This window comes from Alcanivorax sp. UBA3183, from assembly GCF_002364155.1.
GTDB classification, from domain to species: domain Bacteria; phylum Pseudomonadota; class Gammaproteobacteria; order Pseudomonadales; family Alcanivoracaceae; genus Alcanivorax; species Alcanivorax jadensis.
The window spans coordinates 6,212-60,669 of sequence record NZ_DEXN01000047.1 but is presented as its reverse complement, the minus strand read 5'-3'; the positions used below and the strand labels follow the sequence as shown (position 1 = coordinate 60,669).

Annotated in this window: 59 protein-coding genes, 1 tRNA gene and 1 riboswitch (1 of these 61 cut by a window edge); of the genes, 25 read left to right on the top strand and 35 right to left on the bottom strand. The window is 58.9% G+C overall.

Annotation, left to right across the window (positions count from 1 at the left end):
* Positions 1–265 carry the start of a M14 family zinc carboxypeptidase gene (locus B3Q33_RS14810; protein ID WP_272974403.1) on the bottom strand. 782 nt of this gene lie to the left of the window's left edge, so only the first 265 of its 1,047 coding nucleotides appear in the window; its start codon is at positions 263–265; its stop codon lies beyond the left edge, outside the window.
* Positions 266–727: 462 nt separating this feature from the next.
* Here B3Q33_RS14810 and B3Q33_RS14805 point away from each other — a divergent pair, with 462 nt between their 5' ends.
* Complete coding sequence (locus tag B3Q33_RS14805) at positions 728–1,450, top strand: YiiX/YebB-like N1pC/P60 family cysteine hydrolase (protein WP_084573501.1); 723 nt, start codon at positions 728–730, stop codon at positions 1,448–1,450.
* Here the strand turns inward: B3Q33_RS14805 and B3Q33_RS14800 are convergent.
* Positions 1,350–1,811 carry a methyltransferase family protein gene (locus B3Q33_RS14800; RefSeq protein WP_035249223.1) on the bottom strand — a complete coding sequence of 154 codons (462 nt, stop codon included), beginning with the start codon at positions 1,809–1,811 and terminating at the stop codon, positions 1,350–1,352. The genes B3Q33_RS14805 and B3Q33_RS14800 overlap by 101 nt on opposite strands.
* A gap of 323 nt (positions 1,812–2,134) precedes the next feature.
* Here B3Q33_RS14800 and B3Q33_RS14795 point away from each other — a divergent pair, with 323 nt between their 5' ends.
* Positions 2,135–3,601 (top strand): PhoH family protein, encoded by a 1,467-nt coding sequence (locus B3Q33_RS14795; RefSeq protein ID WP_035249221.1) that lies wholly within the window; start codon positions 2,135–2,137, stop codon positions 3,599–3,601.
* A 143-nt stretch (positions 3,602–3,744) separates the two neighbouring features.
* Here B3Q33_RS14795 and B3Q33_RS14790 read toward each other — a convergent pair whose 3' ends face one another.
* Entirely contained in the window at positions 3,745–4,749 is a 1,005-nt protein-coding gene (locus B3Q33_RS14790) for a hypothetical protein (RefSeq protein WP_272974384.1), read from the bottom strand.
* Between the two features lie 133 nt (positions 4,750–4,882).
* On the opposite strand from B3Q33_RS14790, the gene B3Q33_RS14785 reads away from it, so the two are divergent.
* A complete protein-coding gene (locus B3Q33_RS14785) occupies positions 4,883–5,566 on the top strand; it encodes an OmpW/AlkL family protein (protein WP_035249217.1) in 684 nt (227 codons plus the stop codon).
* A gap of 146 nt (positions 5,567–5,712) precedes the next feature.
* Here B3Q33_RS14785 and glpE read toward each other — a convergent pair whose 3' ends face one another.
* The gene (gene glpE, locus B3Q33_RS14780) at positions 5,713–6,033 is read right to left on the bottom strand and encodes a thiosulfate sulfurtransferase GlpE (protein WP_273008944.1); all 321 of its coding nucleotides are present in this window, start codon (positions 6,031–6,033) and stop codon (positions 5,713–5,715) included.
* On the bottom strand, positions 6,008–7,264 hold the full coding sequence (rhlB, locus tag B3Q33_RS14775) for an ATP-dependent RNA helicase RhlB (protein WP_272963325.1): 1,257 nt from the start codon (positions 7,262–7,264) through the stop codon (positions 6,008–6,010). Before rhlB ends, glpE begins: the two co-directional genes overlap by 26 nt.
* Before the next feature lie 111 nt (positions 7,265–7,375).
* Here rhlB and B3Q33_RS14770 point away from each other — a divergent pair, with 111 nt between their 5' ends.
* Positions 7,376–7,636 carry a DUF1145 domain-containing protein gene (locus tag B3Q33_RS14770; protein WP_052042996.1) on the top strand — a complete coding sequence of 87 codons (261 nt, stop codon included), beginning with the start codon at positions 7,376–7,378 and terminating at the stop codon, positions 7,634–7,636.
* 15 nt (positions 7,637–7,651) lie between these two features.
* Here B3Q33_RS14770 and B3Q33_RS14765 read toward each other — a convergent pair whose 3' ends face one another.
* The 4 genes from B3Q33_RS14765 to B3Q33_RS14750 all read right to left on the bottom strand — a co-directional run bounded on the left by B3Q33_RS14765 (position 7,652) and on the right by B3Q33_RS14750 (position 10,928).
* Positions 7,652–8,242 (bottom strand): DUF938 domain-containing protein, encoded by a 591-nt coding sequence (locus tag B3Q33_RS14765; protein WP_273008945.1) that lies wholly within the window; start codon positions 8,240–8,242, stop codon positions 7,652–7,654.
* Positions 8,242–9,081: an SDR family NAD(P)-dependent oxidoreductase gene (locus B3Q33_RS14760; RefSeq protein WP_272963327.1), complete on the bottom strand. Its 840-nt coding sequence runs from the start codon at positions 9,079–9,081 to the stop codon at positions 8,242–8,244. Before B3Q33_RS14760 ends, B3Q33_RS14765 begins: the two co-directional genes overlap by 1 nt.
* 300 nt (positions 9,082–9,381) lie before the next feature.
* A complete protein-coding gene (locus tag B3Q33_RS14755; RefSeq protein WP_272963328.1) occupies positions 9,382–10,125 on the bottom strand; it encodes a lysophospholipid acyltransferase family protein in 744 nt (247 codons plus the stop codon).
* Between the two features lie 95 nt (positions 10,126–10,220).
* Positions 10,221–10,928, bottom strand: a complete 708-nt coding sequence (locus tag B3Q33_RS14750) for an START domain-containing protein (protein WP_035249207.1) — start codon at positions 10,926–10,928, stop codon at positions 10,221–10,223.
* 243 nt (positions 10,929–11,171) lie between these two features.
* On the opposite strand from B3Q33_RS14750, the gene B3Q33_RS14745 reads away from it, so the two are divergent.
* Positions 11,172–12,467, top strand: coding sequence for a sialidase family protein (locus tag B3Q33_RS14745; RefSeq protein ID WP_052042994.1), 1,296 nt, complete (start codon positions 11,172–11,174; stop codon positions 12,465–12,467).
* Positions 12,457–13,113: a hypothetical protein gene (locus B3Q33_RS14740; RefSeq protein ID WP_272963329.1), complete on the top strand. Its 657-nt coding sequence runs from the start codon at positions 12,457–12,459 to the stop codon at positions 13,111–13,113. The genes B3Q33_RS14745 and B3Q33_RS14740 overlap by 11 nt, the downstream gene beginning before the upstream one ends.
* Positions 13,114–13,232: 119 nt before the next feature.
* On the opposite strand, the gene B3Q33_RS14735 is transcribed toward B3Q33_RS14740, so the two are convergent.
* Both B3Q33_RS14735 and B3Q33_RS14730 read right to left on the bottom strand, forming a co-directional pair.
* Entirely contained in the window at positions 13,233–14,777 is a 1,545-nt protein-coding gene (locus tag B3Q33_RS14735; RefSeq protein WP_272963330.1) for a sodium:solute symporter, read from the bottom strand.
* Positions 14,778–14,853: 76 nt separating this feature from the next.
* On the bottom strand, positions 14,854–15,450 hold the full coding sequence (locus B3Q33_RS14730) for a cold-shock protein (protein WP_084573500.1): 597 nt from the start codon (positions 15,448–15,450) through the stop codon (positions 14,854–14,856).
* A 279-nt stretch (positions 15,451–15,729) separates the two neighbouring features.
* Between B3Q33_RS14730 and B3Q33_RS14725 the strand changes: the two genes are divergently transcribed.
* Positions 15,730–16,776, top strand: a complete 1,047-nt coding sequence (locus B3Q33_RS14725) for a GNAT family N-acetyltransferase (protein WP_272963331.1) — start codon at positions 15,730–15,732, stop codon at positions 16,774–16,776.
* Between the two features lie 345 nt (positions 16,777–17,121).
* Here B3Q33_RS14725 and B3Q33_RS14720 read toward each other — a convergent pair whose 3' ends face one another.
* The 8 genes from B3Q33_RS14720 to B3Q33_RS14685 all read right to left on the bottom strand — a co-directional run bounded on the left by B3Q33_RS14720 (position 17,122) and on the right by B3Q33_RS14685 (position 24,503).
* Entirely contained in the window at positions 17,122–17,487 is a 366-nt protein-coding gene (locus B3Q33_RS14720; protein WP_035249197.1) for a hypothetical protein, read from the bottom strand.
* A gap of 194 nt (positions 17,488–17,681) precedes the next feature.
* The gene (locus B3Q33_RS14715; protein WP_272963332.1) at positions 17,682–19,589 is read right to left on the bottom strand and encodes a M48 family metallopeptidase; all 1,908 of its coding nucleotides are present in this window, start codon (positions 19,587–19,589) and stop codon (positions 17,682–17,684) included.
* Positions 19,590–19,599: 10 nt separating this feature from the next.
* Positions 19,600–20,187: a LemA family protein gene (locus B3Q33_RS14710; protein ID WP_272963333.1), complete on the bottom strand. Its 588-nt coding sequence runs from the start codon at positions 20,185–20,187 to the stop codon at positions 19,600–19,602.
* 259 nt (positions 20,188–20,446) lie between these two features.
* Positions 20,447–20,902 (bottom strand): DUF962 domain-containing protein, encoded by a 456-nt coding sequence (locus B3Q33_RS14705; RefSeq protein ID WP_035249188.1) that lies wholly within the window; start codon positions 20,900–20,902, stop codon positions 20,447–20,449.
* A gap of 233 nt (positions 20,903–21,135) precedes the next feature.
* Positions 21,136–22,047, bottom strand: coding sequence for a heme o synthase (cyoE, locus tag B3Q33_RS14700; protein WP_272963336.1), 912 nt, complete (start codon positions 22,045–22,047; stop codon positions 21,136–21,138).
* A gap of 2 nt (positions 22,048–22,049) precedes the next feature.
* Positions 22,050–23,120, bottom strand: coding sequence for a COX15/CtaA family protein (locus tag B3Q33_RS14695; RefSeq protein ID WP_035249181.1), 1,071 nt, complete (start codon positions 23,118–23,120; stop codon positions 22,050–22,052).
* A gap of 13 nt (positions 23,121–23,133) precedes the next feature.
* Positions 23,134–23,748, bottom strand: coding sequence for a hypothetical protein (locus B3Q33_RS14690; RefSeq protein ID WP_035249178.1), 615 nt, complete (start codon positions 23,746–23,748; stop codon positions 23,134–23,136).
* Positions 23,748–24,503 (bottom strand): SURF1 family protein, encoded by a 756-nt coding sequence (locus tag B3Q33_RS14685; protein WP_035249175.1) that lies wholly within the window; start codon positions 24,501–24,503, stop codon positions 23,748–23,750. The genes B3Q33_RS14690 and B3Q33_RS14685 overlap by 1 nt, the downstream gene beginning before the upstream one ends.
* A 160-nt stretch (positions 24,504–24,663) precedes the next feature.
* Here B3Q33_RS14685 and B3Q33_RS14680 point away from each other — a divergent pair, with 160 nt between their 5' ends.
* On the top strand, positions 24,664–24,921 hold the full coding sequence (locus tag B3Q33_RS14680; protein ID WP_052042991.1) for a twin transmembrane helix small protein: 258 nt from the start codon (positions 24,664–24,666) through the stop codon (positions 24,919–24,921).
* A 471-nt stretch (positions 24,922–25,392) separates the two neighbouring features.
* Here the strand turns inward: B3Q33_RS14680 and B3Q33_RS14675 are convergent, their stop codons facing one another.
* Positions 25,393–25,722 carry a DUF1820 family protein gene (locus B3Q33_RS14675; protein WP_272963337.1) on the bottom strand — a complete coding sequence of 110 codons (330 nt, stop codon included), beginning with the start codon at positions 25,720–25,722 and terminating at the stop codon, positions 25,393–25,395.
* 400 nt (positions 25,723–26,122) lie between these two features.
* On the opposite strand from B3Q33_RS14675, the gene coxB reads away from it, so the two are divergent.
* Genes coxB through B3Q33_RS14655 form a run of 4 tightly spaced genes read left to right on the top strand, consistent with a single transcriptional unit; the run spans position 26,123 to position 30,464 of the window.
* A complete protein-coding gene (gene coxB, locus B3Q33_RS14670) occupies positions 26,123–27,331 on the top strand; it encodes a cytochrome c oxidase subunit II (RefSeq protein WP_272963338.1) in 1,209 nt (402 codons plus the stop codon).
* A 14-nt stretch (positions 27,332–27,345) separates the two neighbouring features.
* Positions 27,346–28,953: a cytochrome c oxidase subunit I gene (ctaD, locus tag B3Q33_RS14665; protein ID WP_035249166.1), complete on the top strand. Its 1,608-nt coding sequence runs from the start codon at positions 27,346–27,348 to the stop codon at positions 28,951–28,953.
* Positions 28,954–28,980: 27 nt separating this feature from the next.
* Positions 28,981–29,556 carry a cytochrome c oxidase assembly protein gene (locus tag B3Q33_RS14660; RefSeq protein ID WP_035249163.1) on the top strand — a complete coding sequence of 192 codons (576 nt, stop codon included), beginning with the start codon at positions 28,981–28,983 and terminating at the stop codon, positions 29,554–29,556.
* Positions 29,557–29,585: 29 nt separating this feature from the next.
* Positions 29,586–30,464: a cytochrome c oxidase subunit 3 gene (locus B3Q33_RS14655; RefSeq protein ID WP_272963339.1), complete on the top strand. Its 879-nt coding sequence runs from the start codon at positions 29,586–29,588 to the stop codon at positions 30,462–30,464.
* Positions 30,465–30,594: 130 nt separating this feature from the next.
* On the opposite strand, the gene B3Q33_RS14650 is transcribed toward B3Q33_RS14655, so the two are convergent.
* From B3Q33_RS14650 to B3Q33_RS14640, 3 genes are all read right to left on the bottom strand, one after another.
* Positions 30,595–31,254: an alpha/beta hydrolase gene (locus B3Q33_RS14650; RefSeq protein WP_272963340.1), complete on the bottom strand. Its 660-nt coding sequence runs from the start codon at positions 31,252–31,254 to the stop codon at positions 30,595–30,597.
* A 144-nt stretch (positions 31,255–31,398) separates the two neighbouring features.
* On the bottom strand, positions 31,399–34,302 hold the full coding sequence (rapA, locus tag B3Q33_RS14645; RefSeq protein ID WP_272974578.1) for an RNA polymerase-associated protein RapA: 2,904 nt from the start codon (positions 34,300–34,302) through the stop codon (positions 31,399–31,401).
* A 64-nt stretch (positions 34,303–34,366) separates the two neighbouring features.
* A complete protein-coding gene (locus B3Q33_RS14640; protein ID WP_272974577.1) occupies positions 34,367–35,152 on the bottom strand; it encodes a helix-turn-helix domain-containing protein in 786 nt (261 codons plus the stop codon).
* Between the two features lie 195 nt (positions 35,153–35,347).
* On the opposite strand from B3Q33_RS14640, the gene B3Q33_RS14635 reads away from it, so the two are divergent.
* The 3 genes from B3Q33_RS14635 to B3Q33_RS14625 are packed head-to-tail and all read left to right on the top strand — an operon-like array spanning position 35,348 to position 36,138.
* Complete coding sequence (locus tag B3Q33_RS14635) at positions 35,348–35,695, top strand: DUF4345 family protein (RefSeq protein ID WP_272962081.1); 348 nt, start codon at positions 35,348–35,350, stop codon at positions 35,693–35,695.
* Positions 35,696–35,746: 51 nt separating this feature from the next.
* Positions 35,747–35,926: a hypothetical protein gene (locus B3Q33_RS14630; protein WP_272962082.1), complete on the top strand. Its 180-nt coding sequence runs from the start codon at positions 35,747–35,749 to the stop codon at positions 35,924–35,926.
* A 20-nt stretch (positions 35,927–35,946) separates the two neighbouring features.
* Complete coding sequence (locus B3Q33_RS14625; protein ID WP_272962083.1) at positions 35,947–36,138, top strand: DUF1272 domain-containing protein; 192 nt, start codon at positions 35,947–35,949, stop codon at positions 36,136–36,138.
* Positions 36,139–36,251: 113 nt separating this feature from the next.
* On the opposite strand, the gene uca is transcribed toward B3Q33_RS14625, so the two are convergent.
* The 11 genes from uca to B3Q33_RS14570 all read right to left on the bottom strand — a co-directional run bounded on the left by uca (position 36,252) and on the right by B3Q33_RS14570 (position 47,274).
* The gene (uca, locus tag B3Q33_RS14620) at positions 36,252–39,842 is read right to left on the bottom strand and encodes an urea carboxylase (protein WP_272962084.1); all 3,591 of its coding nucleotides are present in this window, start codon (positions 39,840–39,842) and stop codon (positions 36,252–36,254) included.
* Between the two features lie 91 nt (positions 39,843–39,933).
* Complete coding sequence (locus B3Q33_RS14615) at positions 39,934–40,575, bottom strand: urea amidolyase associated protein UAAP2 (protein ID WP_272962085.1); 642 nt, start codon at positions 40,573–40,575, stop codon at positions 39,934–39,936.
* Between the two features lie 58 nt (positions 40,576–40,633).
* Entirely contained in the window at positions 40,634–41,350 is a 717-nt protein-coding gene (locus B3Q33_RS14610; RefSeq protein WP_272962086.1) for an urea amidolyase associated protein UAAP1, read from the bottom strand.
* Between the two features lie 10 nt (positions 41,351–41,360).
* On the bottom strand, positions 41,361–42,152 hold the full coding sequence (locus B3Q33_RS14605; protein ID WP_272962087.1) for an ABC transporter ATP-binding protein: 792 nt from the start codon (positions 42,150–42,152) through the stop codon (positions 41,361–41,363).
* Positions 42,153–42,166: 14 nt separating this feature from the next.
* Positions 42,167–42,985 (bottom strand): ABC transporter permease, encoded by an 819-nt coding sequence (locus tag B3Q33_RS14600; protein WP_272962088.1) that lies wholly within the window; start codon positions 42,983–42,985, stop codon positions 42,167–42,169.
* 84 nt (positions 42,986–43,069) lie between these two features.
* Entirely contained in the window at positions 43,070–44,134 is a 1,065-nt protein-coding gene (locus tag B3Q33_RS14595) for a putative urea ABC transporter substrate-binding protein (protein WP_272962089.1), read from the bottom strand.
* A gap of 56 nt (positions 44,135–44,190) precedes the next feature.
* Positions 44,191–44,333: riboswitch (guanidine-I (ykkC/yxkD leader) on the bottom strand.
* A gap of 186 nt (positions 44,334–44,519) precedes the next feature.
* The gene (locus B3Q33_RS14590; protein ID WP_272962090.1) at positions 44,520–45,305 is read right to left on the bottom strand and encodes a dienelactone hydrolase family protein; all 786 of its coding nucleotides are present in this window, start codon (positions 45,303–45,305) and stop codon (positions 44,520–44,522) included.
* A 13-nt stretch (positions 45,306–45,318) separates the two neighbouring features.
* Positions 45,319–45,633 carry a hypothetical protein gene (locus tag B3Q33_RS14585; RefSeq protein ID WP_035249130.1) on the bottom strand — a complete coding sequence of 105 codons (315 nt, stop codon included), beginning with the start codon at positions 45,631–45,633 and terminating at the stop codon, positions 45,319–45,321.
* 78 nt (positions 45,634–45,711) lie between these two features.
* Complete coding sequence (locus B3Q33_RS14580) at positions 45,712–46,254, bottom strand: glutathione peroxidase (RefSeq protein WP_272962091.1); 543 nt, start codon at positions 46,252–46,254, stop codon at positions 45,712–45,714.
* Between the two features lie 71 nt (positions 46,255–46,325).
* Positions 46,326–46,688, bottom strand: a complete 363-nt coding sequence (locus tag B3Q33_RS14575) for a HopJ type III effector protein (RefSeq protein WP_272962092.1) — start codon at positions 46,686–46,688, stop codon at positions 46,326–46,328.
* Between the two features lie 190 nt (positions 46,689–46,878).
* On the bottom strand, positions 46,879–47,274 hold the full coding sequence (locus tag B3Q33_RS14570; protein ID WP_035249126.1) for a hypothetical protein: 396 nt from the start codon (positions 47,272–47,274) through the stop codon (positions 46,879–46,881).
* Between the two features lie 69 nt (positions 47,275–47,343).
* On the opposite strand from B3Q33_RS14570, the gene B3Q33_RS14565 reads away from it, so the two are divergent.
* The 7 genes from B3Q33_RS14565 to B3Q33_RS14535 all read left to right on the top strand — a co-directional run bounded on the left by B3Q33_RS14565 (position 47,344) and on the right by B3Q33_RS14535 (position 51,723).
* The gene (locus tag B3Q33_RS14565; protein WP_035249124.1) at positions 47,344–47,664 is read left to right on the top strand and encodes a GIY-YIG nuclease family protein; all 321 of its coding nucleotides are present in this window, start codon (positions 47,344–47,346) and stop codon (positions 47,662–47,664) included.
* The gene (locus B3Q33_RS14560) at positions 47,648–48,238 is read left to right on the top strand and encodes a LemA family protein (RefSeq protein WP_035249122.1); all 591 of its coding nucleotides are present in this window, start codon (positions 47,648–47,650) and stop codon (positions 48,236–48,238) included. The genes B3Q33_RS14565 and B3Q33_RS14560 overlap by 17 nt, the downstream gene beginning before the upstream one ends.
* Positions 48,235–48,951 carry a TPM domain-containing protein gene (locus B3Q33_RS14555; protein WP_272962093.1) on the top strand — a complete coding sequence of 239 codons (717 nt, stop codon included), beginning with the start codon at positions 48,235–48,237 and terminating at the stop codon, positions 48,949–48,951. The genes B3Q33_RS14560 and B3Q33_RS14555 overlap by 4 nt, the downstream gene beginning before the upstream one ends.
* Positions 48,951–49,562 carry a TPM domain-containing protein gene (locus B3Q33_RS14550; RefSeq protein WP_272962094.1) on the top strand — a complete coding sequence of 204 codons (612 nt, stop codon included), beginning with the start codon at positions 48,951–48,953 and terminating at the stop codon, positions 49,560–49,562. The genes B3Q33_RS14555 and B3Q33_RS14550 overlap by 1 nt, the downstream gene beginning before the upstream one ends.
* Before the next feature lie 281 nt (positions 49,563–49,843).
* Complete coding sequence (locus tag B3Q33_RS14545) at positions 49,844–50,056, top strand: hypothetical protein (protein WP_035249117.1); 213 nt, start codon at positions 49,844–49,846, stop codon at positions 50,054–50,056.
* A 164-nt stretch (positions 50,057–50,220) separates the two neighbouring features.
* The gene (locus B3Q33_RS14540) at positions 50,221–50,748 is read left to right on the top strand and encodes a hypothetical protein (protein ID WP_272962095.1); all 528 of its coding nucleotides are present in this window, start codon (positions 50,221–50,223) and stop codon (positions 50,746–50,748) included.
* 96 nt (positions 50,749–50,844) lie between these two features.
* Positions 50,845–51,723: an FRG domain-containing protein gene (locus B3Q33_RS14535; protein WP_272974443.1), complete on the top strand. Its 879-nt coding sequence runs from the start codon at positions 50,845–50,847 to the stop codon at positions 51,721–51,723.
* An 81-nt stretch (positions 51,724–51,804) separates the two neighbouring features.
* On the opposite strand, the gene B3Q33_RS14530 is transcribed toward B3Q33_RS14535, so the two are convergent.
* A tRNA-Met gene (locus B3Q33_RS14530) sits at positions 51,805–51,881 on the bottom strand.
* A 215-nt stretch (positions 51,882–52,096) separates the two neighbouring features.
* Here B3Q33_RS14530 and iscR point away from each other — a divergent pair.
* The 3 genes from iscR to B3Q33_RS14515 form a co-directional block, all read left to right on the top strand.
* On the top strand, positions 52,097–52,561 hold the full coding sequence (gene iscR, locus B3Q33_RS14525; RefSeq protein WP_035249113.1) for a Fe-S cluster assembly transcriptional regulator IscR: 465 nt from the start codon (positions 52,097–52,099) through the stop codon (positions 52,559–52,561).
* A gap of 137 nt (positions 52,562–52,698) precedes the next feature.
* The gene (locus B3Q33_RS14520) at positions 52,699–53,850 is read left to right on the top strand and encodes an IscS subfamily cysteine desulfurase (RefSeq protein ID WP_272962715.1); all 1,152 of its coding nucleotides are present in this window, start codon (positions 52,699–52,701) and stop codon (positions 53,848–53,850) included.
* 104 nt (positions 53,851–53,954) lie between these two features.
* Positions 53,955–54,458, top strand: a 504-nt coding sequence (locus B3Q33_RS14515) for a heme NO-binding domain-containing protein (RefSeq protein ID WP_286828396.1), incomplete at its 3' end; no start/stop codon positions are given.

Below are 54,458 nucleotides of genomic sequence, written 5' to 3'. Positions count from 1 at the left end.
AACGATGAATAAGACTGTGCAGCCAGGACATCAACACCTGGCTGCCGATCCGCTCCACGCCATGAACGCCACCAAAAAAACCGATGACCGGCACGCCGGGAGAAGTGCTGCCCATTTCGATTACCCGCACCGGCAATGACAACTCACCCATTGGCACCTTATGAACCGTGGACACACGCAGGTGACGCTCACCATGACGAATCAGTGCATCCAGGTGCAGAAGCTCGGGCAGATGGCGTTGCAGCAGGTAGAGCTTGTCTTCCATAGGCGGGGGCGGGACAGGCAAAGAGGATTGCACAGGGTAACGACGGTAGATAACAGGAATGTGACGATGTTTGACCTGCATGTTATCCCCCGGGTATCTACGAAGCCGCTGTAGGAGCGGATCTTGAGCCGCGAACCTCGCGAAGCGAGGAAATCGACCGAAGGGCGATCAGGGATTTCCGGGCTCGACAGGTGTCTTTAGAAGGAGCCGGTGGTTACCTGGTACATTTCCTTCGCTGTCGCTCGGATTCGCACCTCAAGAGGTGTTATTCGCTGCGCTCACCCCTTCGGGGCCGCCCTGCGGGCGTTACTCCGCTACGCTCCGTTCCTACGGCGGCGCTGTAGAGAGATAGGCAGTTTTTCTTCACCAAACCGTGACGCCACTGTCAGCGAACCGTCACGACATTTTTCTAGTGTGGCCTCAGGATAGTCCTGCAACGGATAAGAGCCTGTGGCTGTGCCCATGACAATGCCTCTTGAGTCTGCTTGCTCACTGCGAACCGGGGATCTGCTGTTGTTCTCTGGCCGTGGTTTTACCAGTGAGGTGATCCGGGTCTTTACCCGCAGCCCCTGGAGTCATATCGGTATGGTGGTGCACCTGCCCGGCAATCCCGACCCTCTGGTTCTTGAGTCCACCACCCTCAGTGAATCGTCGGATGTAACTCTGGGATGCCCGGTGGCCGGTGTGGCGCTGGTACCGCTGGCGGACAAGCTGCGTGATTACCCCGGCACGGTGGCGTTGCGCCGTCGGCATGGCCCCCCCTTGAGTGACCGGCAGCAGCAACTGCTGGCGCGGATGGTGAAGCGCCTGCTTCATCGTCCCTACAAGAACTACGTGCTGTGCAACGCCCTGGACGTGCTGACAGGCTTTACCCGCAAGCCGGATCAGCGTGGCTGGTTCTGTTCGGAGCTGGTCGCCGAACTGTACCGCCGGCTAGGGTGGCTGCCCCGGCAGACCCGCGCCAGCAGCCTGGTGCCGGGCCATTTCGGCTCGCGCCACATGCGTTTGCAACACGGCAAGCTGGGCGCGGTGGAATTTCTCAAGGCCGGGTCGCAGGCAATCGCTATCCACGCCCGTGTCAGTGCTACAACCAGCGCCGTACCCGTTGCCGATACGCCTGCCATTGTTCCCCGAACTGCTGGGCGTGAAACGCTTCTTCCGCCGCAATCACATGCTGCTGGATGACCCAGACAATCGGCACCAGCATGATCAGCATGCCCGCGCTGTGCTGGCTCAGGGCCATGGCCAGGTACAGGGCAGTGAAACCCAGGTAGATCGGGTTGCGGCTCAGCCGGAACACACCACCGGTAAGCAGCTGGCTGGCAGGGCGATGGGGGACCAGAGTGGTGCGCGCCAGGCGCAGCTGAAGGACCGCGGCCAACACCAGAGCGGTGCCGATTACGGCCAGGGCCAGTATCACCCAGCGGTCCCCGGGGAACGTGGGAGCGGGCAGGGTAAGGGCCTGATCAATGCCATAGCCCATCAGCAAGCCGCCCAGGTACAGGGCCGGCGGCGGCATCATCACGTGCGGGTGCTCAAGGGGCATGGCGATAACCTGTTTTCAGAAAAAGGAGAGAAACAACCAGTGGGAATTCTAAACGCTATGACAACCGTCTGCCTGCCCGTCGGCAAACTTTGCGAGGTTTTCTATTGATCATTTCGAAAAAGCTGGGTTATGGTATTTCCAACCCCCGCCATTGCGGGAGTGATCGCGATCAAAAGCTGTTACAGCTGCTGCAACTGAACCGCCAGAAGGCTTAAACCAACGGCGGCAGGCGCAGGCGTCACTCTCGCTTTCTCAGACCAAGAGCCAGATCTGACGCCCAAGCCAAATGCCGCCCACTGATGCAACCGCCACAGGGGATACGCATGGAAGAGCGCGCGGCCAGACTTCACACCCTCTCCATCAACCACGCAAGCGCCAACCAGAACGATTCAACCCTCGACCAAGAGCAACAAAAAACCTACGTCATTGATACCAACGTGTTAATCCACGATCCGAACTCGTTGCTCAACTTTGAGGAACATCGGGTGGTGATTCCCATGACGGTGCTGGAGGAGCTGGACAAGCTGAAGAGCGGTAACAAATCCCACACGGCGGCGGATTGTCGTGCAGCCATTCGCCAGATCGACCGGGTGCTGGGCAGCGCCACGCCAGCGCAGGTGGAAGCGGGCATCCCCATTCCCCGTGGTCCGGAGACAGTCACCCAGGGCACGCTGACGGTGCTGATGTCGAAAACCGGCGAGCTGAATGCCCCCCTGCCCAATGACCTCAACGACAACCGCATCATCAATGATGTGGTGGCCATGCAGGCCAGTCAGCCGGAGCGGCGTTTCATTCTGGTCACCAAGGACATCAACATGCGCCTCAAGGCGCGGGCCTGTGGCATCGAATCGGAGGATTATCACAACGATCAGCTGGTGACGGACATCAAGCAGCTAACCCGTGGCTATTTCGAGGTGCCCGGCTCCTTCTGGGATCAGGTGACCCAGGTGGAAACCGAGCAGGTGGGCGCCGATACCCTGCACCATCTATCCCACGGCTTGCTGGTCAGCGAGATTCTGGGTGAAGAAGTCTATCCCAACCAGTACATCATCGATGAGCAGGGGTTCGTCGGGCGTGTGCTGGATGTGGACAACGGCGTGGTGACCCTACGCCATTACAAGGCGGACAGTCTGCTCGACCAGGAGGTCTGGGGCTTGCGGCCGAAGAACCTGCAGCAGGCCATGGCCCTGCAACTGTTAATGGATCCGGATGTGCATCTGGTGACGCTCACCGGGGCGGCCGGTTCCGGCAAGACCATTCTGGCGCTGGCCGCCGCGATCGAAATGACGGTGGAGCAGAAACGCTTCAACAAGATCATTGCCACCCGCTCCACGCCGCCGCTGGCAGAAGAGCATGGTTTCCTGCCGGGCACCGAAGAGGAAAAAATGGATCCCTGGCTGGGGGCCATCAACGACAACATAGAGGCGCTGCACCTGAACGATGAAAACCCTTCCGGCAGCATTCAGTATGTGAAGGAAAAGGCCAATATCCAGTTCAAGGCGATGAACTATATCCGCGGGCGCAGCTTCCAGAAATCCCTGATCCTGATCGACGAAAGCCAGAACCTGACCCCCCATCAGATGAAGGCGATCATCACCCGGGCCGGGGAAGGCTCCAAGGTGGTGTGCCTGGGCAACCTCGCCCAGATCGACACCCCGTACCTGTCACCCACCAGCTCCGGCCTCACCTACATGACCGAACGTTTCAAGCGCTTCGTCCATGGGGGTTCGGTTCAGCTGAACGGGGTGCCGAGGTCGTTGCTGGCGGAATATGCGGAGCAGTTTCTTTAATTGATAATTGAGAATGGATAATTGATAACGTCGGCCATGAATGATTGGCATGACCCCAACGTAAGAGGCCGCGCCCAGACTCTGGGCGCGGCCTCTGCTGTTTCAGTCAAGATTGCGCAGATCGCGCCGTTATCAATTCTCAACTATCCATTATCAATTATCTTTTTACACGCTTCCGACTGATAAAAATCATCCAGCACCCACTGAATAAACGGTTCCAGCACGCCCTGTTCAATGAGGACGGTAGCGCCGCGGGCCAGGGCGGGGGCGGTGATTTCACGAACCTGCTCTTCGCTGATCTTCATGCCTTCCAGCAGGGTTTGCAGGGGCATGTCGCTGAGGGATTGAACGGCGGCGTGGATGCCTACGCTGACCAGTTGGCGGGTGTAATCCAGACGGGCAGTTTCGTCACCGATGGCACAACTCTGGCTGACCACTTCATCAATGGTGCCGGCGGGTACCAGCTTCAGATAGTCGGCGGGCTTGAGAGGAGCCACGCGCTGATAGCCGTCCCGGGCCAGTTGCTCTATGCGCTCGTTGGTCAGTTGCTTGTTCAGCCACTGCTCGCCGGTTTTCAGCGTGACGCGGATATTCTTTCGCAGATAGTCGCGGATGGATTCTTCCATGCCGCCCATTGCCTTGCCGACCATGCTCTTGCGGCCCATTTTCATCACACTGCTGACGCCGGGAAGTTTGGCCAGGGCGTTCTCTTCCAACAGAAAGTTCTTGATGCCGGTGTAGAGCATTTCGCTGACCATTTCGCTGACCAGCGGATGGTTCATGGCGGCGTGGACGGCTTTCTCGCGCAGGGTCTGCAGCTTCAGTACCTGCTCCAGAATCGCTTCGAAATGGTCTTCGCTGAGTAGTTCGCCCACGGTGGCAGGGTCTTTTTCGGCGGCTTCCCAGACCGCCTTGCTGACGTCGCTGACGACACCCTGCAGGCCCTGGGCGCTGAGCGCTTGTTGCAGCCATTGATCCACTACGGTGGTCAGGGAGTCACTGTCTACCAGTTTGCCCAGCGGTACCGCGCCCAGGCTGCCGCTGGCCTGGGCCATCAGGGCCTGCCAGTGTTCCTCGTTTTGCAGTTGTGCACAAAGGTGTGCCTGGTGCGCATCGCGCAGGGCGGAGATCAGTTGAGCGGATGACATGGTAGTAAAACCTCTTTTTATTGATTCAGAGCAATACCCTCAATCGGCGATGGCCGTTTAATAGTTCCGGTGCGGTGGCCTTGCGAGGGTTTCTGGTCGCTGACTCTATCTTGCTGGAAGAAAGGGGAACTGTATGCAACTGCGAGGACAAGGAAAAGCGGCGCTGCTGCTAACCGGGATGTTGATGGCCGGGCCTGCCATGGCCCATAAGGCGGGGGACGTGATTGTGCGTCTGGGGGGAATCAAGGTTGAGCCGGATGCCAGCAGTGAAACCTTTAACCCGGCCTTGCCGGCAGTGGGTGGCCTTGGCGTCGACGTGGATGACGACACCCAGGTGGGCCTGACGCTGGCCTATATGGTAACCGACTCCATTGGTGTCGAACTGGTGGGAGCGACTCCCTTTACCCACGACATCCTCCTGGAAACCGGAGGTGGTGATGTTGCCATTGGGGAAACCAGCCACCTGCCACCGACGCTGCTGGCACAATACTATGCGCCACAGATCGGACCTATGCGGGCTTATGTTGGCGCGGGTTTGAATTACACGCTGTTTTTTGACGACAGCATCGATGATTCTGTGGTGAGCCCGCTATTGGGCGGTGCCGATGCTGATGTGAAGCTGAGTAACTCCATGGGCTTCGCCTGGGAAGTGGGGGCTGACTTTGCTCTCGACGAAAACTGGCTGTTCAACGTCAGCGTCTGGAACATCGATATTGATACCGAAGCGCGGCTGTATGTGAATAATGCCCGCGTGGACAAGATCGATGTGGAAATCGATCCCTGGGTCTACATGGTGGGGTTGGGCTACCGGTTCTGAAGGCCGCTGGGCACTTCATGCACAGGCTGCGCCCTGCAGACGTAACAGTGGCGGAGGTGAGTGTGCGCCCGGAGGAATGAGCGCACGGAATCATCTCCGTCCTGTTTTTGGGAAACTTTGTTGTTTGGCGTGTTGCCTTCGCGTGGTTACGCCATCTCTTCCAGCAGTTCGGGGAAGCGCTGGCGCAGGACTTCATAGCCTCCGTCCAGGCTGACCACATCACTGAACCCCTGCTCGGCAAGCCAATCGGCGGTGCCCTGGCTGCTGTTGCCGTGGTAGCAGTAGATCACCAGCGGTTTTTCCGGGGCGGTATCGGCCAGAAACGGTTCCACGTTGGCCTGGGTCAGATGGACGGCGCCGCGCAAATGGCCAGCAGCAAAGCTGGCCGGGTCGCGGATGTCCACGAACAGGGCATCGCCCTGTTCGAAGCGGGTTTTGCCCTCATCCGGGCTGATGCGTGTTGCCATTCTTTGAGTCCTTCTCGGCGAGCAGATCCGACGGTGGGTACTCGCACTCCAGTTTCATGCCGATGGCGTTTTCCAGTTCCGGCAGCAGGAAGGCGTCGTCTTCACAGGCGAAGCTGATGGACATGCCGCTGGCACCGGCCCGCCCGGTGCGGCCGATACGGTGAACATAGTCTTCCGGGTCTTCCGGCAGATTGTAATTGACCACATGGGACACGCCGTCGATATGGATGCCGCGGCCGGCCACATCGGTGGCGATCAGCACCTGCAGATCACCGGCGCGGAAGCGTTCCAGGGTCTTCATGCGCTGGGTCTGGGGCACGTCACCGGAGATCAGAGATACCTTCAGGCCTTTCTTTTGCAGCCGGTCGCTGACCCGGCGGGTAATATCCCGGCGGTTGGCGAACACGATCACCTTGTCCATGTTCATGCCGGTGATCAAGTTGTACAGCAGAGTGAACTTGTCGTCGGCGTTGGTGATGTAGACCTTCTGTTCCACGGTGTCGGTGGTTACCTGGGTGGGCTCGATTTCCACTACTTCCGCGGCTTCTGTCCAGCGGCTGGCCAGGTTCATCACATCGTCACTGAAAGTGGCGGAGAACAGCTGGGTCTGGCGGTATTGGGGCTTCGGGGTCATGCCGACGATGCGTTTCACATCGGGAATAAAGCCCATGTCCAGCATGCGATCCGCTTCATCCAGTACCAGGAATTCCACCCGGTCCAGCCACAGGTCGCGGCGTTTGGCGAAATCCAGCAGGCGACCGGGGGTGGCCACCAGGATGTCGATCAATTCGTTCTGCAGACGTTCCTGCTGGCGGTTGAAGTTCATCCCGCCGACCACGCTCATGACCTGCAGATCGGTGTACTTGGCCAGGGCTCTGGCGTCCTTCTCGATCTGCATGGCCAGTTCCCGGGTGGGGGCCACAATCAGGGCGCGGGGCTCGCCAGCGTAGCGTTTAACCTGAATGGGGTGGCGCAGCAGGTCGTTGATCACGGTGATCAGGAAGGCCGCGGTCTTGCCGGTACCGGTCTGGGCCCGGCCGATGGCGTCGGCGCCGGCCAGGGTGTGCTCCAGCACTTCCGCCTGGATGGGGGTGCAGTACTGGAAGCCCTGCTCGGCGATGCCACGCATCAGGCTCAGGTCCAGATCGAAATCATGGAAGCGGGTTTCGCCGTCTTTTTCCGGCACCGGGAACTGATCCAGGGTCCAGGTGCTTGTGTTGTCTTTTTGCATGTATTCGCTCAGTCTGAATGCAAGTGTTGGTGCCACCGTGTCGGGCACCCGTTCCTGCTGAAAACGGGGTATTGTAGAAAAATTAACCAGCGCTGTCAGAGGATGTTTCCTATGGGCTTGCTTCGCGGCGTTATTGTAGTGTTTTGGGTGGCGGTAGGGTTAGCCATTTTCCTGGATCTGCCGTCCCCGTTTGATCGATTGCTGTTGGGCGCCGGGCTGGTGGTGGCGGTGCTGCATCTCCTGGAGTGCATCGGCTTCATGGTGTGGATCCGCCGACGCGGCCTGTTTCACTGGCGCGATGCCCTGATGATCATGATCTTCGGGGTGGCCTATCTCAAGCCCAGAATGCGTACCATTCGGCGTACGGTGTAGCTAGCTAGTCCCGGCCTAGTCCCGGCCGAATACCAGCAACCGGTTGTTGGCGGGCATCTCGTGGTCGGCCAGCAGCTGTCGGTGCTGGCGGGCGAACTGTTCCACCACCCATTCATGGTCGCGAATGCCGCGATTGTCGTCCATTTCCTTCAACCATTGATCAAATTGACGGTTGGAGTCACTGGTGTACTGGCCGTCGTAGTTGAAGGGACCATAGACCAGGAATTTGCCCTGACCCGTCAGTTGCCGGCAGCCCTCCCGGATACAGGTTTCCACCAGTGGCGCCGCCATGATGTGGAAGGTGTTGGCGGTAAACAGGTAATCAAAAGGGCCGGCGGGCCACTGAGCGGCCACATCCAGTTCCACCGGCGGTAGAGCCTGGCTGCCCGGGTCACTCAGCCATTGCCGTATATGGGGCAGGTTGGCGGCCACATCGGAGGGCTGCCAGTGCAGATGGGGAAGGCGCCCCGACAGCCAGGCCGCATGCTGGCCGGTGCCGGCACCGATCTCCAGCAAGGCGCCCGGGACCTGACAATGCTGTTGCAGCACGGAAAGGATCGGGGCCTTGTTGTTTTCAGCGGCTTGCGAGTAGGGGCGCTTGGTCATTACTTCTTGTTCATGAACTTCTGGCCCATCACCATCAGGCGCTGGTAGCTGGTGGGCATCAGGCGCTGCATGGTATCGATGGCCAAGGCGTCAGAGCCGATCAGGACCCGACGCTTGTTCTGGCGAACACCCTTGAGGATGGTGCTGGCGGCTTCTTCCGGCGTAGTACGGAACATCTTCTCGAAATCCGCCTTGGATTGTTCCGGATCGGACCCGGTGATGGCAGCCACGTCATCGCTGATACGGGCGGCCTTGGCGATGTTGGTCTTGATGCCACCCGGATGAATGGAAGTGGCAGACACACCACATTGCTCCATTTCCAGCTCCAGGCGCAGGGATTCGGTGAAACCGCGCACGGCAAATTTTGCCGCGTTATAGGCGGACTGGGTGGGAATGCCGATCAGACCAAACACAGAAGACACGTTGATGATGTGGCCTTCGCCGGCTTCCTTCAGATAGGGCAGGAATGCCTTGGTGCCGTAAACCACGCCCCAGAAGTTGATGTTCATCAACCACTCGAAATCGTCGTAGTTCATTTTTTCTACGGTGGCGCCCAGTGCCACGCCAGCGTTGTTGAAGATCATGTTGGCGTAACCGAAGTGGTTGACCACATCGTCGGCAAAATCATAAAACGCCTGGCGGTCGGCCACATCCAGTTTGCGGGTCATCAGCCGGTCTTCACCCAGCCCCAGCAGGTCGGCGGTTTCCTTCAGGCCGGCTTCGTTGATATCGGACAGGGCCAGCTTGGCACCTGCGGACGCCAGTTCCTGAGCCAGAGCACGGCCAATGCCGGAACCGGCACCGGTGATAACGGCAACTTTGTCTTTAAAATTCTTCATGATGACTCCTGTATCCGCTTAATTCAGTTGCAAGTTGAAAGTTGAAAGTTTCAAGGCGCGGGCGGGCTTGTTGGCGACTGAGATGCCATGCCCGCACACAAACGTTGTAGCGGCGTAGGGCAGCGGTTTTCGTTGGTACGGCCGGCCCCTGCGCTCTTCAACCTTGAACTTTCAACTTGCAACTCGATTCGGCGACCGAGTGTAGACACTTTGTCACTGCAGAATGGGCCAATCTTGTCAGACAAGGAAGGGCTGGCGTGGCGATGGCGCCGCCCGGAGGTGGCGCTGAGGATAACCGGATCAGAGACTGAGTTGCGGGCAGGCCTCGCCAAGTGGGGCGGCAATAGCTGTTTGGCTCTGGTGGATTAACTGAACCAGTTCCGCCTCGCTGGAGCCCATCGGGACAATGGCAGGGTGCAGGGTAATCTGCGCATGCTGGCCGGGGCGTAGCCGTGCGGTTCCCGGCGGCAATATTTCGAAGGTACCGGTCAGGGTGACGGGAAGCACCGGCAGTTGCAGCTCCTGGGCCATCTTGAAGGCGCCTTTCTTGAAGGGCTTGATCTGCCCGGTACGGCTGCGGGTGCCTTCCGGAAAAAACAATACGCTGGCACCGTTGGCCAGGCGGGTACGGGCCTGGTTGAGGCTGGCAATGGCTGCCTGGGTGTCGGAGCGGTTGATGAAGATATGACCGAGCTTTTCGCAGCAGATACCGATTACCGGCATCCGCCGCAGTTCGTGTTTCATCACCCAGCGGAAATCCACCTCGAGATAACCATACAGCACAAAAATATCGAACTGGCTGAGATGGTTGGCGACGATGACATAGCTCTGACCCGACTGCAGGTGTTCGCTGCCATGCACATCCACACGCACGTTGCTGTAAAAGAGACATAGCCTGGCCCAGGGAACAGCAGTCAGGCGGGCCACCCGATCGGGGTGCAGGAAGGGCACCAGCAACAGACACAGTGCCCCGAATAGCAGGGTGGTGGCTGTCATCAGCGGAACAACGACAAGCCAGCTATAGAGGAAGGAAAACAGCCGCATGAGGGGGCCCTCCGTAACCTGTTCAGGTGTTTTCCTTATGGTAATGGAGAGCTGGCCGAAAATGACAGACTGATAATCACTTTGTTACGTTTTGGTTATTTGCGGCTGCCCACAACCGCCGCCGGGCGACCCGGCCCGTAGAGGTCCAGGTAATCGTAGTAATGATTCTGGTACTCGGGCTTGCTGACGATGCGGCGTAAACGCTCCAGGGTGAAATAGGGGGCGTCTCGTAGCAGGATGTTGGCGATCCAGGCGGGAATGTAGCCGCCGGGGTCGAGAATCAGCTCGTAGGTCATTTCCACTTTCTTGCCGCCTAAGCGACGAAAGCCAAGCTTGCCGGTCATTTCCGGGAAGCGGATATACTCATTATTGGGGGGCAGAGCATCGGGGCGATTGATCAGATCCACCATCACCGATTCTTCGTCTTCAGTCATGGTCTGGGTGACCTTGGCCCGCAAAACGGCTTCACGATCTGCCAGTGGCCAGGGCAGCTGGGTGGTAAAGCGCAGGGAGCGATCCAGCGGATTGATCCGGTTGAACTCTTCCGCGCTGTCAACAAAATGCAGCCATTTCGGATAAGAGGGGTAATCATTGAGCAGGGCGACCAGGGAGTATTCATCCGCCAGCGTAAAGTGGGTCACCCCGCGGAAGGTCTTCAGCCGGGATTCATCCCGATGCTTCATGTAGACCTGGATATCATTACGGTCGCTGACCAGTTTCCAGTCCTCGAGCTCGTTGCTGTCGGCAGCTCGGGCAAAGATGGCAACAAAGAGAGCCAGAAAGAGAACACTGAGTCTGTCCATAAAAAAAGGGAAATCCTTGCATGCCTGTTATTGGAATAAGGTGCGGCGGCATTATGCCATTATTGAGATGCCGCTGAACATATTTTGACCGTTGCAGTATATTTCTGCTGCATGCTTCGGATAATCGGTTGTCATTCGGCGTTTCGATGGCAGGCAATTTTATGCGGGTTTGCTAGACTTGCCTGCCGAAGGTCGGCGCACCTGATTCGCAGACACAATAAAAAGGTTTTTGGTCAGCTATCTATGCTTAAACGTGCATTTCATCTATTTGTTGGGGCTGCGTTGGTGGCGGGATATTTTGCCGCTTCACCGTCCCATCTCTGGCAGCCCGCCCCAACCATGGTGGTGGAACCACAGGGCAAGGTGCCGGACAACTCTCAATGGCGCAGCGCCTTTGTGTCCGATGGCGACACCCCGTTGGTCCATGCTGCTTCCATGGTGGAGTTGCCGGATGGCACCCTTCGCGCCTTCTGGTTCGCTGGCAGCCGTGAAGGTGCGGCGGATGTGGCCATCCATTCTTCGGTGTTCGATCCGCAGTCGGGTTCCTGGTCCAATGAAGAGCCAGTGATCACCCGGGAGCAGATTGGCCAGGGGTGGGGGCGGCATGTACGCAAGCTGGGCAATGTGGTGCCGGCTCTTGATGAAGATGGTCGCATGCGCCTGTTCGTGGTGGCGGTCAGTTTTGGCGGCTGGGCAGCAAGTCGACTTGTGGTGATGGAATCCTTTGATCAGGGAAAGAACTGGCGCTTCGATCAAGCACTGGTCACCACCCCCTTCCTCAATATCAGCACCCTGGTGAAAACGGCACCCATTCGTTACAGCGACGGCACCATCGGTCTGCCGGTCTATCACGAAATGATTGGCAAGTTCGGCGAAATTCTGCGGCTGGACAAAGACAGCCAGATTCTCGGCAAGGCCCGTATCGGCCATGGTCGCAAGGCCATCCAGCCGCTGGTGCTGGTGGATAGCCCAACCCATGCGGTTGCTTTCCTGCGTAATGAGCATGAACCCAACAACGGCTTTCTCTATCAGTCAGAAAGCCACGACGGTGGCTGGCAATGGGAAGCACTGGAATATTCTTCTCTGGAAAACCCCAGTGCTGCGTTGAGCGGTCTGGCCATGGATGAAGGGCACTGGCTGGTGGCGGCAAACTGCAATCGCCTTGAGCGGGATGATCTGTGCATACGGGAAACCCGTGATGGTGGCAGCAGCTGGCAGGAACGCTGGACTTTCCATGACCGGGAGCGCTGGCGTGGTGAGGAAATGACCGAGCAGCAATTCAGTGCGTTGATTGAGCCGGAGCTGAACAGTGATGTCCTGCCGGATGAAGAAGAGCAGCTGTTGGATCGAGCCCGCCACAACAAGTGTGACGGTCGGCTCGGCTGTGAATTCCAGTACGACTACCCCTACATGATTCGTTCCCGCAATGGTGATCTGCACATGGTGTACACCTGGAACAAAACCGCGATTCGCCACGTCTGGCTGAAAGCGGATTCTGCCAGCAAGAACATCGGCAAGGAGCAGAATAATGACGCTTGATATTCTGGTCTGTGCTCTGGTGCTGGTGGCAGTACAGTTGCGTATCAGCGCGTCGCTGTTATCCGTGCGCGGGCGGATCATTTTGTCCGTGGTGGTGTTCGTCTGGGCGGTGTTGCCGTTTCCGTGGGGGCTGGCACCGTGGGTGATCAGCTATCTGGCAGGCTTCAGTATCACGTCCGGTCTGTTGGCAATCCTGGCGATCCAGCATCGCATTGCCGGCCATTACTGGCTCCCCCTGAAACAGCTAAGGGGCGCCTGCCTGATGCTGGTATTGATGGCGTTGTGGTTCTACCCGATGAGCATGGGGTCCAGTTATGCCGATCCCTATGCCCTGGGCTTCGGCAATTTCGGTTTCAGTACCGCGCTGTTGCTGCTGGGATTGCTGGCCTGGGTGCTGCGTGCCTATGCCACCTGTCTGGTTCTGGTGGCAGCGGAGTTGGCATTTGGTGCCGATCTGCTGGTCAGCGACAACCTGTGGGATTACCTGATCGATCCCTGGCTGGTGCTTTGGGCGGCCGGGTGGCTGATCCGTGATCGTCTGCTGCAGGCGCGGGCCATGCCCGCTCCACAACAGCCATCAGCGTTAGGCAATCAGTCGCGGGAATCTGCCGACAACGCTCTGGCGGCGCGATCATCCAAAAGCTGAAAGGCGGATTTACCACAGAGGGCACAGAGATCACCGAGGGAAAGACAAGCTTTTCTCTGTGTGCTCTGTGGCCCTCTGTGGTGAAAAGGCTTTTGATCCTGGGCGTTTTGGCCGTGATTTTAACGCGTTGGCAGTTTTTCTGTGTCGCCGGATTGTCCGCCTAGAGCACTCGCCGCCAGATAGCCCACCACAAACATCAACAGGTTGCCGATCAGGCCGGTGTAGTAGAGGTCAAAGGGGGCGCTAAGCGCTTCTGGCAACATCCCCTTGTTGGTGAGAATCGTCCAGCCGGTAAATACCAGGGTGCAGGCAATCCCGCACCAGGCTGCCCTGGCATCCCCTCGATCGCTGAAAAAACCCAGCAGATACAGTCCCAGCATGCCGCCACCGAGCAATGACACCAGGATGGTGGAGGTGTCCTGCAGGGTTTTGGTGTCCGCCTGATTCAGCCACAGGGCCCCGGCAATCATCAGGCCGGTGACGGCCACAGCGATGCCCCAGGCCACTTTCAGGTAATGGCGGTCATCCTGGCCGGGGTTGAAATGGCGTCGGTAAAGATCTACCACGCTCACCGTGGTTACCGAGTTGATGCTGGAATCCAGCGAGCTCATGGCTGCCGCCAACGCCGCCGCGATCACCAGGCCGGCAACGCCTGCGGGCAGGTAATTGGTGATGAAGTAGGGCATCAGGGTTTCGGCGCGAGCCTCGCCGCTGAGTATGGCGCCGGCCTGCACATCCGGGTAGACCTGAAAGAAGACCCACAGGGCGGTGCCGAGAAACATGTAGAAGGCCCAGATCGGCAGGGCGGTGAACAGGTACACCCACAGCCCCTTGCGGGCTTCGGCGGTGGATTGGGAGGCGCAGTAACGCTGCACCGTATTCTGGTTGCTGGAGTATTCGGTGAGCCAGTTGGTCAGGCCGATCAGCAACATCATGGTGGCAGTCTTCTCGCTCAGCGACAGCGACCAGGAGGTCTCGCCGGGGGCGCCGTCTTCCCAGGGAGCCAGGGCAAATTTGCCGGCCTTGCCGGCCTGATCAACAATTTGCCCCAGTCCGCCGGGCAGAGCATCCAGGATCACCCACAGGCAAAGCAACCCGCCGAGCAGCAGCACCACGGTCTGCAGCACGTCGGTCCAGATCACCGCATCGATCCCGCCAATCACCGTGTACAACCCCACAAAGAGGCCGCCCAGCACAATGGCTGTGGCAGGGGACAGGTCGGTGACCTGCTGAATCAGCAGGGACAACAGCCACAGGATCATGGCCAGGCGCACCACCTGTGCCACCAGAAAGGCGACCGCGCCATAGACCCGGATCGAAGGCCCGTAGCGTTGTTCCAGAAATTCGTAGGCGCTGGTCATGTTGCCGCGCCGGAAATAGGGCAGGAAGACAAAGGCCGCCACCAGCATGGCCGGCAACAGGGCCAGGTTGGGCAGGTAGCGTAACCAGTCAGTCTTGAAGGCGTCGGCAGGGTAGGCCAGAAAAGTAATGGAGCTGATGGAAGTGCCCACCAGTGACAGCCCGATGACCCAGCCGCGAAAGCGACGGCCGCCAACGAAATATTCCTCGGTACTGGTATTGCGTCGGGAAAAGTAGATGCCGATGCCTAATACCACACACAGGTAGCCCGCCAGGACCACCCAGTCAGCCGTTGCCAATGTCATTATTATTTTCCACTACAGGCAGCATGCTGCACGCAACACACCGCGGCGTGCAGCATGTTGCGTGTGGCGTGATGCGTTACTGTTCGATGTAGACGTTATCGGCCTGTTCGCCGCGGTCGGACATGCGGGTATCAAAGCTGACCCGGGTGCCGGTGCGCAGGCTGCGACGACCCCCGTTCTGGACTGCCTTGAAGTGTACGAACAGTTCCTCGCCACTGTCGGTGAGGATGAAGCCGAAACCCTTGTTGGGGTTGAACCACTTCACTTCGCCGCGCTGCTGACCGTTGCCGCCCAAGGGCAGTTTGGCCGGTATCAGTTTGCCCAATGGCAACAGTGGCAGCAGGTAGACCAGCACCGGCAGCCACAGCCACCACTGATCCGCGAACACCACGCTGCCATGGCTGGCCACCAGGCCGGCCAGGTAGAAAAACACCGCCACATGCAGAGGCAGGCGCTGACCACCGCCAAGCAGGCAGACCAGGTTGACCACGGCCGCCAGCAACAGGCCCAGGCCGGTTTGCTGACTGTGAATGTTGGAAATTTTCACCACGGCGAGATTCTCGTGGAGGGTGACCAGTGCCATTTCCGGAGCGAACAGCAGCCAGGCGCCGGGAATGGCCAGTAACAGGGCTGCAACGACATAAAAAACGGTCAGGGGTTTGGAGACATTCATGAAATTGACGTTACCTTGTTGAGCAATGAGTGATAAAAGTAGCCGCTTCTGGCCATTACGCCGCTGCTTCGCGGAGAATATGCGGTCACAATGGATGGCGCTGGCCTGAAACAGTCTCTGTAAACCGCCGGAAAACGAGGCGGTATTGCACGGCGGCACTGTTTGCGACGAGATCCCAGCCGTCGGCACAGGTTATTGAACCGTACAATCCGCGCATTGTACCCAAGCCAGCGGCGAAACTCATGCCTAGCAGCCTGCAAGAGCCCAACTGGAGTGACAGTGTCTGTTTATCCGTTCCTGAGCGACGCCTTTTTCGATGCCCTGCAGGGCTGTGGCGCGGTTAACCCGAAAACCGGCTGGCAGCCTTGCCACCTGGAGGCCGATGGCGGCTGGATGCCTCTTTATGCGCGCAGCCATTCCCGGGGCGAGTATGTGTTCGATTACAGCTGGGCGGACGCCTATCAGCGCCATGGCCTGGATTACTACCCGAAACTGGTTACCTCGATCCCCTTTACGCCGGTCACCGGCCCCCGCTGGCAGGGTGACATTTCTGCAGATTCGCTCTGGGGTGGGGTGCAGGAGACGCTGTGTGAGCAGCAGGCCAGTGGCTGGCATCTGCTGTTTCCGGATAAGGCCTGCCGGGAACAGTTACAGGAACTGCCGCTGGTATCGCGGCAGGCCTGCCATTTTCGCTGGGTTAACCGGGATTATCGGGATTTCGATGATTTTCTGGGCCAGTTTCAGTCCCGCAAGCGCAAGAACCTGCGCAAGGAGCGGCGGCGCGTTCAGGAACAGGGGCTGACCATTACCCGCCATCAGGGAGGGCAGATCAGTGCCAACGACTGGGCGTTCTTCTACCAATGCTACGCCAGCACCTACCTGAAACGGGGTCAGCTGCCCTATTTAAACGAAGCCTTCTTTTCTACCGTCGGTGAGCGGTTGGCCGATCAGCTGATGCTGGTACTGGCCCGGGACAGAGACCGGCCGGTGGCCGCCGCCTTGTATTTTTTTGATGCGGACTGTCTTTACGGGCGCTACTGGGGTTGCCTGGAGGAGCGGGACGGACTGCATTTCGAGCTGTGCTATTACCAGGGCATTGAGTTTGCCATCGAGCGACAGCTGGCGGCGTTTGATCCGGGGGTGCAAGGGGAGCACAAGATCCTGCGCGGCTTCGAGCCGGTCATTACCTGGTCCATGCACCACCTGCGGGAGCCGGCTTTTCATAACGCCATCGCAGATTTCTGCCGGGAAGAAGCGGTGCACGTGCAACGTTACCGGGAAGAGGCGCGCAGCTTGCTGCCGTTCAGGAAAGGGGGCGGAGACTAGCTACGAGCTACGCTCGTTGGATGGGGAAAGGGTGGAAAGTTCCTCAGACCTCGGCATGTCTATGAAGCCGCTGTAGGAGCGGCGCTCTCTGTGCCCTGCGGGTATGAGCCGCGAACCGCGCCTGCGCGGAAATCCGCCCGCAGGGCGATCAGGCATTTCAGAGCTCGACAGGTTTCCGAAAGCAGCGGACAGACTTTGAACTTTACCCCCTCGCTGCACTCGGTTCGCACCTCAAGCGGTGCTCCTACATTAAATCTTCAAATCCTCACCAAGGCTCGAATTGCGCCGCCAGCGACGCTCCTACGGCAGCAAGCCGGATTCCGCTCTAGGGGCCCATCATTGGCGTCAGGCCGCCACTTGCTGCTCGCGCTGGTAGTACAGGGCCATGGTGACCAGGTCGCAGAGATCGGCGTTGGGGTGGTCCGGGGATTTGGGGCCCAGGCTGGCGGTGACATCTTCCAGGTCACAGCCCTCCGGGTCATTCAGGTCTGCCAGAAACTCCCAGGCATGGCCGTGATGATCCACCAGGGTGCCGGTATAAATTCCGTCGTCAAAACGGCAGACGCTGGAAAAGACCGTGCTGTTGATATTGAACCCCCGGGTTTTCACCCAGGCGGTCAGCGCAGGGTCCAGGCTGCCGTCCCTGAGTTGTGTGGTAGTGCTGGCGACGGCATCCCAGGCATTGCGGGTGCTGGCTTTGTTCGGTTCCATGGAGTTTTCCTCGGCCTTGCTCTTGGATCGTCCCTGAATATTCACGGCGTATCACACCGCCTGCGACCGGTGGCAGGATTATGGCGATGACTGCATTTTGCCTGCAATCTCAGGCAAACACAGAGGTGATTTGCTGCAAAGAGTGTAGGAAATATCGCACAAATGAACATTATTCATTTTTTTGAAGTGCGTATTTATCGATTTTGATTGCCCGCAAAAAGCGGCGGTAGCGGACACTCCATCAAGGCTGCCATGGCTCGCAGCATCTCGGCTTCGCTCACCTGCACCTTGCCATCCGTTAGCACCAGGTCCGCCAACCCGTCGATCACCGGGCCTTTGAGCAGGGGAGACAGGTCGGCAAGTCGATCCAGCGCTTGTCCCAGTCGCTGACTGCTGCATTGGGACAGTGGTAGCAAGGTGCGGGCCTCGGGCAGCAGCCCATGGCTGGCTTGCCGGAACAAGGCCCGGGCCTGCTCGTCGCGGGCGCCGCTGGCCCAAGTCATTACCGAGAACGCCAGTTGCAGCTCGCCTGTCACCGCGCGGTAGCGGTGGAAACGGGTATGGCGATTGCGCCTGGCGTGGTCGTCGAGCTGTTGCCGGGCCAGGGCCACCAGTGCCCACTCGAACAGGGTGGTGCGCTGGTCTGCCCGGGTCAGGGTAGCCAGTCGCTCCAGAATCTCCCTGCGCTGGGCCGAGGGTTGTCCTTTAAGAGTAGGTAATGCCAGGTCGATGATGGGCAGACGCAGGCGGCTACCCAGTTCGGACAGCTGCTGGCTCAACGGCTGTAAAGCGGACAGGTGTTCGCTCATGCCGGCGCTTTTGAGCAGGCTTTGCCGATCGCTGTCCGAGCTGCTGATGATCAGGGCATACAAGGCCAGTTCTGCTTGAACGGGGTTGTGGAGTTTCTTGTGCAGATCTGCGGGAATGGCTTCCAGCAGCGAACGGGCATAGCCCACATCGGCCTCACTGACTGTGCCTACCCGGCTTGAAGTTGCCGGACCGGATCTTTCTGAGACGCTGCTGCTGGCATCACTGCCGCCACTGAACGCAGCAACACCTTCCGGTACCGACGCCGAGGGAGAGACATCTGGCTGACCGGCACTGCGCGCCCGAGTGCGTGCCCGGGCCACCCAGTCACTGCCCAGGGCCCCGAGACGTTCGTCCAGCGGTGGGTGAGTCGCCAGCAGGTTGCGAAAGCGAAAACCCAGGGTTTCCCCGAAGCACATATGGCTCATGTCCTCGGCGTGCACGGAATCCAGGTGGGAGCCATTGCCGTTACGAATCTTGATCAGCGCACCGGCCAGGCCAGCCGGATTGCGGGTGAACTGGACCGCCGAGGCGTCGGCCAGCAACTCACGCTGTCGGGAAATGGCGGCCTTGATCAGCCGCCCGAAGAACAACCCCAGATACCCCACCACGACCAGTGCCAGGGCGACCAGCACCAGGCTGTTACCCTTGCGATTGGAGGAGCTGCGCCGGGAAGAGCCGCGCAGCATGAATTCGCCGATCTTGCCCAGGGCCAGAATCCCCGCCAGCACGGCAATCAGGCGCAAGTTCAGGCGCATATCGGCATTGAATATATGGCTGAATTCGTGGGCGATGACGCCCTGCAGTTCGTCCCGGTCGAGTTTCTTCAAGGTGCCGTGGGTGACCACCAGCACGGTTTCGGAAGGGCGAAAGCCGGCTACAAAGGCGTTAATCGCCTCTTCCTTGTCCAGTACATAGAGTTGTGGGGCGGGGATGCCGGAGGCAATGCTCATTTCCTCCACCACATTGATCAGTTTCTTTTCGTCGCTGTGGCGGGTGTCCGGGTCAATCGGGCGAGCGCCGAGCATGGCGGCCAGTCCCTTGCCGCCGCGGCGTAATTTCCAGGTCTTGAACAGGCAGCCGCACACCATCACCAGCAGGGTGAACAGGCTGATGCCCAGCGTCATGGGATGTGTGAGCCACTGGCTGGGAGGAAGCTGCACGTCCATCCAGGCAAATGCCAGCAGCAGTGCCAGATTCACACAGACCAGAATGGCAACAACGGCCAGGAAAAAATACAGGACCAGCAGCCCGGTCTTGCGGCGGGCTCGCTCCTGATGTTGAAAGAAATCCATGGTCGCCGACTCAGAAGCTGACTTTCACTGCCTTGCGGGCTTCCTCAGTTTCTATCTTCAGAAGCTGGGCTTCCTTGAAGCTGCCAAACAGGCCGCCGATGAAATTCTGCGGGAACTGTTCGCGGTAGGTGTTGTAGTTCATTACCGCATCATTGAATGCCTGACGGGCAAAGCCGATGCGATTTTCTGTGCTGCTCAGCTCTTCCATCAACTGGGCCATGGTGTCGTTGGCTTTCAGGTCCGGGTAGTTTTCGCTGAGCGCGAAGAAGTTGGCCAGGGAGCCGGACAGCAGGGATTCGGCCTTGCCCAGGTTGCTTACCGCGCCACCATCGTCGGGATGTTCGGCTGCCGCTTTCTTGGCGCTCACCGCCTGGTTACGGGCCTCGATCACCTGGGTCAGGGTGTCTTTCTCGTGGCTCATGTAAGCCTTGGCGGTTTCCACCAGATTGGGGATCAGATCGTGACGGCGCTGCAGCTGCACATCAATCTGCGCAAAGCCGTTTTTGAAACGGTTCTTCAGGGCAATCAGGCGGTTGTAGGTGGCAATGATGTAGATGATAACGGCGACGATAACGCCGATAAAAATAAGAGTCCCCATGACGATAGCCTTCCCCGTGCAGTTTTATTGTGGCTATAAACTACTGCAAAAGTGTTAATGGGGAAAGGCGGTGCTACCAGGCGCCTGTAGGAGCACCTCTTGAGGTGCGAATCTGAGCCCTGGCGAAGGAGTAGCGGTGATCCGTGCTTCAATGCTTTATCAATAAAATGCTTTTGGCGCTAACCTCTAACGCATCCCTCGCTATCGCTCGGTTCGCGCCACAAGCGGCGCTCCTACAGCGGCGTTGTTGCGGGGCGATTCAGTATTTGATGCCCCACTTGCGATACAGAAACCCCATGATCCAGGCCGGGCCGATCATCAGGTACTGAATGTCCTCGAAGAAGGAGGGTTTCTTGCCTTCGACCTTGTGTCCCCAGAACTGGCCGATCCAGGCCACCACAAACAGAACCAGGGATACCCAGAAGACGCTGGCGCCACTAGCGGCTATCAGGGACAGGACGAACAGGCAGGCCAGACTGAAAACCAGCATGCCCAGAGCAATAGGACGGGAAAGCCGAGCATAGTAGAGGGTGACGCCAACCAGGGTTAGAAAGGCCCAGAAGCCGGCAAAGAAGGGGGCGGGGATGGCCCACAGGAAACCCACGATGCTGAAGAAGATGACCGGTACACAGGCAAAGTGGACTTTCTTGTTGGTGGGGTTCTGGTGGCTTTCGCCGTAGGCGTCCAGCCACTCATCCATGCTGCGCGTTGTCATGATGTCCTCCCGGGTTGTGGTTATACAGCCAGTATAACGCCAACAGGTGGGCGGGATGCGAGGGGCAATTGATAATTGAGGATGGAGAATTGATAACGCGCAGACTGGTTTTTTCGGGTCTGCAATGAAAGAGGCCGCGCCCAAAGTTTGGGCGCGGCCTCTTCGCTTAAAGGTCCTGGATACGCTGCTCGCGCAGTTATCAATTCTCCATTCTCACTTATCAATTGGTCTTTTTACGCCCCCAGCCACCCGGCCACGGTTTGTGGTGTCACCGAAAGATAATGATCGACCAGCAGCGCGGTAAACAGCGCAAACAGGTAGGTAATGGAATAGCCGAAGGTTTTCATCGGCAGCTTGGGGTCTGTGGAAAACCGCAGGCGCACGGCATGGTAAAGAAACACCAGCCCCAGAATCAGGGCGCTGAGCAGGTAGATCAGGTCGCTCATGCCGGTCAGATAGGGTAGCAGGGTGCAGATAAACAGCAGGATGGTGTAGTAGAGCACCGACTCCCGGGTGAACGGGATGCCGTGGGTCACCGGCAGCATGGGGATATCCGCCTTGGCGTATTCATCGCGACGGTGAATGGCCAGGGCCCAGAAGTGCGGCGGCGTCCAGACGAAGATGATCAGCACCAGCAGCCAGGCGTAGGGATGCACCTCGCCGGTGACAGCGACCCAGCCCAGCAACGGCGGGATGGCGCCGGCGATACCGCCAATCACGATGTTCTGCGGCGTGGCGCGTTTCAGATACAGCGTATAAATGAAGGCATAGCCGACAAAGCCGAACAGGGTCAGCCAGGCGGTGATCGGGTTGACCAGAAAATACAGCATGACCATGGATGCCGCCGCCAGCAGTACGGCGAAGGCAATGGCCGCTTTCGGGCTCAGCTTGCCGGCCACCAGTGGGCGCTTCTCGGTGCGCTTCATTATCGCATCGATTTTCTGGTCCATGATCTGGTTGATGGCCGCAGACGACATCATCGCCAGGGTCAGCCCCAGAAAGGCCGGGATGAAGATGTGCATCGGCACCATGCCTGCCGGCTCGGTGGCCAGAAACATGCCTGCCACGGCGGTCACCATCAGCAGCATGACAACCCCGGGTTTGGTCAGGGCCAGATAGTCGCGCCAGGTGGTGGATTGGCTCATGGTCACGCTCCTTGCGCTTTGGACGATGTGGACGGAGACGGTTGGCTCTGGCCGCATTTCACGTTAATCGCGCGGATGAAGAGTACCAGACTGGCGAGCAGCAGTACGGCCACAAAGTTGTGGGCTACAGCCACATCCAGAGGCACGGCAAACATCACATTACTCAGCCCCAGAGCGATCTGCACCACCAGCAAGGCGAAGATTCCCAGTGCGAAATTGCGGAAGAATACACTGCGTGCGCGGATCAGAATCTTGGCTACCAGTGCCAGCACCAGCAAGGTCACCAGCAAAGCGCCAAAGCGATGCATCACGTGGATGGTGGTGCGGGCATCGTTATCCAGCACACCGAACTCGTAGTCCGGCTTGTCATGTTCGTGGCCCCAGAAAATAAAGGCCTCGTCGAAATCCAGGCGATCCTGCCAGCCTTCTTCGCACACCGGCAGGTCGGTACAGGCCACCGCCGCGTAGTTACTGGCGGTCCAGCCGCCCAGGGCGATCTGCAGGATCACCGCGACCAGGGTGATGGAGGCAATCGGCTTGAGCATGCGCACGTCGCAATCATTGAGAAAGCGGGGCCAGCGGTAGAGGCGGGCAGTCAGTAATACCAGCAGGGTAAACGTGGTGAAGCCGCCCAGCAGATGCAGCATGACGATGGTGGGCTGCAGACCCATGGTCACCGTCCATTTGCCGAGAATGCCCTGGAAGATCACCAGCACCACCAGAAACAGGGGTAGTTTGAGGGGCTGTTTTTCCTGCTTGCGGTTGATGAAGGAGAGAGCCGCGATGATCAGGATTACCAGGCCCAGGGTCGAGGCGAAATAGCGGTGCACCATTTCCGGCACGGTTTTGTGAGCTTCGCGCAGGCTGCCGGGCATGCTTTCGTTGGTGGTATTCACATGGTTGATGGCCTTGCGGACATCCAGGTGGCCATAGCAGCCGGGCCAGTCCGGACAGCCCAGGCCGGCATCGGAAAGGCGGGTCCAGGCGCCGAGGATAATCACTACGGCAACCATGAAAACGGCCAGCAATGACAGCCGGCGTAGCCAGATTTGTGAAGGAGTAAGCGCTTGCATAGATAGCGTTCCGTTAACCGATCAGAGACCCTTTCAGGGTGCGTTTGAGATCGACGCGGATGTTTTCCGCCTCTTCCAGGGTGGCATCCATGTTCTCGTGCGTGGGGTAACGCATGAAGATCTGGCCGTCCGGGCTGACCAGGAAAATATCGCCAATCGGTTCACCGGCGGTGGTTTCATACACCGGCGCCAGGGCGTCGTTCACGGTTTGTGGTTCGGCATGAATCGATACCATGCCTTTCACATTGTTGTTCAAGAAATCGTTGAGGTCGTCGCCCGCCGTAGCGGTATGCAGGATTACTCGCCGCACCCGGTCCACATCCGCGCCCAGCGTCTGGCGCACCTGGCGCATCTGGTAATACAGGCCGTTCTTGCAGCGGGTATCGCATTCGCTGCCAGCCACATACAGGATGGTCCAGAGGCCAGCCATGTCGTCGCCGGTGTAGGCGTCACCATCGTCATTGACCGCTTTCAGATTGGCCATGGCAATATGGGGAATCAGTAGCTGCCCCTTGTTTTCCCGCGGCAGTTCCCAGGGATCGATCAGAAAGCGGCCCGCCAGAAAGAACAGGACAAAAGGAGCAACGATCGCCGACAGGGTGGCAATGTTCTTGGTGCGTGGAGACATTAGGAGTGTTCCTCTCGCGTCTTTCGCCGGTTGCGCACGGCGGCGGCAACATATATCAGCAGGGCTGCCATTGCCAGCGCAAACCACTGCAGCGCATAAGCCTTGTGCTTGTCCGGGCCCATGGGGGCGATGTCCTGCCAGGGGCGTGGCAAGGGAGGGTGACCGCCCAGAGCCAGATCCGGGCGCACCCGGATTTCGAAGGGCGCCAATTCTACCCCAAGTTTTTCGCCAATGGCGTCAAAATCCACTTTCTGTACCCGTAAAGGCCACTGATTGTCTGGCAATGGAGCGTTCTGCAGTACAAATGTCTCCCGGGAGGGGCGATATACCGTTCCTGCCACGGTTATCCGGCCATTGATGGCGGGGATCTCGGGTAATTGTTCCCGCCGGGCTCCGCGAGGCAGCCAGCCCCGGTTGATCAGTACCCATTGGTTGTCCCGGGTCTGCAAGGGAGTTAACAGGTGGTAGCCAGCGATTCCATTGCGGATGCGGTTGTCCAGCAGCACGTTACGGGCGTTGTCCAGCTTGCCGGAGACAGCGGCTTGCCGGTGCAGGGGCGCCGGGTCGGCCAGCAAGGCAGGCAGATCTGCCGCAGGCTGACGGGCTTTTTCTTCCTGTGAGGCCTGCCACAGTCGCTTCTCCTCTGCCCGCTCCAGTTGCCACCAGCTCAGCCGCAGGCAAAGGGCGACAACCGCGAGGGTGGCCAGAAAGGCGATCCAGGACAGAACCGGGCTGCGGCTCTTGGTGTTTGACATGATCTTTGCTCTCGCGGCTGCAGCATCCGTTCTGAACGGGGTGCAGCGCAATAGTGCGTGCACTGGCAGGTGCGGCCATTACAATGGCAGCACATTGTACATAGTAAAACCCGATTTGCCGCCAAGTGAGGGTGAAGGGCCATCGAGACGGAGTGATTTTATGTGGTGGGTGAAACTGATTGTCATCGTGCTGTTGATTGCGGCAGTGGTTTCGCTGGGGCGGGCCCTGTTCTCTCTGGTCAAGGACGACGGCAAGTCCGGCAAGACCATGCGTGCCCTGGCCTGGCGGGTAGGCTTTTCGGCGGTGATCTTCCTGTTCATTCTACTGAGCATGGTGATGGGCTGGATTCAGCCCCATGATGTGAATCCCACCAAGCGTTACGGCCAGCCCATTGAGCAGACTGACCAGGCGCAATAACCCTTCTATTAATAGAAGCAGGTTGTAAAAGTCAGGTAAAAGCGCGTTATCACCTCGAACTTATCCTTCTGGCGGACCTCTGACTTGCTGAGCCCGCCGGTGCGGGCAAATGTGGTGAAGGGTCAGTTACGGATGACCAGGGAGCAGGATGCGCTTCACCCACCTCTTTCATTTTCTGGAGGCTGCGTTATGGAATGGATGACCCGAGTGATGGTGGTTCTGTTCGTGCGGCTGCTGGCCCGCGCCGAGCAGGTGGCGCTGAATACCGGCGAGCCGTTGCGGGATTCGTTCAAATCCCGGGTTTGAGGCCGATATTGGTTTTTTTATCCGCTGACGGAACCTTTATCGTTCTCGCCGGACAAATCATGTAAGCAAGACACGTTTTCTCCTCTTGTAACATCAGGCAACCCTCGGGGCGTTCAGCGAGACTGGCGCCCTTCTTTTTTGCCTGTTGCCCACAGAGGAGGCGCCTTACTTCTTCGGGGTCGGCCCGGGGGGCATGGGGAAGGCCGTGATGTTGCCGCCACTGGATTCCATGATCTTGCCGACACCTTCCTTTTCCACCTCGTCGATACGGATCACCGCGTGCAGGGGAATAAAGGAACGCATCACGTCGTTGAATTCCCGTTTCAGCTTTTCCTCTCCCGGGTCCACCACCAGGCTGGCCCTTTCCCCGAACAGAAACTCCTCTACCTCGACGAACCCGTACAGGTCGCTTTGGTATATCTGCGAGGCATAGATCTCGTACACATGACCCTGATTCTGGAATATCACCCGGTAGATTTGACGTCGTTTTGACATGGATGTGGTACAAGCTGTGTGTGGTAAAGGGGAGCGGAGTCTAGCACGATGAGGAGGGCTCGTATCTGCCTGAAAGGCTTGATAAACCCTACCTTTCGGCTGGACTTTGGCCAAGCGAATGACTAGAGTTGGCGCCCATATATGCAGTGGGGCAATTTGCCGCACCTGTGGCGATCTGGTGAAATCGAGCGTGCTGATTTCTAGCTATTTGATTTTATTGGATTTTGCCGTCCGCATGATCCCTGTTAGTGGCCGCCCCCTTGGTCGCTGAGGTCTGCGGGACTAGGCGTTGGCTGCGGCTCCACGGCATCATCCTGAAACTTCGCTTTCCAGGTGCCGGTGACGGCAAAGAACAAGCGTGCCCTTCGAGGCCATGCTGGGGAAAACAGGGAGCAAACGCATGCAGTCAACTCTGTTCCACCGCGCGGCGGTTGGTCTGACGTCACTGATGATCAGTGGTATGACCTTCGCCAGCGACTGGACCGAACGTTCCGAACTCGACCTGCGACCAGGGGTGACCCAGGTCAGTCAGGATATTCAAGATCTTCACACCACCGTTCTCTGGATTGTGACCGTCATTGGTCTGCTGGTGTTTGGCCTGATCGTGTACTCCATGATCAGCCACCGCCGCGCCAAGAACCCCAATCCGTCCTCCTTCCATGAAAACGTCTTCCTGGAAGTGCTCTGGACCGTGATCCCCTTCGTGATTCTGATTGCCATGGCGGTGCCTGCTACCCGCGTTCTGGTGCAGATTGACGACAGCGCCGAGTCCGAGCTGACGGTGAAGGTCACCGGCTACCGCTGGAAGTGGAGCTACGAGTATCTGACCTACGAAGACGATAACGATATTGGTGTGTCGTTCTTCTCCAACCTGGCCACGCCGCCGGAGCAGTACCACAACCCGGTTCTGGCCGGTGGTCTGTTCCCCTATGGCACTGCGAAAGAGCTGGTTGGTAAAGAAGCTCCCGAGAAAGACCACAACTACCAGCTGGAAGTGGATAACAAACTGATCATTCCTTCGGGTCAGAAAGTTCGTTTCCTGGTCACCTCTGATGATGTGATTCACTCTTTCTGGATTCCGGATTTCGGTGGCAAGAAAGACGCTATCCCTGGTTTCGTCAATGAAATGTGGGCGCTGGTACCGGAAGGTAAAGAAGGCACTTACTACGGTCAGTGTGCGGAACTGTGTGGCAAGAACCACGCCTTCATGCCCATCGCTGTAGAAGTGGTCACTCAAGACGAGTTCAAGACCTGGGTTGCTGAAGAGAAAGAGAAAGCCGCTTCAGGGCCGGATCTGACACCCTTCACCGGTCTCGATCAGGCCATGGAAGAAGGTAAGCAGACTTACGCCAGCGCCTGTGCACTGTGCCACGGTGCCAATGGTGAAGGCGGTATCGGTCTGCCGTTTGCGGGCACTGACTTCGCGACCCAGCCGGAATACCTGAACGAACACATCGATGTGCTGGTCAATGGCCGTGCTGCCATGCCCGCATTCAAGGCTCAGTTGACCCCGCGCCAGATTGCGGCAGTGGTCACCTACGAGCGTAACGCTTTCGGCAACGATACCGGCGATCTGATCCAGCCCGCCGACGTTAACGACCACGAATAAGGGAGGGGATAGCAATGTCTACTGCAGCTGCAACCCATGATGATCATCACGATCATCACCACGCCCCGACCGGCCTGAAACGTTGGCTGTTCAGCACTAACCACAAAGATATCGGTACTCTGTACCTGTGGTTCAGCTTTGCCATGTTCCTCGCTGGCGGCTTCATGGCCATGGTAATCCGTGCCGAGCTGCTCGAGCCCGGCATGCAGTTTGTCGATCCGGAATTCTTCAACCAGATGACCACCGTGCATGGTCTGATCATGGTGTTTGGTGCGGTAATGCCCGCCACGGTTGGCCTGGCCAACTGGATGATTCCATTGATGATCGGCGCGCCGGATATGGCGCTGCCGCGGATGAACAACTGGTCCTTCTGGATTCTGCCGTTCGCCTTCACGATTCTTATTGGCTCTGTGCTGATGAGTGCCTTTGGTGACGGTAACCCCAGTGCGCCGAACTTCGGCTGGACTTTCTACGCACCGCTGTCCACCAAATATGGCCCGGATTCCACGGACCTGTTCATCCTGTCCGTTCACATGATGGGTATTTCTTCCATCATGGGCGCCATCAACGTGGTCGTTACCGTCTTCAACATGCGTGCCCCGGGCATGACTCTGATGAAGATGCCGCTGTTCGTCTGGACCTGGCTGATCACCGCCTTCCTGCTGATCGCGGTAATCCCGGTACTGGCCGGTGCAGTGACCATGATGCTGACTGACCGTCACTTCGGCACCAGCTTCTTCGATGCCGCCGGCGGCGGTGACCCGGTACTGTTCCAGCACGTGTTCTGGTTCTTCGGGCACCCCGAGGTGTACATCATGATCCTGCCGAGCTTCGGTATCGTGTCAGCGATCATTCCGGCCTTTGCCCGCAAGCCGCTGTTTGGTTACGCCTCCATGGTGTACGCCACCGCGTCCATTGCGCTGCTGTCCTTCGTGGTATGGGCTCACCACATGTTCACCGTAGGCATGCCGCTGGCCGGTACCCTGTTCTTCATGTACATGACCATGCTGATCTCCGTACCCACGGGTGTGAAGGTGTTCAACTGGGTGGCTACCATGTGGCGCGGCTCCATGAGCTTTGAGCTGCCAATGAAGTGGGCGATTGCCTTTGTGGTGCTGTTTACCTGTGGTGGTCTGTCCGGCCTGATGCTGGCGATTACCCCGGTGGACTTCCAGTACCACGACACCTACTTCGTAGTGGCTCACTTCCACTATGTACTGGTGACCGGCGCCATCTTCTCCATCTTCGCCGCTGCCTACTACTGGCTGCCGAAGTGGTCCGGCGTGATGCCCAACAAGACCCTGGGTGAACTGCACTTCTGGAACTCCCTGATTTCCGCCAACCTGCTGTTCTTCCCCATGCACTTCGTGGGTCTGGCCGGCATGCCGCGTCGTTACGCTGATTACGCGCTACAGTTTGCGGACTACAACTTCTGGATTTCCATTGGTGGCTTCTGGTTCGGTCTGTCCCAGTTGCTGTTCCTGGCGGTCGCCGTGCTGTGCGCCATGAAGAAAGGCGAAAAAGCAGCGGCCAAGCCGTGGGATGGGGCCGAAGGTCTGGAATGGGAAGTGCCGTCTCCGGCGCCGTTCCACACCTACGACACCCCGCCGGTGGTCAAGTAAGTCTGGTAACGGACAGGAGCGGGCACCATGAGTGAAAAACAGCTCAGCGTGGAAGAACGCAACAAGCGTACGCTGAAGAAGCTGTTGATCTGGGCGGTAGCCATGTTCGGCTTCGCCTTCCTCATGGTGCCGTTCTATAACGTTATCTGTGACATCACCGGCCTGAACGGCAAGACATCCAGTACGGCCGCCACCGAGGTTCCCGAACAGGTGGTGGCGGATCGTACCGTGACGGTGGAATTCATTACCCAGAAAGGCGACGGCATCAGCGGTGAATTCACCTCTGAGACCAAGCGGGTCAAGGTGCATCCGGGGGAAATTACCCTGGTACATTTTTATGCCAGCAACCCGACCTCAAAGGACATGATTACCCAGAGCATTCCTTCGGTAACTCCGGGGGAGGCTGCGCGCTATCTGCACAAGACCCAGTGTTTCTGCTTTGACCAGCAGACCCTGGCCGCAGGGGAGCGTAAGGACATGCCGATGATTTTCTATCTGGACCCGGAAATTCCACGTCATATAAACCAATTCACTCTGTCCTATACGATCTTCGATGTGACAGAGCGGGTCGCCGGTAAAAATAACAGCGTGGCTGTGAACTGATAACAGCCGGTTGTAGAGGAGATTTTCGAATGGCTACTGACAAGTATTACGTTCCCGAGAGCAGCCCCTGGCCGCTGACAGCGTCCATCGGCCTGTTCCTGACCGCCATTGGCGGTGCCAAATTCATTCAGCAGAGCACCATGGACACCATGGAGCCGAGCTTTTTCGGCAAGCCGCTGTTCTTCATCGGTCTGGCCTGGTTGCTGCTGGTCATTGCCGCCTGGTGGCGCGATACCATCAAGGAATCCGTGGGCGGTCTGCACAGCAATCAGCTGGGCGGCTCCTATCGTCAGGGCATGTTGTGGTTCATTTTTTCCGAGGTGATGTTCTTTGCCGCCTTCTTCGGCGCCATGTTCTACACCCGTTGGCTGATCATTCCGTGGTTGTCTGGTGAAGGCTCCAATGCCATGACCCACGAAGTGCTGTGGCCGGGTTTCCAGGCCATGTGGCCCCTGACCGTGACCCCGGACGGTACCACCACCACCCCCATGGGTGCCTGGGGTCTGCCGGCCATCAACACCGCCATCCTGCTGGTCAGCTCCATTACCCTGACCATTGCTCACCACGCCCTGCTGGAAAACCAGCGCGGCAAGCTGATCATTTTCCAGGCCATTACCGTGGTGCTGGGCGTTATCTTCCTGGGCCTGCAGGGCCTGGAATATGTGCACGCCTATGACATGGGTCTGACCCTGGATGCGGGTATCTACGGGAGTCTGTTCTTCCTGCTCACCGGTTTCCACGGTGCCCACGTGACCATCGGTACCATCTTCCTGTTTATCACCCTGATCCGTGTTATCAAGGGGCACTTCAGCCCGGATAACTGCTTTGCCTGGGAAGCAGGTGCCTGGTACTGGCACTTCGTGGACGTGGTATGGCTGTTCCTGTTCGTGACCGTTTACTGGTTGTAAGCAGGTCGCAGCACGCTACACGCTGCAGGTAACACGAAAAAAGCCGCGCTCCGAAAGGGGCGCGGCTTTTTTTGTTTCGACCTCGCATGGTGTGAGCAAGGCTTCAATAGAGTAACTGACAAGAGGAGGATCAGTCCGAGAGCACCTTGCTCAGCCATTGCCCGATATCACGAATCTGCTCCAGACAGACCATATGCTCCATGGGGTAGGTGAGGTATTCCGGTTGATAGCCCAGGCTGGTCAGGGTATCTACTGCCCGGCGGCCGAGCACTTCCGGCACCATGGGGTCCTGGCTGCCGTGGCAGACCAACACCGGCAGGGACGCATTGGCGGTAGAGGGGGTGACCGGCATTGCCATATAAGTGGACAGGGTCAGCAGGCCGGCCAGCTGTTGCGGGTAGCGCAATGCGGCCTGATAGGCCACGGCACCGCCCTGAGAGAAGCCGGCGATAACAATCCGCTCGGCGAGAATGCCTCGCTGGATTTCGCGCTCGATCAGGGCATCTACCGCATCTGCGGACGCCAGTACCCCGGCCTCGTCCACCTTGCGGTCGATATCCATGGCAAGAATGTCGTACCAGGCGGGCATCACCATGCCGCCGTTGACGGTGACGGGAATCTGCGGGGCATGGGGAAACACAAAGCGCACATCCAGCCCGGCGGGCAACTGTAACTCCGGCACGATGGGCTCGAAATCATTACCACTGGCCCCCAGGCCATGCAGCCAGATCACGGTAGCCGTGGCGTCGCCTGCCGGCTCGATTTCCACACACTTCAACAGTTCGCTCATGCTTTGTCCTTGTCTGTCATGGGGCCGCTCTTCTTCGTTGGAGCCTTGCTTGCAAGGCAAAGGGGTGAGTCAAGCTCGCCTCCCATGAAGCCTTCGCCTTGCGAGCAAGGCTCCAACGCCAGGTTCGAGGGCGGTGGATCGCTTTTACGCTCCGCCGGCTACAATCACACGTACCGCTTCCAGCTGACAGCGGGCTTCGCCAAGCACTTTCTCCAGGGCTTCCGTCTGGGCTTCCAGGGCCTGGATTTCCTCGTCGCGCACCGCCGGGTTCTTGGCCTGCAGTGCCTTCAGCCGAGCCAGTTCATGGCCCTGTTCCTGGCGCATTTTTTCCAGGGCGCCGTCGATGGTACCGCGGGCTTCTTCCACGGCGCGGGCTTCATCGGCCTTGAGCAGTTTATCCAGCAGCGGTTTCTGGCTGCCGACGATCTTGCGGCTCAGCGGCTTGTCCATCTTGTGGCACTGCTGGCTGAGTCCGTCGTGGCTGATTGCCTGGCTGATGTTCTTGCCGTTGGCATCGAGCAGATGGCGAATCACCGTGGTGGGCAGGAAGCGGTCTGCCTGCAGGTATTTGGGCGCTACTGCGTCAATGGTGTAGATGGCCTCGATCAGCAGGGTACCGGGGTTGATCTTGGGGTTCTTCAGCAGGCTCACGGCGGCCTTGCCACGGTGTTCGGTGAGCAGCATTTCCAGGCTGCCGGTGACCATGGGGTGTTCCCAGGTGAGGAACTGCATGTCATCCCGGGCCAGGGCGGTGGCCCGGCTGTCGGTCATGGTGATCCCTTCTTCCGGCAGCCCGGGGAAGGCATCACGCATGTGCTGGCCGGGCTTGAGGATCACGGCGGTGTCGGAATGATCTTCCTGATCCACACCGTAGCGATCAAACACCCGTTGCATGAAGGGCAGGGGGCTGTCCTTGTCGCAGTCCGCCAGGGCCTGTTTCAGCTGCTCGGCCCGCTCGCTGTCAAAGGAGCTCAGCTCCAGCAGACGGTCGCGTCCGGTTTCCATCAGGGTATGCAGCTCATCGGCAACGGCGCGGGTCTCCGACACCAGGGCATCAATGGCGGTGTATTCCGGGTCGCCACACAGTAGCGGCTCCAGGGCATCGCGACTGCGCAGGTAGATGTCGTGGCCTGCCGGGTTGGTGTGCTCGAAGGCGTCCATGCCTTCGTGGTACCAGCGGAACAGCACTTCCTGGGCGTGGCCCTCGAAGTAGGGCACATGGATCTGGATGTCTTCGGTCTGGCCGATACGGTCCAGGCGACCGATGCGCTGTTCCAGCAGGTCCGGATTCAGTGGCAGGTCCAACAGCACCAGATGATGGGCAAACTGGAAGTTGCGGCCTTCGGAGCCGATCTCGGAACAGATCAACGCCTGGGCACCATCCACATCATCGGCGAAGAAGGCGGCAGCCCGGTCACGCTCGATCAGGTCCATGTCTTCATGGAACATGGCCACGTTCATGCCCAGCTTGTAGTTGCAGTGAGCGTGCAGATCGGTGGCGGTATGGCGGTTGGCGCAGATCACCAGCACCTTCTCTTTGCGGTGCTGCTTAAAGAACTGCTCTAACCAGTTCACCCGTGGATCCAGGGTGCACCAGCGATCGTCATGGAACAGGGTTTCCGGGTGTAGATGACCTTCCCGTTCCTCGTCGCTCTCGTAGTGGTACTCCTCCGGCAGGGGCAGCGGAATACCATGCACGTGGCGAGCCGGGAAGCCGGCAATATTGTGGCGGGTGTTGCGGAACATCACCCGGCCCGGGCCGGAGCGATCCAGCAGTTCGGCCAGGATCGCCTCGCGCTGGTCTTCACTGATGGTCATGTCCGGCAGCAGGCGGGCCGCTTCGGCTTTCAGGTCCGCGGACCAGCTGGTCTCGTCATGGAGCTTGCCGGCCAAGCTGGCGATGTCCTGGTAATGGGACTGTTCCTCGCGGAAAGCCTCCAGGCTCGGGTAGCGATCCGGGTCCAGCAGGCGCAGGCGCGCGTAGTGGCTTTCCAGGCCGAGTTGTTCCGGGGTGGCGGTGAGCAGCAGCAGGCCACGGGCCTGGCGGGCAATGGTCTCTACCCGTTGGTAGTCATCGCTGGGGGCGTCTGGCGCCCATTCCAGGTGGTGGGCTTCATCCACCACCAGCAGATCCCAGTCCGCTGCCGCCAGCTGGTCGATATCGCACTCGGCAAGGAAGTCGGTGCTGCACAGGATCAGCTGTTCACTGAGGAAGGGGTTGTCCCAGGTCTGCTCTGGGGCCTCTCCGTTATCCTCGTCTTCGCTTTCCGCTGCCGCTTTTTCCTCTTCGATAATCTGCGCCAGCATGTCCTTGATGCTGGTTTGCGGCTGCAGGGCGTTGAGTCGTTCCGCATCGAAAATGGAAAAGTGCAGATTGAAACGGCGCACCATTTCCACAAACCACTGGTGCACCAGCGGCGAAGGCACCACCACCAGTACCCGCTTGGCGCGGCCGCTGAGTAATTGTTGATGGAGAATCAGGCCGGCCTCGATGGTCTTGCCCAGGCCTACCTCGTCGGCGAGCAGAACACGGGGAGCAAAGCGATTGGCTACCTGGTCGGCAATGTAGAGCTGGTGGCCGATCAGGTCGATGCGCGGGCCACGCAGCCCCTTGATGGTGGACTGCTGTTGTTGGCAGTGAGCATTCAGCGCATCCACACGCAGTTCGAACCAGCGATTGGAGGACAACTGATTGGACAGCAGGCGATCCAGTGCCGTGGTCAGGCGCAGTTTGTGGCCCAGATGGGTTTCCGGCACCGGTTGTACATCTTCCGGCTGGCCCAGCGGGTGAGCCATGTAGACCTTGAGGCCGTTGAGTTCGTTGACCTCGGTCACCACCAGCTCCAGCTCGTCGGCGGTGCGGATGGTGTCGCCGGTACTGAAGATGACCCGCGACAGGGGCGCATTGTTGATGGCGTAGGTGCGCTCCTCTTCTACCGCCGGGTAGCCCACGGTGACCAGTCGGTAATCCAATTCCTTGATGATGCCGAGGCCCAGTTCGGTTTCGGATTCGCTCAGCCAGCGCTGGCCGGGGGTAAAATCAGTCATTATCACTGCCGGTTGATTCTCGGGGGGCGAATTATACGGGTTTGCGCCTGCCCCTTCGATGGGGTTATTGAATCTGCTTGCGAAACCAGCGGCGGGTGGCGTCATCGGCGGGGAAATAATGCTCGATACGCAGCTCTTCCATCACCACATCCAGAGCAGTGCCGAAACTGGCCAGGGTGGAGAAACTGCGCAGGCCCTGCCCGGCCAGGTCGATTTCCAGGGCCAGCATGGGCTCGCTGCGGTCCCCTGGCGGCTCCTGATGGAGCAGGGCCTCCACATCCGCCAGTTCAGCCAGGCGTTCCAGCAGGCCAGCCAGCTCTGGATCCGGGCGCGCCTGGTGGTCCCGGTGCAGGCGTCGCAGCAGAAAGCCCGCCACTTCCTCCCAGTTGATCAGAAAAGGCCGATAGCCCTGGGGGTGAAACACCAGTTCCACCACATTGGCGGTCTGCGGGAAGGGGCCGCGTTCCTGCATCATCAGCCCCATCATTTGTTGTTGGGCCTGATTGGCCATCAGCACATTCCAGTGGGCATCCAGCACCACGGCAGGGAAGGGGTTGTGATTGACCAGCATGATCTCCAGGGCCTGGCGCACCGGAGCCATGGCGACGCTGTCCAGATCGGTGTTGCTGAAGGCCGGGGCATAGCCGGCGGACAGCAGCAGCCGGTTGGTGTCCCGGCAGCTCAGCTCCAGCTCCAGGGCCAGCCGCTTGAGCATAGGGGCGCTGGCCTGGCTGCGGCCGGTTTCGATAAAGCTCAGGTGACGGCTGGAGACGTCCGCACGCAAGGCCAGATCCAGTTGGCTCAGGCGCTGTGTCTTGCGTAGTTCAGCGAGAATCTGTCCGGTTTGCATGGGCTCTCCTGGAGCGGGGTTATCCGAGTATCTGGTAAGCATGGAAAATCGCTCACGGCTTCACCATTACCTCTGAGGTAATTGTTCCTCTTCCCTGATCGGTGGACTCTGACCTGAATCTATCCTAACCATACCGGCGGCGCACTCTGTCTGGACGTGCTTTCGGCTACCGCTATCTGAATAGGGGAATTACCGATGATCCTGATTACTGCAATCGCCTTTCTCGCCATGGGCCTGCTGGCGCTGATCGCTCCGCAAAGAATCACCGGAATGGTGGATTTGCCCACATTACCCATGGCCGCGCGCAACGAAGCCAGAGCCGTGTATGGAGGGTTTGGTGTCGCCATAGGCGCCCTGCTGTTATTGAGTGGCCATTGGCCGCACTGGCAGCCGGGGGTGGTGTTGACGGTCGGCGTGGCCCTGCTGGGCATGGCGATGGGGCGCTTGGTTTCCTGGGGCATTGATGGTCGGCTGGAGCGGTTTCCGGCCCTGTTTCTTGTCGGCGAGGCCGCGCTGGGAACCGGCTTGCTATTGGCGCTTTGAAGGGAAAATTACGCTATCCTCGGTGGATCGTTATCAAGATGTACTGTGGTCATGGGCGATATTCTGCCGTTCAAAAAACCGGAAAAGAAATCCCCGCGCAAAGGCATGTGCCAGCATGGCTTTCATAAGTGGGTGGTGTGCAAGGAAAAGCAGTTTGATGTGAAGCAGGGAAAGCTGGTGACGGTGTATCGTTGCGAACGCTGCAACAAACAGAAAGTGAAGGCTCATTAGCAGCCTGCAAGGACGTTTCCATGCTGAAGATGAAAACACAGTGCGAGACCTGCCAGCGCTCCCTGTCGGCCCAGGCAGAAGCTTATATCTGTTCCTACGAATGCACTTACTGTGTGGATTGTTGCACCGTTCATGCCAGCCGTTGCCCCAATTGCCGGGGGGAACTGGTGCGCCGCCCCCGTCGTCAGGAGGCCAGCAACGAAGGTGGCTGAGTCCCTCTGCCTTAAGGAAATTGCGACAGCGAGAGGCTGAGACCTGAGGGTAACCAGGGCTGGCGCATTACCCAGCCTTGTTCCCGTCGACGCTATGATGACTTTCTCTCGGTTCAGTCCAGCACCATGATCGCCTGGCCGGCATTGATCTGCTGGCCTTCCTGGCGGTTGATGGCAACCACCTGGCCGCTTTCCGGGGCGCTGATCTCGATTTCCATCTTCATGGATTCCAGCACCGCCACCACATCGCCGGCGTTGACGCTGTCGCCCTCGGCCACATTCAATTTCCAGATGTTGCCAGCCACCGGAGATTCCACCGGGGTGCCCGCCACCGACTCGGCGCTGTTGTCCGCATCCAGATCCTGCTCCGACTGGAAGTTGATCTGGCCGCTGGCCACCCAGCGTTGCAGTTCTTCATCAAAGGCCTGGTTGCGGGCGTCGGTGAAGGTGGTGATGTCCTGCTGGTTGTCATCCAGAAACTGCTGGTAGTCCTTCTGGCTGAAGGTGGTCTCTTCGATGCGGATCGGATACTGGCCCTTGGGAAAATCCCGGCGAATCTGATTGAGTTCCTCGTGGCTCACTTCATAGAAACGAATCTGATCGAAGAAGCGCAGCAGCCAGGGCTGATCAAACGCCTCGGTCTGCCGGTAACGGTTCCACATCTGCAGGGTGCGGCCGACGAACTGGTAACCGCCGGGGCCTTCCATGCCATACACGCACAAGTAGGCGCCGCCGATGCCCACGGAGTTTTCCGCGGTCCAGGTGCGGGCCGGGTTGTACTTGGTGGTCACCAGCCGGTGGCGAGGGTCGTAAGGCGTTGCCACCGGTGCACCCAGATACACATCGCCCAGGCCCATCACCACATAGCGGGCACTGAACAGAATTTTCTTAACGTCATCAATGCTGTCGAGGCCGTTGATGCGGCGAATGAATTCCAGATTGGACGGACACCAGGGAGCGTCCTTGCGCACCGACTGCATGTATTTTTCGATGGCTTGATGGCAGGCCTCGTCATCCCAGCTCAGCGGGATATGCACGATGCGCGAGGGCACTTCCAGATCGTCCTGCTGTTGCAGGGCATGTTCTGCCTGGGCCAGTGTTTCCAGCAGTTCTGTGCGGGGCAGTTGCCGCGGATCGAAATGAATCTGCAGGGAGCGAATGCCCGGGGTCAGTTCGATGACGCCATCCAGTTGCTGTTCCTGCAGCCATAGCATCAACGCATGGGCACGGAAACGCAGGCGCAGGTCCAGCACCAAGGGGCCGTATTCCACTAACAGGTAACGGTCGCCGGCGGCTCGGTAGACCACCTCCACTCCGGCGTCGCTTTCGCTCAGGCGGTTGAGAATCGGGGTGGTGATCGGCGCCGGGCTGACTTGTTGTTCCGGTGCGCTCAAGGCGGCCACACAGGCGTCCTGTTCTGCGGCCAGTGCATCCGCATCGGCCAGGCTGATGGCCTCAAAGCGCAAGGTATCGCCGGCCTTGAGCTGGCCCAGTTTCCAGCGGTCCGCCAGAATCACCGTGGCCGGGCAGACAAAGCCGCCCAGGGAGGGTCCGTCCGGGCCCAGAATCACCGGCATGTCACCGGTGAAATCCACCGTGCCTACCGCGTAGGCATTGTCATGGATGTTGGACGGGTGCATGCCGGCTTCGCCGCCGTCGCTGCGTGCCCAGCCGGGTTTGGGACCCACCAGGCGCACACCGGTGCGGCTGGAGTTGTAGTGCACCTGCCAGTCCGTGCTGAAGAACATGGCCATGTCGTCGTCGGTAAAGAAGTCCGGCGCACCGTGGGGGCCGTAGATCACTCGCAGGGTCCACTGGTTGTTCAGTGAGGGTTTCAGCGTCTCCGGTACCTCAAGATCGCTGTCCGTCCCGTTGTCGGGAGAGAAATGCAGCACATCCCCGGTGCGCAGGGCGCGGCCACCATGGCCACCGAACTGACCCAGGGTAAAGGTGCTGCGCGAGCCCAGATAGGGAGAGCACTGGATGCCGCCGGCAATGGCCAGGTAGGCACGAGCCCCCTCGCCGACTACCTTGCCCAGCTTCAGGGTCTGGCCCGGCTGTATGGCAATGGCGGTATAGCCGGGAACCGGGTTGCCATCCAGGGTTGCCTGCATGTCTGCGCCGGTGAGGGCGATGCGGGTGGCCTGATTAAATTTCAGGGTCGGGCCGTTGAGAGTGAACTCCAGCCCCGCTGCCTTTTCCTCGTTGCCCAGCAGGCGATTGCCCAGGCGAAAACTCAGAGCATCGAACGGGCCGGACGGCGGCACACCCACCGGCCAGTAACCACTGCGGCCGGGGTAATCCTGCACTGTGGTCAGGGTGCCCCCTGCCAGCACATCCAGGGTGAATGGCTGGTAGCGAAAGTCATTCAGATAACGGGTAGTCATCTGCCCGTCGGCAAACACCGGGTCGGCAAGAATGCTGCGCAGATAATCGCGATTGGTTTCGATGCCTTCGATGCAGGTTTCTTCCAGACTCTTGTCCAGTGCGGCCAGGGCTGCGTCGCGGCTGGCTTCATGAACAATCACCTTGGCCAACATGGGATCGAACAGTGGAGAGACGGTGAGTCCGGCTTCGATCCAGTGATCAATACGCAGGGCATTGCCATCGGCCATGGGAAAGGTGACGGCGGTAAGCAGGCCGGCGCTGGGCTGGAAATCCTTGTTCGGGTCTTCCGCATACAACCGTGCCTGGATGGCATGGCCACAGACTGTCAGGGTGGAGGCCAGGCTCTCCAGCGAGGGCAACTCGCCGGCGGCTAGTTTCAGCATCCACTCCACCAGGTCTACGCCGTAAACCTGTTCGGTGACGCCGTGCTCCACTTGCAGGCGGGTATTCACTTCCAGGAAATAAAAGGCGTTGCTGTCCTGGTCGAGAATAAATTCCACGGTGCCGGCGTTACGGTAGCGGACCGCTTCCATCAGCGTTTTGGCGGTGGCCTGCAGTTCGCTGCGAACGGCATCGGGCAGGTTGGGCGCGGGAGTTTCTTCCAGCACTTTCTGGTGGCGTCGCTGGGCGGAGCAGTCGCGCTCGCCGAGGGTGACCGCATGGCCCTGGCCGTCACCGAAAACCTGCACCTCGATATGGCGAGCACGGGCGATATATTTTTCGATAAAAACGCCATCGTTGGAAAAGTTATTGGCGCTCAGGCGACGTACCGTGTCCCAGGCCTTGTCCAGACTGGCGGCGTTTTCACAAATCTGCATTCCGATGCCACCACCGCCAGCGGTGCTTTTCAGCATCACCGGGTAGCCGACCTGGTCTGCCGCTGTCAGGGCAGCCTCTTTGTCGGTGAGAAGGTCGGTACCGGGCAGCAGGGGAACGCCGGTGTTTTCTGCCAGGGCACGGGCGGTGTGTTTCAGGCCGAAGGTGTCCATCTGCTGTGGCGTCGGGCCGATGAAGGCAATACCACGGGCTTCACAGCCCTGCACAAAGTCCGGGTTTTCACTGAGAAACCCGTAGCCGGGATGCACCGCCTCGATGCCGTGCTGCTCCATCAGGGCAAACAGGGCATCCTGATTCAGATAGGTGTCGCGGGCGCCACCGTCGCCCAGGCAGTAGGCCTCGTCGGCCTGGGTCACATGCAGGGAATCCCGATCCGCTTCGGCATAGACGGCCACGGCGGTAACGCCGAGTTTTTTCAGGGTGGCAATCACACGGGTGGCAATGGCGCCGCGGTTGGCAATCAACACTTTGTTGAACATGGCGATGTCTCTTTGACGGCTGACGGGTCGTCCCGTCATTGCATTCTTTGGCCGCCGGGGTCGTCCCCGGGGAAGTGCGGGTCAATCAGAATCAATGGTTCCAGATCAGCACTTCAATGGGTGTGGGGTTGTAGCCGTTGCAGGGGTTGTTGAGCTGTGGACAGTTGGAAATCAACATCACCACATCCATGCAGGCGGTCAGTTCCACGTATTTTCCCGGGGCGGAAATGCCATCCTCGAAGGTGAGGCCGCCGTCGGCGGTGACCGGCACATTCATGAAGAAGTTGATGTTGTGGGTAATGTCCCGTTTGCCCAGATCAAACTCCGGGTGCTGGTTCACGGCCAGCATCCAGCTATCCCGGCAGGCGTGCATGCAGCGCTTTTCCAGGTCGTAGCGCACCGTGTTGCTTTCCGTGGCGCAGGCACCGCCCAGGGTGTCGTGGCGACCACAGGTATCGGCCACGATCTCCAGCAGCGGGTTGATCCGGTTGGACATCAGCACGCTACCGGCGGTGAGGTAGACGTTGCCCTGCTCGCGAATGGTATCCATGGCGCTGTAGCGTTCTGCCGGGTCGGCGGCGCTGTAGAACAGGGTGTCGGCGGCCTGATTGCCTTGCAGATCCAGCAGGCGAACGGTCTGGCCTTTTTTTACCGTGTGAATGAAATAATCCCCGGCGGCGACCACTTCGCGGAAGCTGGTCTGTTCCGGTTGTCGGTGGCTTTCTTTGATCATGGTGGATCCTTTCTTGCCTTGGTTATCGCGCCTCGAGAGGCGCTCCTACAGGAGCGGGTTATACACCCAGGTGGTACAGACGATTGTTCTCGAAGGCGCGGCCATTTTCCGGGCGGAAGTGTTTGCAGTAATCGTCGTCGTTCAGTGGGGCGGCTTTGAGCATCTCCACCTGTACCGGTTTCATCGGATAGTCTGCCGCCGGGTTCAGCGGGTGCGGGCAGGTATGCAGGATCACCAGGGTGTCCATTTCAAAGCGCAGGGTGACGCTGGCGCCGGCGCGGGCGGCGCTGGCATCGAAGATCAGGTTGCCGTCATCGTCGGTGATGACTTTGGAGAAAAGATTCAGGTTGGCGGCCAGATCCCGTTCGCCCAGGCCGTATTTGGCCAGCTCGGTGAGAAAGCTGTGCTCGCCGCTCAGGGTCCAGTGGTTGTGATGATCCTGATAGGTTCTGACCGGGTATTTTTCCTGCAGACTTTTTTCGCTGAGCGTGCCGCAGACGGTGTCGTGCCAGCCGAAATCATCGTCGACCATGGAAGCAAACACCCGCCCCATATCCGAGTACAGGCAGTTGCCGCGGGTCAGCTTGAAGGTGTGCTGGCCCTTGAGCGTGTCCGGGGCGTTGTAGCGTTCCAGCAGGTCTTCCGGGTTGTACATCAGCAGGGACAGGTTGGCGCCACCTTCCACGTCGGTAAATCGCAGTTGCATGCCACGGCGCACCCGCAGCGACCAGTGGGCGCTGCCGGGCAGGGTGGTGGTGTAAAGGCTGTCGCTCATCGGTCGCTCCTTACAGGGTGTCATGGAGAGCGCGGCTGGTATTGCGCACGCTTTGATTAATGTTTGTCAGGGTGCCGGTTTCGCAGTCACCCACGGGCAAGTCGTAGGTCACCCGGGCGCCATAGGCACCGGGGGCCTGCGGGTCCAGGCGAGGCTTGTCGAACACCCACAGCCGGGTGCCCAGGTAAAAGCCTTCGTTGATGTCATGGGTGATCATGAACACGGTGAGTCGCTGTTCTTTCCACAGCGACAGCACCAGCTTGTGCATGTCGGCACGAATGCCCGGGTCCAGGGCGCCGAAGGGTTCGTCCAGCAGCAGGATGCGGGGTTTTTTGATCAGCGCCTGGGCCAGGGCCAGCCGTTGTTGCATGCCGCCGGAGAGTTCATGGGGGTATTTGTTCACGGCGTGGCTGAGGCCCACGCTTTCCAGCATGGCCAGGGCGTCTTTTTGCAGTTGTTTGCGGCGCTTGCCGAAACTGAAACCCAGCCAGGGGCTGTGCTGCAATTCGCCACCGAGCATGACGTTTTCCAGTGCGGTCAGATGGTTGAGTACCGAGTAGCGCTGGAACACGATGCCACGACTGTCATCCGGTTCGCCGGGCAGGGGCTGGCCATCCAGTAGCAGTTCGCCACGGCTGGCCTGTTCGGTGCCCAGCAGCAGTTTCAGGAAGGTGGTCTTGCCGCAGCCGGAGGCGCCGACAACGGTGACGAACTCGCCTTCCTGGACGGTGGCGTTGAGCCGTTCCAGCACCACCTGGTCGCCGTATTCCTTCCACAGGTTTTTCATTTCGATGATAGCCATTACCACGGATCTCCTTAATGAGCCTGTTGATGGAACCAGGGGTAGCGCCACTGCGAGTAGCGACGCAGAAGAAAGTCGATGGCAAAGGCCAGCAGGGTGATCCACACCACGTAGGGCAGAATCACATCCATGGCCAGATAACGCCGCACCAGAAAGATGCGATAGCCCAGCCCTTCGGTGGCGGCGATGGCCTCGGCGGCGATCAGGAACAGCCAGGCCGGGCCCAGTGACAACCGCACGGCGCCGATCAATCGCGGCATCAGTTGCGGCCAGACCAGGCGGGTAATGATCTGCCAGGTATTGGCGCCCAGGGTCTGCAGCTTGATGATCTGCTCTTCCGGAATTTCCAGCGCCCGTTGCTGCAGATCACGAATCAGAAAGGGGGTAATGCCGATGATGATCAGCATTACCTTGGCCAGTTCACCCAGGCCGAAAATAATGAACAGCACCGGCAGGATCGCCATGGGCGGTACCAGTGACATGCCGGTCACCAGCGGTGACAGGGTAGAGCGGATATAGGGAATGGTGCCGTTGCCGATCCCCACCACCAGGGCAATCAGCGCACTGATGGCCACACCGATGCCAAGCCGTTGCAGGCTGGCCAGGGTGTCGTTCAGCAACAGATAGTCGCCGCTGCGCTTGCTGGGTTCGAATGCCATACGCTGGATGGCATCCACAAAACTGCCCATTGCCGGTAGCAATTTGTCGTTGGGGTTTTCCGTCAGGCGCGCATCGGAGGCCACCATATAGACAATCAGCAGCAGCACGAAGGGCAGCAGGCCCAGTGCCCAGGCACCGACACGTCCCGGTTGACGGTTGATCAGTTTTTTCATGGCAATTCCCGGTGATTGAATTCGCAACAGGGCGGACACCGCACGCTGGCGTGGTACGTGCCAGCGTGCGACGTGCTTGCGTTGTTACAGCTTTCCTTCGGCTGCCATGGCCATGTAATCCGGGATAAAGCGCAGCGTTACATTACTGTCGCTGCCATAGATGCCCGCCGGGGTTTCGATACCCACAAAGCCGGCGTCCGGGGCGCCTTCACCCAGCAGACCGTGCTGGAAGGAAAACTCCGCCACCTTCTGCATGGTGTCTTTCAGTGCCGGGCTGTTGACGAAGGCCACGGCCTCAGCGGGCTGGTAGAACATGCGGGTGGAATCCAGCTGGGCTTCATAGCCGGCCAGGTCGGTACCGGAGGCATTGGCCATGAAGGTACGGGCGGCCTTGCCGGCCTCATCATCGGCGGACATGGTGGCCATGATCTCGTACCAGGCACCGGTCAGCGCCTTGCCGAAATCCGGGTTGGCTTCCAGGGTGTCGGTGTTGACCACCATCAGGTCGATGATTTCACCAGGAATCTGCGCGGAGTCGAACACCTTGTGGCTGTCCGGCATGGCAGTGATTTCGCTGAACAGCGGGTTCCAGGTGGCCACGGCGGTGACGCCTTTGGTGGTGAAGGCGGAAACCAGATCCGCATCCGAGGTATTCACCACGGTCAGGTCACGCTCAGTCAGCCCCACGGTTTCCAGCGCCCGCGCCAGCAGGTAGTGGGATACCGACAGTTCCACCAGGTTGACCTGCTGGCCCTTGATGTCGGCAAGCTTGTCGGTGCCCTTGAGCACCACGCCGTCGTTACCGTTGGAGAAGTCACCCACGATCAGGGCGGTGGAATCCACGCCGCCAGCAGCGGGAATGGTCAGCGCATCCATGTTGGTCATGGCGCAGCCGTCATAGGCACCGGCGGTGTACTGGTTGATGGATTCCACGTAGTCGTTGATCTGTACTACATCAATCTCGATGTCGTACTTGTCGGCCCACTTGTCGACGATCTTCTGTTGGGCACCGTAATCCCACGGCATCCAGCCCACATAGATGGACCAGCAAATGCTGAAGGAATCTTTGGCCAGTGCGGTGACCGGCATCAGGGATGTGGACAGGACAAGTGCTGCAACGGCAGCGGTCTTACGTACGGAAAGGGTCATCTCGGACCTCCTTGGCTACGGACGATGAGGAATCCAATGACAACGCGGTCATCGTGTCCTCCCGGGCTTTTGTCCCGCCGTGTAACCTTCAGCCGCATGTGCTGCGAAACGACTGCAAGAAGGTCGACTGCTCTCGGACCAGGCATCGGCTGCACGCTGTCTGTCGGTGCAGGCGACCGGAACCCTAGCGGTCTATTGGTTCAAATTGTATTGAGTGCTTAATGGCAACGTGGCCATTCGATTCCTCTTTCTGAGATAAAGCAAAGGGGATGCCAAGTGGCGAGGCTGAGGAAAATCAGGGGGTTGGCGCAGGGGGAAAACGAATCGGGCAGAAAGATGGGCAGTGACGGGGCATTGCGTTGTGCAATGCCCCTAACTGGTGCGGTTATTCCGCGTGGGATTGATGTTCGATGAAATCCACCAGCGCTTTCCAGCTCACCTGGTCCGCATGGGCATCATAGCCCACCGGCATGTCGAAGCGTTCTGCCACCGCATCCGCCTTCGGATTGGTGAAGCTGTGCTTGACGCCCGGGAAACTGAGCAGCTGGAAGTCAGCGCCGGCCTCGGTCATTTCCTTCACGAAGCCAGTGACTTGTTCGGCGGGAATCATCGGGTCGGCCTGGCCGGTGGCGGCGAGAATACGCGCCTTGATGTCACCCGGTTGGGCTGGAGTGTCGGTGCCCAGGGTGCCATGGAAGCTGGCCACGCCGGCCAGCTCGGTGCCCATGCGGGCCTGGTTCAGTACCACGCCACCGCCAAAGCAGTAGCCGATGGCGAACAGACGGCCTGCTTCTACCTGCTGCTGTTTCAGCATCATCTTGCGGGCGGCTTCGAAGCGGGCGTTCATCTTTTCTGGCTCGGCCATGGCGGATTTCATGAAGGATTCCGCATCCTTCGGATGAGTGGCCACCTTGCCGGTGCCATACATGTCTACCGCCAGGGCGGTATAACCGGCCCGGGCCAGCATGCGGGCGCGATCGCGGGCGTAATCGTTCAGGCCCCACCATTCGTGGATCACGATTACCCCGGGCCCGGGTTTTTTCTGTTTGTCATTCAGGTACATGACCCCGGTGCCCAGATCGTCGGGCAGGGTGACCCGGGTTTCAATGATGTCGCTGAACGCGGTCTGACTCATCATAAACAGGGATACCAACAGCAGAAGCCGTTTCATTGCAGATCCTTCTTCAGTCGTGCCACACCCAGCGTAACGGTTCGCCGAAATCATCATAAATCAGCTTGCGGGTGGGGCGGTGGGTGAGTCGTTGGCGGCGGGGTTTGTGCTTGCGCGCGTCGATGGTGGCAGCCACCTGGCTCAGATCGGTGCGCTGGGGCTGGCGGGGGCCGTTGAACAGCACAGTCTGGTGCCCTTTCCCGTGCACGGGATCGGTACCACTGACGCCACGGGGGATCTCCTTGATCTCTCCGCCCTTGGACAGATAGCGCTCCATATCGCGCTCAAGCTGATGGCGTTGCTGTTCTTTGCTGCTGCGAACCTTCACAGGACTCACCGCCGGGTAATAATGGGTGACCGTTCACAATATCAGCCTCTGCCGGAGGCATCTACCTCGTTGCCCAGGTCACCGGGTCAATGCATCGCGGATGGCCGCTTCCAGCTCACCACCGCGTGGCTCCGCCGTTGCCGGGAAATGGCGAATAAGGGAGCCGTCCGCCGCTACCAGATACTTGTTGAAGTTCCAGCCCGGCGCCTGGGTGGCGGCACCAAGGGCCCGGAATACCGAGTTGGCGTTGTCGCCCTTGACCGAACTGGTGGCGGCCATGGGGAAGGTGACGCCGTAGTTCACATAACAGACTTCCGCGGTATCGGACTCGCTGTTCAACTCCTGGCGGAAGTCGTCAGAGGGGAAGCCCACCACAAGCAGGCCCTGCTCCCGGTAGGTCTGGTATAGCGCCTCCAGATCCTTGAACTGCGGGGTGTAGCCACACTGGCTGGCGGTATTCACCACCAGCGTCAGCTTGTTGCGGGTGAGGGCACAGAGATCCAGCGTCTGCTGGGAATGCAGCTTTCTGACGGTGGTATCCAGGGCGTCGGCACAGCCGTCCGCCGCCTGCACCGCGGGGGTCAGTAACAAGGCAAACAGCAGGCCCAGATAGCGCGCCATGATCATCTCTCCATGAAATTGTCTGCACAGGATTCACGAAAGCGGATCAAGATGGCGCGAAGGGGATCACATTATCGAGGAACGAGGGCGTCGCCATCGAACTGCACCTGGCTCAGGCCGTGGCGCATGAAGGTGCGGATGTTGGCGTGGTCGGTGCCGTCCGGGTTGCCCTGAACGTCATGCCGATAGAAATGCCCGAAGCAGGCCAGGGTCTGGGCGTCGGACAGGTTGTTGAGTTTGGCGAAGGCAAAAATCTTGCAGGATCCCTCATTGCTGCCTGCCTCATTTGCCACCTGGTCATCGCCACTGCCGTTGGTAAAGCGGGTAGGGGTGTAGGTGTAGTGCTCGGCAATCACCTCTTGCACCTGCTCGAAGGCGACAGCATCGGGTACCAGGTTCAAGGCAAACATCAGGGTTTGAAGGGAATTGCTCATGGGGCGTCCTGTTCCGGTCAGTGAAAAGCGGAAGGGTAGCCGCATCACCGGAACAGGGGAAGGGGCAGCTACGGTTACCCGTTGGAGCTTTGTTCACAAAGCGAAGAGGTTGCCTGACCAGTTTTGGCATTCGCCTTGCCAGCAAGGCTCCAACGGTGGGGGTTGGCACGTCCCTTTTTCAAAGAGGCGGTTACTTCAGCGCCGGGTCTTTCGGTAGCACCATGCCGGTGCCCTGCAGCGGGTCACAGTTCTTCAGCACGACCTTGCCTTCCAGCATGTTGCCCCGGGAGTATTCCTGGAAGATGCACTCGTTGGTTTCCGGGTTGTAGTTCTGGATCCACAGGTTGTCGCCCTTCCAGGTGGCACCGATGTGGTACTGCTCTTCGGGCACCTTGATATTCATGGTGCCGCCAAAGCGTTTCACAAAAATCTGTTCCAGCCAGAAGTAGTAGGCCAGGGTGGCCACCAACCAGATCACGGCGGCAATAATCAGTGCCGGCTTCCATTTGCCCAGACGCACGCCGATACCGAACAGGGCACCGATGACGAGTACTGCAACGAGAAACCAGTAAAGGTAGGTAATCATTTTTTCATCCTTGTTGTCTTGAACGTCTCTGGCATCATAGCAGCCAGTAAAAAGTGGGATGTAAAAACCATGCAAGAGTGGTGGGTGTATATGCTGCGCTGTGCGGACCAGACACTGTATACCGGTATCAGTACCGAACCGGCCCGGCGTTTTCACGAGCATAATTACAGCCCCAAGGGCGCACGTTACACCCGTGCCCGCCGACCGGTACAGCCGGTGTTGCTGGTGCCCGCCGGCGATCGAGCCTCCGCCTCGCGGCTGGAAGCCCGGCTCAAGCGGTTGACCCGTAGCGAAAAACAGCAGTTACTGGCGAGCCTGCGCGACGACAAGCGCAAGGAACCGCTGTCATTCTGGATTGAAGGAGCAGAGAACCATGACACTTTGGCGTAGCCTTTTTCTGGTCATGCTGGCCGGCTGGCTCAGCGGCTGTGGCATCAACAACATTCCCACCTACGACGAACAGGTAAAAGCCGCCTGGTCGCAGGTGGAAAACCAGTATCAGCGCCGGGCAGACCTGATCCCCAACCTGGTCAATACCGTGAAGGGCTATGCCAGTCACGAGAGGGAAGTGCTGGTGGAAGTGACCCAGGCCCGCGCCAAGGTGGGCTCCATCCAGGTGGATGGGAACATGCTCAATAATCCGGAAAAACTGAAACAGTTCGAGCAGGCCCAGCGTCAGCTCGGTTCGGCCCTGCAACGGTTGATGGTGGTGGCGGAACGCTATCCGGACCTGAAAGCCAACCAGAATTTCCTGGCGCTGCAATCGCAGCTGGAAGGTACCGAGAATCGCATTAGCGTGGCGCGCCGTGACTACATCGCCGCCGTGCAGCAGTACAACACCGAAATCCGTACTTTCCCCGGGCGGCTGTGGCACAGCTTCCTGTACAGCGACATGGAAATGCGTGAAACCTACGAAGCCACCGCGGAAGATGCGGATCAGGCGCCGGCCGTCAGTTTCGAATGATGCGCTTATTTACCCTGCTGATACTGCTTCTGTCGTCGCCCCTGTGGGCGGCGCCGGAATTTCCCGAACTCACCGGCCGGGTGGTGGACAACGCCAACCTGATGACCGCCGCCCAGCGTCAGAGCCTGACCCAGGCACTGGCCTCGGCGGAACAGAACACCTCCAACCAGGTGGTCGTGGTCACCCTGTCGGATCTGCAAGGTTATGAGATCGCCGACTACGGCTACCAGCTGGGCCGCCACTGGGGCATCGGCAGCAAGGAATCCGATAACGGTGTCCTGCTGATCGTGGCGCCCAAGGATCGCAAGGTGCGCATCGAAGTGGGTTACGGCCTGGAAGGGGTGCTCACCGATGCGCTTTCCAGCGTCATCATCCAGCAGGAAATCCTGCCCGCCTTCCGCCAGGGTCAGTTCTACGGTGGTATCCAGGCCGGTGTCACCGCCATTCAATCGGCCATCAAGGGCGAATATCAAGGCGAACGCCAACCCCACGACAAACCCAGCGGCCTCAAGGCCCTGCTGATACTGATCGGCATGGTCGTGGTCACCTTCCTGCTGTCCTTTGGTGGCGGTGGTGGCCGGGGTGGCCGCCGTGGCGGCATGTTCATGCCGGTGCCCATGGGCGGCTTTGGCGGCGGTGGTGGTTTCGGTGGCGGCGGCTTCGGCGGCGGCGGTGGTGGATTCGGAGGCGGTGGCGCCTCGGGAGGTTGGTAATGTTGCTGAACAAGAACGCTCAGGAAACCCTGTCCCGCTCAATCGGCGAACAGGAAAAACGCACCGACGCTGAGCTGGTCACGGTGCTGGCTCGCCAGGCCGACGATTACCGCTATGTGACCCTGCTGTGGGCCGCGCTGTTGTCCCTGCTGGTGCCGGTGGCTTTGCTGTTCCTGCCGGTCTGGCTGACTCCCTTTGAAGGCCTACTGCTGCAATGGGGTGTACTGCTGGTGCTGGCGGTGCTGTTCCGCCTCAAGCCGGTGCAGTTCCGGGTCGTGCCCCGTCGCCTGCAACGCATGCGCGCCGCCGGCCTGGCCCGGCAGGCGTTCCTCGAGCAGGGCCTGCACCGCACCCGCGGCGGCACTGGCCTGCTGATCTTCGTCAGCGAAGCGGAACACTACGTGGAAATCCTGGCGGATCAGGGCATTGCCCGCCATGTGGATGACAGCGAGTGGCAGACCATCGTGGATGCCTTCATCGCCCGGGTGAAAGCCGGCCGGGTAGCGGAAGGCTTCCAGGAATGCGTGGCGGCCTGCGGCGACAAACTGGCCACCCACGTGCCCGCCACGGAACAAAAAAATGAGCTGCCGAACCACTTGATCATGCTCTGACCGACGAATGGCTAACTCATTCATTTTCTTGAGAAAAAGCCTGCCCTGTGCAGGCTTTTTTACTGTGAAATCAGGCGGTTGACGCACTTCGCATTTTCTTGAATATGAGCAATCAGGGTTATTGCACCGGGTAAAAGGTTCCGGTAACTAGAGAGAGCAAAGGTAAAACGCACGAATAAAAATACCGGCTCACCCCGAACAAGGACTGAGCGGTCGTCACCTCAAAGCAGGGTCGCCATGGGCCTTGATGTAGCTGCTTTGACACAGCGAGGAGAGAGACGATGAGACTGTTTCGCGAAAAGAGCGCTGCTGCCATCCCCCCGGTGTTGATCACCGAGTCCAACGATGTGGAGCGCCTCAAAGCCATCGCCCGCAACACCGCCGCCTTCGATCTGGGCGTCCAGGACGTGGAGTGGGAAAATGATCTCCCCGATGATCACGGCTGCATGCGCCTGAAGCTCAGCGGCGACTATTACTTCGTGATCCGTCCCTGAGCGACGTTGTTGATCGTGCGACATGCCCTGATATCTGCAACCGGAGCGCAGTAACCCTTCACAGGCGAATCCCCTGACGCCCGCACCGGGGTTTGCCCTCTGGCATCCTTCCTGCCTCGTGATAAAGTCGTACCTGAATCAATAATGATCGCAGGGAGCGACACATGAAAACCCCTTTGCTTGCTACCACCGCCATCCTCGGCGCCATCACACTTTCCACCCCGGTCTTTGCCTCTCACAGTGTCTATGGCGTCCTCAAAGGCGGCTGGACCGATCTGGATGACCGGGATATCCCCTCCGAAGTAGACACCACCGATCACACCTTCTCGCTGCTGGGTGGCGTCAGCTTCCCCCTGGCTCGCGATACCTTCACCGTTGGCGTGGAAGGCGGTGCTGTGTGGCTGGGTGACTACGGCGACGGCAATGAAGTCGACATCTCCGGCATCGAAGCCGCCGCCATCGGCAAGGCCCGCATCGCCACCGGCACCGACCTGTTCCTGCGCGCCGGCGCCCTGCGCTGGGACGCGGAATTCGACCACGGCAGCGACGAAAACGGCACCGACGGCTTCTGGGGCGCCGGCTTCACCTACGGCCTCGACAACCTGAAATTCCGCGGCAGCGTGGACCGCTATTCACTGGATGACGTGGATGTGGAGGCGTATACGCTGGGGTTGGAGTATCGGTTTAACTGATTGGGCGTTGGCTCGCGGAACAGTGATGTACTTGCTTCGGGGCAGAGGGCAAGGCCTGACCGCGGATCTCGGTTTCACTAATTTAGGTGTTTTGATTTGAGAATAGATGAACCAGCAATTAAACCTCTTGATTCTGCGCTTTCTTTATTTGATGAGATATCTAGTTCACTTGTTACAAGAAGTTCGCGATTTGGCTTTAGAGGTCAGTCAGATGAAAGCTGGGAATTGACTCCAACTCTTTCAAGATACAAGAACGTCCTATCCAAAAGGTATCCTGAAAATACAATCCCTTTTTCCTTTAATGGTCATGTCTCGACAAGACTAATTGAATCGTTCCGCGAAAACTTAACGATCAATAGTGACATTTCGCATGAAGACATTAATAGGATGGATCTTTGGCAGTTTGGACAGCACTATGGCTTGCCAACACCTTTATTGGACTGGACTTACTCTCCTTATGTCGCTTTGTTTTTTGCAATCACTTCAGGAGATTATTTTGATAAGAAAAGATCTGTCTGGGTTATTGATCTCGATTTGTTGAAGTCTGTAAATGAATTTATCCAGCATGACATCTATATGAAGAACCCAGATGCAATTGAATTGGTTAAGCTCTCTTTCCCACTTGTGCATCCTATTTCTGCAGTAGAAAAATACAATAAAAGGTTGGCGTATCAGCAGGGTTTTTTTACCAACCATGGTGACTACTATTCATTCGAGGCTTGGGCTGCGGCTGTTACAGCAAATCTTCTCCACAACGACTTTGATAAGCCTCTATTCACAAAGTATGTGTTTCCTTGCTCACCTTCAGAGCAAATGAAGATTCTCGATATACTTGACGCTATGAATATTAACTATAGAACCCTGTTTCCCGATATTCATGGCTCAGTTATGGGTGCTCTTGACGCTACAATGCGTTCATTTCAGCAGGAAGGCCGAGCATATCGAATTGGGGCCAAGAGGCGACAGGGAGAATAATGCTTGAGGTCAATCGGTAGCCAACTTGTAGGCAACCACAAAAAAGGGTTAGAGATCGCTCTCTAACCCTTTTTCGTTATCTGGTAGCAAGGGGCGGACTTGAACCGCCGACCCCAGCATTATGAGTGCTGTGCTCTAACCAGCTGAGCTACCTTGCCATTTGAGGTCGCGAATTTTCCGCGAGGGAGGGGTGGGTGTCAAGCGCTGGGTGCCTTTGTGGGTAATGTTTGATCAGTTGTTGGCAGAGAAAGGGGATATCTGCCATAGTTGCACATCAAATGAAAATGATTCTTAATTGTAAGTCGTTAATACTTGACCAAATTGCTCAGGATTACTACGCTTCACGTCAAATACACGCAATAAGGGTGTGGATATGCGGTTGACTACAAAAGGTCGCTACGCGGTGACGGCGATGCTGGATCTGGCATTGCATGCGGCCACGGGCCCGGTGTCACTGGCGGATATTTCCGATCGTCAGGGTATATCCATTTCCTATCTGGAGCAGTTGTTCGCCAAGTTGCGCCGTAATGGCCTGGTGAACAGCGTGCGCGGGCCGGGCGGGGGCTATCAGCTCAGCCGGGCCAGTGACGATATTGATGTAGCGGCGGTGATTGCGGCGGTGGACGAGTCGGTGGATGCCACCCGTTGCGGCGGCCACGGGGATTGCCAGGAAGGCGATACCTGCCTGACCCACCACCTGTGGTGCGATCTGTCGGATCAGATACAGGCCTTTCTGGGCGGTATTTCCCTGGGGGAGCTGGTGGCTCGCCAGGAAGTGAAGCAGGTGGCCCAGCGCCAGGACCGTCAGCATCAGCGTCTGCCCGTCAGTAGCCTGTAGACTGCTTCTGAATCCTCATCGTCAGCCTTTGCCGGCACCGCACACCCTTTACCCGGCAGCCACGATGACGGTGTGGATTCAGGTATAATCTCCTCTCTGTTTTTTCGCCAACCCCAATCGCCACAAGCCAAGTCGCCATGAGCCAAGCCGTCTATCTCGACTACGCGGCAACTACCCCGGTAGACCCGGCGGTGGTTGATGTGATGGTCCGTCATCTCGGTCCCGAAGGGACGTTCGCCAACCCGGCCTCACGCAGCCACCTTTATGGCTGGCTGGCGGAGGAAGCGGTGGAATCCGCCCGCCGTCAGGTGGCGGACCTGCTGCAGGCGGACCCGCGCGAGATTGTCTGGACCAGCGGTGCCACCGAGGCCAATAACCTGGCCATCAAGGGCGTGATCGAAGCCCGTGGCGGTGGCCATGTGATTACCAGTGCCACCGAACACAAGGCGGTGCTGGATGCCTGTGGCTGGCTGGCAAAGCAGGGCCACCCGGTGACCTACCTGACACCCGCGGCCGATGGCCGTATCGACCCGCAGAGCGTGGCCGAGGCGCTCCGTCAGGACACCGTGTTGGTGAGTGTGATGCACGCCAACAACGAGACCGGGGTAATCAACGATATCGCCGCCATCGGCGCCCTGTGCCGCGAGAACGGTGTGTTGTTCCATACCGATGCGGCCCAGAGTGTGGGCAAGCTGGATTTGAATGTGCAGGCCCTGCAGGTGGATCTGTTGTCCGTGTGCGCGCACAAGATTTATGGGCCCAAGGGCATTGGGGCGTTATATGTGCGCCGCTCGCCGGATGTGAAGGTGGCGGCGCAGATTCATGGTGGCGGCCACGAGCGGGGCATGCGCTCCGGTACCCTGGCGACTCACCAGATCGTCGGTATGGGCGAAGCGGTTGCCCTGGCGGCCCGTTTGCGGGATGAGGAAGGCCCGCGTATTGCCGGGCTGCGCGATCGTTTGTGGCATGGCATCAGCCAGCTGGACGGGGTGAGCATCAATGGTGAGGGTGCGCCGCGTTTGCCGGGGCATCTCAATGTGGCCTTTGCCAGCGTGGACGGTGAAATGCTGCTGACCGCCATGAATCAGGCGGCGGTTTCCTCCGGCTCTGCCTGTACCTCTGCGTCCCTGGAGCCTTCCTATGTGCTCAAGGCCATGGGTGTGCCGGATGCGCTGGCCCATGGTTCCATCCGCTTTTCGGTGGGGCGCTTTACCTCGCAGGCGGATATCGACCGGGTGATCGAGAACGTGACCGAGGTCATTCAGCGACTGAGAAAGGTGGCCGGTTAGTCGTTGTTATCCTAATCGGCGGCGCGTTTTATGCCCCGAGCGGTTTTCTGCACGGTAGTACCTCCCTGCTATGGTGAATAAACACCTGAGTGGGAGGGAGCTCCATGCATGGCGTCATTATTTCCAACCTGAAAAAATACGTGGAAGAAAAACTGGGCGAGGACGCCTGGGACACTCTGCGTGACAAGGCCGGGCTGCCTGGCAAGGCCTTTATTCCTATCAGCATGTACCCGGACAGTGATCTTGAGGATCTTCTGGCTGCGGCGGTGGAGGTCACCGGCCAGGGCCGCGACGAGATACTCAAGGATTTCGGTGCCTGGGTGATTCCCCCGCTAATGAAAATGTACCGCTCCTTTATTCCTGATGACTGGGACGCGGTGACCTTCCTGAAAAACATCGACGATCGCATTCACGAGCGGGTAGTGCGCATGAAAGATGCCAACGCCAAGCCGCCGCATATCAATGTGTCGGAAATTTCCCCGGGGCTGCTGGAGGTGGAGTATCAGTCGCACCGGGACATGAGCTATCTGGCGCTGGGCTGCGTCTATGGTGTGGCCGAGTACTATGGGCAGAAGGCAGCCCTGATGGAGGAGAAGCGGGTGGTGGGT

Excerpts from the sequence above, each read along its gene's own strand:
- B3Q33_RS14755 (WP_272963328.1), bottom strand. The coding sequence starts at position 10,125 with ATGCGGCTGTTTTCCTTCCTCTATAGCTGGCTTGTCGTTGTTCCGCTG.
- glpE (WP_273008944.1), bottom strand. The coding sequence starts at position 6,033 with ATGGCAACACGCATCAGCCCGGATGAGGGCAAAACCCGCTTCGAACAG.
- rhlB (WP_272963325.1), bottom strand. The coding sequence starts at position 7,264 with ATGCAAAAAGACAACACAAGCACCTGGACCCTGGATCAGTTCCCGGTG.
- B3Q33_RS14680 (WP_052042991.1), top strand. The coding sequence starts at position 24,664 with ATGTGGTGGGTGAAACTGATTGTCATCGTGCTGTTGATTGCGGCAGTG.
- B3Q33_RS14720 (WP_035249197.1), bottom strand. The coding sequence starts at position 17,487 with ATGGAACCGAACAAAGCCAGCACCCGCAATGCCTGGGATGCCGTCGCC.
- B3Q33_RS14655 (WP_272963339.1), top strand. The coding sequence starts at position 29,586 with ATGGCTACTGACAAGTATTACGTTCCCGAGAGCAGCCCCTGGCCGCTG.
- B3Q33_RS14770 (WP_052042996.1), top strand. The coding sequence starts at position 7,376 with ATGGGCTTGCTTCGCGGCGTTATTGTAGTGTTTTGGGTGGCGGTAGGG.
- B3Q33_RS14745 (WP_052042994.1), top strand. The coding sequence starts at position 11,172 with ATGCTTAAACGTGCATTTCATCTATTTGTTGGGGCTGCGTTGGTGGCG.
- B3Q33_RS14590 (WP_272962090.1), bottom strand. The coding sequence starts at position 45,305 with ATGAAACGGCTTCTGCTGTTGGTATCCCTGTTTATGATGAGTCAGACC.
- B3Q33_RS14735 (WP_272963330.1), bottom strand. The coding sequence starts at position 14,777 with ATGACATTGGCAACGGCTGACTGGGTGGTCCTGGCGGGCTACCTGTGT.
- uca (WP_272962084.1), bottom strand. The coding sequence starts at position 39,842 with ATGTTCAACAAAGTGTTGATTGCCAACCGCGGCGCCATTGCCACCCGT.
- B3Q33_RS14615 (WP_272962085.1), bottom strand. The coding sequence starts at position 40,575 with ATGATCAAAGAAAGCCACCGACAACCGGAACAGACCAGCTTCCGCGAA.
- ctaD (WP_035249166.1), top strand. The coding sequence starts at position 27,346 with ATGTCTACTGCAGCTGCAACCCATGATGATCATCACGATCATCACCAC.
- B3Q33_RS14635 (WP_272962081.1), top strand. The coding sequence starts at position 35,348 with ATGATCCTGATTACTGCAATCGCCTTTCTCGCCATGGGCCTGCTGGCG.
- B3Q33_RS14785 (WP_035249217.1), top strand. The coding sequence starts at position 4,883 with ATGCAACTGCGAGGACAAGGAAAAGCGGCGCTGCTGCTAACCGGGATG.
- B3Q33_RS14630 (WP_272962082.1), top strand. The coding sequence starts at position 35,747 with ATGGGCGATATTCTGCCGTTCAAAAAACCGGAAAAGAAATCCCCGCGC.
- B3Q33_RS14795 (WP_035249221.1), top strand. The coding sequence starts at position 2,135 with ATGGAAGAGCGCGCGGCCAGACTTCACACCCTCTCCATCAACCACGCA.
- B3Q33_RS14765 (WP_273008945.1), bottom strand. The coding sequence starts at position 8,242 with ATGACCAAGCGCCCCTACTCGCAAGCCGCTGAAAACAACAAGGCCCCG.
- B3Q33_RS14660 (WP_035249163.1), top strand. The coding sequence starts at position 28,981 with ATGAGTGAAAAACAGCTCAGCGTGGAAGAACGCAACAAGCGTACGCTG.
- B3Q33_RS14710 (WP_272963333.1), bottom strand. The coding sequence starts at position 20,187 with ATGGGGACTCTTATTTTTATCGGCGTTATCGTCGCCGTTATCATCTAC.
- B3Q33_RS14550 (WP_272962094.1), top strand. The coding sequence starts at position 48,951 with ATGTTGCTGAACAAGAACGCTCAGGAAACCCTGTCCCGCTCAATCGGC.
- B3Q33_RS14685 (WP_035249175.1), bottom strand. The coding sequence starts at position 24,503 with ATGTCAAACACCAAGAGCCGCAGCCCGGTTCTGTCCTGGATCGCCTTT.
- B3Q33_RS14605 (WP_272962087.1), bottom strand. The coding sequence starts at position 42,152 with ATGGCTATCATCGAAATGAAAAACCTGTGGAAGGAATACGGCGACCAG.
- B3Q33_RS14705 (WP_035249188.1), bottom strand. The coding sequence starts at position 20,902 with ATGACAACGCGCAGCATGGATGAGTGGCTGGACGCCTACGGCGAAAGC.
- B3Q33_RS14740 (WP_272963329.1), top strand. The coding sequence starts at position 12,457 with ATGACGCTTGATATTCTGGTCTGTGCTCTGGTGCTGGTGGCAGTACAG.
- B3Q33_RS14570 (WP_035249126.1), bottom strand. The coding sequence starts at position 47,274 with ATGATTACCTACCTTTACTGGTTTCTCGTTGCAGTACTCGTCATCGGT.
- iscR (WP_035249113.1), top strand. The coding sequence starts at position 52,097 with ATGCGGTTGACTACAAAAGGTCGCTACGCGGTGACGGCGATGCTGGAT.
- B3Q33_RS14650 (WP_272963340.1), bottom strand. The coding sequence starts at position 31,254 with ATGAGCGAACTGTTGAAGTGTGTGGAAATCGAGCCGGCAGGCGACGCC.
- rapA (WP_272974578.1), bottom strand. The coding sequence starts at position 34,302 with ATGACTGATTTTACCCCCGGCCAGCGCTGGCTGAGCGAATCCGAAACC.
- B3Q33_RS14790 (WP_272974384.1), bottom strand. The coding sequence starts at position 4,749 with ATGTCATCCGCTCAACTGATCTCCGCCCTGCGCGATGCGCACCAGGCA.
- B3Q33_RS14565 (WP_035249124.1), top strand. The coding sequence starts at position 47,344 with ATGCAAGAGTGGTGGGTGTATATGCTGCGCTGTGCGGACCAGACACTG.
- B3Q33_RS14545 (WP_035249117.1), top strand. The coding sequence starts at position 49,844 with ATGAGACTGTTTCGCGAAAAGAGCGCTGCTGCCATCCCCCCGGTGTTG.
- B3Q33_RS14600 (WP_272962088.1), bottom strand. The coding sequence starts at position 42,985 with ATGAAAAAACTGATCAACCGTCAACCGGGACGTGTCGGTGCCTGGGCA.
- B3Q33_RS14595 (WP_272962089.1), bottom strand. The coding sequence starts at position 44,134 with ATGACCCTTTCCGTACGTAAGACCGCTGCCGTTGCAGCACTTGTCCTG.
- B3Q33_RS14800 (WP_035249223.1), bottom strand. The coding sequence starts at position 1,811 with ATGCCCCTTGAGCACCCGCACGTGATGATGCCGCCGCCGGCCCTGTAC.
- coxB (WP_272963338.1), top strand. The coding sequence starts at position 26,123 with ATGCAGTCAACTCTGTTCCACCGCGCGGCGGTTGGTCTGACGTCACTG.
- B3Q33_RS14580 (WP_272962091.1), bottom strand. The coding sequence starts at position 46,254 with ATGGCGCGCTATCTGGGCCTGCTGTTTGCCTTGTTACTGACCCCCGCG.
- B3Q33_RS14555 (WP_272962093.1), top strand. The coding sequence starts at position 48,235 with ATGATGCGCTTATTTACCCTGCTGATACTGCTTCTGTCGTCGCCCCTG.
- B3Q33_RS14690 (WP_035249178.1), bottom strand. The coding sequence starts at position 23,748 with ATGTCTCCACGCACCAAGAACATTGCCACCCTGTCGGCGATCGTTGCT.
- B3Q33_RS14715 (WP_272963332.1), bottom strand. The coding sequence starts at position 19,589 with ATGGATTTCTTTCAACATCAGGAGCGAGCCCGCCGCAAGACCGGGCTG.
- B3Q33_RS14540 (WP_272962095.1), top strand. The coding sequence starts at position 50,221 with ATGAAAACCCCTTTGCTTGCTACCACCGCCATCCTCGGCGCCATCACA.
- B3Q33_RS14750 (WP_035249207.1), bottom strand. The coding sequence starts at position 10,928 with ATGGACAGACTCAGTGTTCTCTTTCTGGCTCTCTTTGTTGCCATCTTT.
- B3Q33_RS14760 (WP_272963327.1), bottom strand. The coding sequence starts at position 9,081 with ATGAAGAATTTTAAAGACAAAGTTGCCGTTATCACCGGTGCCGGTTCC.
- B3Q33_RS14610 (WP_272962086.1), bottom strand. The coding sequence starts at position 41,350 with ATGAGCGACAGCCTTTACACCACCACCCTGCCCGGCAGCGCCCACTGG.
- cyoE (WP_272963336.1), bottom strand. The coding sequence starts at position 22,047 with ATGAGCCAATCCACCACCTGGCGCGACTATCTGGCCCTGACCAAACCC.
- B3Q33_RS14640 (WP_272974577.1), bottom strand. The coding sequence starts at position 35,152 with ATGCAAACCGGACAGATTCTCGCTGAACTACGCAAGACACAGCGCCTG.
- B3Q33_RS14575 (WP_272962092.1), bottom strand. The coding sequence starts at position 46,688 with ATGAGCAATTCCCTTCAAACCCTGATGTTTGCCTTGAACCTGGTACCC.
- B3Q33_RS14625 (WP_272962083.1), top strand. The coding sequence starts at position 35,947 with ATGCTGAAGATGAAAACACAGTGCGAGACCTGCCAGCGCTCCCTGTCG.
- B3Q33_RS14695 (WP_035249181.1), bottom strand. The coding sequence starts at position 23,120 with ATGCAAGCGCTTACTCCTTCACAAATCTGGCTACGCCGGCTGTCATTG.
- B3Q33_RS14560 (WP_035249122.1), top strand. The coding sequence starts at position 47,648 with ATGACACTTTGGCGTAGCCTTTTTCTGGTCATGCTGGCCGGCTGGCTC.
- B3Q33_RS14675 (WP_272963337.1), bottom strand. The coding sequence starts at position 25,722 with ATGTCAAAACGACGTCAAATCTACCGGGTGATATTCCAGAATCAGGGT.
- B3Q33_RS14805 (WP_084573501.1), top strand. The coding sequence starts at position 728 with ATGACAATGCCTCTTGAGTCTGCTTGCTCACTGCGAACCGGGGATCTG.
- B3Q33_RS14520 (WP_272962715.1), top strand. The coding sequence starts at position 52,699 with ATGAGCCAAGCCGTCTATCTCGACTACGCGGCAACTACCCCGGTAGAC.
- B3Q33_RS14730 (WP_084573500.1), bottom strand. The coding sequence starts at position 15,450 with ATGAATGTCTCCAAACCCCTGACCGTTTTTTATGTCGTTGCAGCCCTG.